The organism is Croceivirga lutea (genome assembly GCF_014235875.1).
GTDB lineage: Bacteria > Bacteroidota > Bacteroidia > Flavobacteriales > Flavobacteriaceae > Croceivirga > Croceivirga lutea.
Window position 1 is genome coordinate 230,685 of the sequence record NZ_JACJUK010000005.1, and the last position, 57,671, is coordinate 288,355.

45 protein-coding genes and 1 tRNA gene (2 of these 46 cut by a window edge) are annotated in these 57,671 nt (G+C 35.1%); 5 read left to right on the forward strand and 41 right to left on the reverse strand.

Annotation, left to right across the window (positions count from 1 at the left end):
- Positions 1 to 439, forward strand: partial view of a thioredoxin domain-containing protein gene (locus H5V42_RS11065; RefSeq protein ID WP_185783232.1) — the 3' portion only. 1,592 nt of this gene lie to the left of the window's left edge; only the last 439 of its 2,031 coding nucleotides appear in the window; the start codon falls outside the window, past its left edge; its stop codon occupies positions 437 to 439.
- A gap of 84 nt (positions 440 to 523) precedes the next feature.
- Positions 524 to 1,402: a mechanosensitive ion channel family protein gene (locus tag H5V42_RS11070; RefSeq protein WP_185783233.1), complete on the forward strand. Its 879-nt coding sequence runs from the start codon at positions 524 to 526 to the stop codon at positions 1,400 to 1,402.
- On the opposite strand, the gene tsaB is transcribed toward H5V42_RS11070, so the two are convergent.
- From tsaB to ruvB, 28 genes are all read right to left on the reverse strand, one after another.
- The gene (gene tsaB, locus H5V42_RS11075) at positions 1,399 to 2,076 is read right to left on the reverse strand and encodes a tRNA (adenosine(37)-N6)-threonylcarbamoyltransferase complex dimerization subunit type 1 TsaB (protein WP_185783234.1); all 678 of its coding nucleotides are present in this window, start codon (positions 2,074 to 2,076) and stop codon (positions 1,399 to 1,401) included. The two genes, H5V42_RS11070 and tsaB, sit on opposite strands and share 4 nt — an antisense overlap.
- A 70-nt stretch (positions 2,077 to 2,146) precedes the next feature.
- Positions 2,147 to 3,499 carry a TolC family protein gene (locus H5V42_RS11080; protein ID WP_185783235.1) on the reverse strand — a complete coding sequence of 451 codons (1,353 nt, stop codon included), beginning with the start codon at positions 3,497 to 3,499 and terminating at the stop codon, positions 2,147 to 2,149.
- Between the two features lie 28 nt (positions 3,500 to 3,527).
- The gene (locus H5V42_RS11085; RefSeq protein ID WP_185783236.1) at positions 3,528 to 4,667 is read right to left on the reverse strand and encodes an efflux RND transporter periplasmic adaptor subunit; all 1,140 of its coding nucleotides are present in this window, start codon (positions 4,665 to 4,667) and stop codon (positions 3,528 to 3,530) included.
- A 34-nt stretch (positions 4,668 to 4,701) separates the two neighbouring features.
- On the reverse strand, positions 4,702 to 5,964 hold the full coding sequence (locus tag H5V42_RS11090) for an ABC transporter permease (RefSeq protein WP_185783237.1): 1,263 nt from the start codon (positions 5,962 to 5,964) through the stop codon (positions 4,702 to 4,704).
- A gap of 1 nt (position 5,965) precedes the next feature.
- The gene (locus tag H5V42_RS11095; RefSeq protein WP_185783238.1) at positions 5,966 to 7,201 is read right to left on the reverse strand and encodes an ABC transporter permease; all 1,236 of its coding nucleotides are present in this window, start codon (positions 7,199 to 7,201) and stop codon (positions 5,966 to 5,968) included.
- Complete coding sequence (locus tag H5V42_RS11100; RefSeq protein ID WP_185783239.1) at positions 7,191 to 7,895, reverse strand: ABC transporter ATP-binding protein; 705 nt, start codon at positions 7,893 to 7,895, stop codon at positions 7,191 to 7,193. Before H5V42_RS11100 ends, H5V42_RS11095 begins: the two co-directional genes overlap by 11 nt.
- Positions 7,896 to 7,992: 97 nt before the next feature.
- Entirely contained in the window at positions 7,993 to 9,102 is a 1,110-nt protein-coding gene (locus H5V42_RS11105) for an efflux RND transporter periplasmic adaptor subunit (protein ID WP_185783240.1), read from the reverse strand.
- 36 nt (positions 9,103 to 9,138) lie between these two features.
- Positions 9,139 to 10,398, reverse strand: coding sequence for an ABC transporter permease (locus H5V42_RS11110; RefSeq protein WP_185783241.1), 1,260 nt, complete (start codon positions 10,396 to 10,398; stop codon positions 9,139 to 9,141).
- A gap of 2 nt (positions 10,399 to 10,400) precedes the next feature.
- Complete coding sequence (locus H5V42_RS11115; RefSeq protein WP_185783242.1) at positions 10,401 to 11,645, reverse strand: ABC transporter permease; 1,245 nt, start codon at positions 11,643 to 11,645, stop codon at positions 10,401 to 10,403.
- Between the two features lie 87 nt (positions 11,646 to 11,732).
- On the reverse strand, positions 11,733 to 11,963 hold the full coding sequence (locus H5V42_RS11120) for a hypothetical protein (protein ID WP_185783243.1): 231 nt from the start codon (positions 11,961 to 11,963) through the stop codon (positions 11,733 to 11,735).
- Positions 11,963 to 12,493 (reverse strand): DUF420 domain-containing protein, encoded by a 531-nt coding sequence (locus tag H5V42_RS11125; RefSeq protein ID WP_185783244.1) that lies wholly within the window; start codon positions 12,491 to 12,493, stop codon positions 11,963 to 11,965. Before H5V42_RS11125 ends, H5V42_RS11120 begins: the two co-directional genes overlap by 1 nt.
- A 1-nt stretch (position 12,494) precedes the next feature.
- Positions 12,495 to 13,235, reverse strand: coding sequence for an SCO family protein (locus H5V42_RS11130; protein WP_185783245.1), 741 nt, complete (start codon positions 13,233 to 13,235; stop codon positions 12,495 to 12,497).
- Positions 13,216 to 13,848 (reverse strand): hypothetical protein, encoded by a 633-nt coding sequence (locus tag H5V42_RS11135; RefSeq protein WP_185783246.1) that lies wholly within the window; start codon positions 13,846 to 13,848, stop codon positions 13,216 to 13,218. Before H5V42_RS11135 ends, H5V42_RS11130 begins: the two co-directional genes overlap by 20 nt.
- Positions 13,849 to 13,917: 69 nt before the next feature.
- Positions 13,918 to 14,301 carry a cytochrome C oxidase subunit IV family protein gene (locus H5V42_RS11140; RefSeq protein WP_185783247.1) on the reverse strand — a complete coding sequence of 128 codons (384 nt, stop codon included), beginning with the start codon at positions 14,299 to 14,301 and terminating at the stop codon, positions 13,918 to 13,920.
- Between the two features lie 35 nt (positions 14,302 to 14,336).
- Positions 14,337 to 15,311: a cytochrome c oxidase subunit 3 gene (locus H5V42_RS11145; RefSeq protein ID WP_185783248.1), complete on the reverse strand. Its 975-nt coding sequence runs from the start codon at positions 15,309 to 15,311 to the stop codon at positions 14,337 to 14,339.
- A gap of 92 nt (positions 15,312 to 15,403) precedes the next feature.
- Positions 15,404 to 15,985 carry a cytochrome c oxidase subunit 3 gene (locus H5V42_RS11150; RefSeq protein ID WP_185783249.1) on the reverse strand — a complete coding sequence of 194 codons (582 nt, stop codon included), beginning with the start codon at positions 15,983 to 15,985 and terminating at the stop codon, positions 15,404 to 15,406.
- Between the two features lie 2 nt (positions 15,986 to 15,987).
- Positions 15,988 to 16,884 (reverse strand): heme o synthase, encoded by an 897-nt coding sequence (gene cyoE, locus H5V42_RS11155; protein ID WP_185783250.1) that lies wholly within the window; start codon positions 16,882 to 16,884, stop codon positions 15,988 to 15,990.
- A gap of 121 nt (positions 16,885 to 17,005) precedes the next feature.
- Complete coding sequence (locus H5V42_RS11160) at positions 17,006 to 17,710, reverse strand: energy transducer TonB (RefSeq protein WP_185783251.1); 705 nt, start codon at positions 17,708 to 17,710, stop codon at positions 17,006 to 17,008.
- A 62-nt stretch (positions 17,711 to 17,772) separates the two neighbouring features.
- On the reverse strand, positions 17,773 to 18,162 hold the full coding sequence (locus H5V42_RS11165; RefSeq protein ID WP_185783252.1) for a VanZ family protein: 390 nt from the start codon (positions 18,160 to 18,162) through the stop codon (positions 17,773 to 17,775).
- Positions 18,155 to 18,535, reverse strand: coding sequence for a glycine cleavage system protein GcvH (gene gcvH / locus H5V42_RS11170; protein WP_185783253.1), 381 nt, complete (start codon positions 18,533 to 18,535; stop codon positions 18,155 to 18,157). Before gcvH ends, H5V42_RS11165 begins: the two co-directional genes overlap by 8 nt.
- A 68-nt stretch (positions 18,536 to 18,603) precedes the next feature.
- Positions 18,604 to 25,734: a T9SS outer membrane translocon Sov/SprA gene (gene sov, locus H5V42_RS11175; protein ID WP_449240430.1), complete on the reverse strand. Its 7,131-nt coding sequence runs from the start codon at positions 25,732 to 25,734 to the stop codon at positions 18,604 to 18,606.
- A gap of 54 nt (positions 25,735 to 25,788) precedes the next feature.
- Positions 25,789 to 26,370 carry a Holliday junction branch migration protein RuvA gene (gene ruvA, locus H5V42_RS11180; RefSeq protein WP_185783254.1) on the reverse strand — a complete coding sequence of 194 codons (582 nt, stop codon included), beginning with the start codon at positions 26,368 to 26,370 and terminating at the stop codon, positions 25,789 to 25,791.
- The gene (locus H5V42_RS11185; RefSeq protein ID WP_185783255.1) at positions 26,370 to 28,673 is read right to left on the reverse strand and encodes an NADP-dependent malic enzyme; all 2,304 of its coding nucleotides are present in this window, start codon (positions 28,671 to 28,673) and stop codon (positions 26,370 to 26,372) included. Before H5V42_RS11185 ends, ruvA begins: the two co-directional genes overlap by 1 nt.
- Before the next feature lie 117 nt (positions 28,674 to 28,790).
- A complete protein-coding gene (locus H5V42_RS11190; protein WP_229665698.1) occupies positions 28,791 to 30,302 on the reverse strand; it encodes an MFS transporter in 1,512 nt (503 codons plus the stop codon).
- A 70-nt stretch (positions 30,303 to 30,372) separates the two neighbouring features.
- A complete protein-coding gene (gtfA, locus tag H5V42_RS11195; RefSeq protein WP_185783257.1) occupies positions 30,373 to 31,833 on the reverse strand; it encodes a sucrose phosphorylase in 1,461 nt (486 codons plus the stop codon).
- 28 nt (positions 31,834 to 31,861) lie between these two features.
- On the reverse strand, positions 31,862 to 32,791 hold the full coding sequence (gene queG / locus H5V42_RS11200; protein ID WP_185783258.1) for a tRNA epoxyqueuosine(34) reductase QueG: 930 nt from the start codon (positions 32,789 to 32,791) through the stop codon (positions 31,862 to 31,864).
- Positions 32,788 to 34,113 carry a cytochrome P450 gene (locus H5V42_RS11205; RefSeq protein WP_185783259.1) on the reverse strand — a complete coding sequence of 442 codons (1,326 nt, stop codon included), beginning with the start codon at positions 34,111 to 34,113 and terminating at the stop codon, positions 32,788 to 32,790. The genes queG and H5V42_RS11205 overlap by 4 nt, the downstream gene beginning before the upstream one ends.
- Before the next feature lie 3 nt (positions 34,114 to 34,116).
- Positions 34,117 to 35,139 carry a Holliday junction branch migration DNA helicase RuvB gene (ruvB, locus tag H5V42_RS11210; protein WP_185783260.1) on the reverse strand — a complete coding sequence of 341 codons (1,023 nt, stop codon included), beginning with the start codon at positions 35,137 to 35,139 and terminating at the stop codon, positions 34,117 to 34,119.
- A 51-nt stretch (positions 35,140 to 35,190) separates the two neighbouring features.
- Between ruvB and H5V42_RS11215 the strand changes: the two genes are divergently transcribed.
- A complete protein-coding gene (locus tag H5V42_RS11215; RefSeq protein ID WP_185783261.1) occupies positions 35,191 to 37,452 on the forward strand; it encodes an acyl-CoA dehydrogenase family protein in 2,262 nt (753 codons plus the stop codon).
- Here H5V42_RS11215 and H5V42_RS11220 read toward each other — a convergent pair.
- The 9 genes from H5V42_RS11220 to H5V42_RS11260 all read right to left on the reverse strand — a co-directional run bounded on the left by H5V42_RS11220 (position 37,445) and on the right by H5V42_RS11260 (position 50,249).
- Positions 37,445 to 38,278, reverse strand: coding sequence for a GIN domain-containing protein (locus tag H5V42_RS11220; RefSeq protein ID WP_185783262.1), 834 nt, complete (start codon positions 38,276 to 38,278; stop codon positions 37,445 to 37,447). The genes H5V42_RS11215 and H5V42_RS11220 overlap by 8 nt on opposite strands.
- Positions 38,279 to 38,399: 121 nt before the next feature.
- Positions 38,400 to 40,229 (reverse strand): cytochrome c oxidase subunit I, encoded by a 1,830-nt coding sequence (locus H5V42_RS11225; protein ID WP_185783263.1) that lies wholly within the window; start codon positions 40,227 to 40,229, stop codon positions 38,400 to 38,402.
- Positions 40,230 to 40,280: 51 nt separating this feature from the next.
- Positions 40,281 to 41,450 carry a cytochrome c oxidase subunit II gene (locus H5V42_RS11230; protein WP_185783264.1) on the reverse strand — a complete coding sequence of 390 codons (1,170 nt, stop codon included), beginning with the start codon at positions 41,448 to 41,450 and terminating at the stop codon, positions 40,281 to 40,283.
- 15 nt (positions 41,451 to 41,465) lie between these two features.
- On the reverse strand, positions 41,466 to 42,827 hold the full coding sequence (locus H5V42_RS11235) for a quinol:cytochrome C oxidoreductase (protein ID WP_185783265.1): 1,362 nt from the start codon (positions 42,825 to 42,827) through the stop codon (positions 41,466 to 41,468).
- Between the two features lie 7 nt (positions 42,828 to 42,834).
- Positions 42,835 to 43,404 carry a c-type cytochrome gene (locus H5V42_RS11240; RefSeq protein ID WP_185783266.1) on the reverse strand — a complete coding sequence of 190 codons (570 nt, stop codon included), beginning with the start codon at positions 43,402 to 43,404 and terminating at the stop codon, positions 42,835 to 42,837.
- A 1-nt stretch (position 43,405) separates the two neighbouring features.
- Positions 43,406 to 43,936 carry a DUF3341 domain-containing protein gene (locus tag H5V42_RS11245; protein ID WP_185783267.1) on the reverse strand — a complete coding sequence of 177 codons (531 nt, stop codon included), beginning with the start codon at positions 43,934 to 43,936 and terminating at the stop codon, positions 43,406 to 43,408.
- A gap of 2 nt (positions 43,937 to 43,938) precedes the next feature.
- A complete protein-coding gene (nrfD, locus tag H5V42_RS11250; protein WP_185783268.1) occupies positions 43,939 to 45,684 on the reverse strand; it encodes an NrfD/PsrC family molybdoenzyme membrane anchor subunit in 1,746 nt (581 codons plus the stop codon).
- A 32-nt stretch (positions 45,685 to 45,716) separates the two neighbouring features.
- Positions 45,717 to 48,851 (reverse strand): TAT-variant-translocated molybdopterin oxidoreductase, encoded by a 3,135-nt coding sequence (locus H5V42_RS11255; protein ID WP_185783269.1) that lies wholly within the window; start codon positions 48,849 to 48,851, stop codon positions 45,717 to 45,719.
- A gap of 27 nt (positions 48,852 to 48,878) precedes the next feature.
- Positions 48,879 to 50,249 (reverse strand): c-type cytochrome, encoded by a 1,371-nt coding sequence (locus tag H5V42_RS11260; RefSeq protein WP_185783331.1) that lies wholly within the window; start codon positions 50,247 to 50,249, stop codon positions 48,879 to 48,881.
- Positions 50,250 to 50,426: 177 nt separating this feature from the next.
- Between H5V42_RS11260 and H5V42_RS11265 the strand changes: the two genes are divergently transcribed.
- Positions 50,427 to 50,855: an SPOR domain-containing protein gene (locus tag H5V42_RS11265; protein WP_229665696.1), complete on the forward strand. Its 429-nt coding sequence runs from the start codon at positions 50,427 to 50,429 to the stop codon at positions 50,853 to 50,855.
- An 18-nt stretch (positions 50,856 to 50,873) separates the two neighbouring features.
- On the opposite strand, the gene infB is transcribed toward H5V42_RS11265, so the two are convergent.
- From infB to H5V42_RS11285, 4 genes are all read right to left on the reverse strand, one after another.
- Positions 50,874 to 53,645 carry a translation initiation factor IF-2 gene (gene infB, locus H5V42_RS11270; protein WP_185783270.1) on the reverse strand — a complete coding sequence of 924 codons (2,772 nt, stop codon included), beginning with the start codon at positions 53,643 to 53,645 and terminating at the stop codon, positions 50,874 to 50,876.
- Positions 53,646 to 53,685: 40 nt separating this feature from the next.
- On the reverse strand, positions 53,686 to 54,918 hold the full coding sequence (gene nusA / locus H5V42_RS11275; RefSeq protein WP_185783271.1) for a transcription termination factor NusA: 1,233 nt from the start codon (positions 54,916 to 54,918) through the stop codon (positions 53,686 to 53,688).
- A 13-nt stretch (positions 54,919 to 54,931) separates the two neighbouring features.
- Complete coding sequence (rimP, locus tag H5V42_RS11280) at positions 54,932 to 55,393, reverse strand: ribosome assembly cofactor RimP (RefSeq protein ID WP_185783272.1); 462 nt, start codon at positions 55,391 to 55,393, stop codon at positions 54,932 to 54,934.
- 145 nt (positions 55,394 to 55,538) lie between these two features.
- Positions 55,539 to 55,610, reverse strand: a tRNA-Gln gene (locus tag H5V42_RS11285).
- Between the two features lie 171 nt (positions 55,611 to 55,781).
- Between H5V42_RS11285 and H5V42_RS11290 the strand changes: the two genes are divergently transcribed.
- On the forward strand, positions 55,782 to 57,671 hold the 5' portion of the coding sequence (locus H5V42_RS11290) for a DUF2723 domain-containing protein (protein ID WP_185783273.1). It continues 1,443 nt past the right edge of the window; 1,890 of the gene's 3,333 nt are visible here — the first part of the coding sequence; its start codon is at positions 55,782 to 55,784; the stop codon falls past the right edge of the window.

The following is a 57,671-nucleotide window of genomic DNA, read 5'->3' on the forward strand; positions in this document are numbered from 1 at the left end:
AGGTCTAATTAGAAGAAGTTTTGAGATTAATGACAATGTTATCTCCTCTTCGAATTCAATTATGGCGAATAACTTATTAAAATTGCACAAGATTTTCCCTAATGAAGGCTACGCCGAGTATGTTGATAATATGTTATTTAATGTACAGGCCAATTTCTCAAAAAGCGGCCAAGGTTATGCCAATTGGTTGCATTTAATACTTTTTAAGGAAAAAAACTTTTATGAGATTGCCATTGTAGGCGATGAGTATAAGACGTTAGGTAAAGAAATCAATGCAAGTTACACTCCGAACAGTATTTTGTTAGGTTCACCAAAAGAAGGCAATTTTGATTTGTTACAAAACCGATACAATCCTGACAATACGCTAATTTACGTTTGTATTGAAGGAGCTTGCAAACTACCCGTGCAAACGACTGAAGACGCTTTAAAACAACTTTAAGAAATAACCTTATTATTAACGAAAGTTTACCACTTAAACTTTGACGTCATACACAGGCTTTTTTAGTTTACCAAAAAAGAATACATGAGTCTAGAAGACAAATTAATAGAATATGAAGAATATGCCGAAAGAGCCATTGATTGGGGTGTGGAGTTTGCTCCCAAGCTTATTTCTGCGATTCTTGTTTTTATAATTGGTAGATGGATAATTTCATTTATAAACAAACTTGTTAGAAAATTTTTCGAGCACAAAGATTACGACCAAGCTTTAGAGAGCTTTCTCCAAAGTTTCATTAGTATAACGCTGAAAGTAGTACTTGCCGTTTTAGTGGTGACACAATTAGGAGTTAAAACTACTTCTCTAGTGGCAATGATTGGTGCTGCCGGTTTAGCCATTGGTTTAGCGCTGCAAGGCTCCTTATCTAATTTTGCAGGTGGTGTACTTATCTTATTATTCAAACCTTTTAGGTTAGGAGACTTTATATCTGCCCAAGGCATAGATGGTACGGTAAAAGAAATTTCAATATTTAATACTAAGCTAAATACATTTGGCAACCAAATAGCCATTATACCTAACGGGCAATTAGCTAATGGTAATATAATCAATTACAACGCAGAAAATACGCGTAGAGAAAATTACAAGATTGGTATTGGTTATGGCTCAAATATTAAAGTTGCCAAAGACATTTTACTTGAAATTTGTGCTGAAGACGAAAGAATCTTAAAAGAACCAGCGCCTGAAGTTTATGTTGATAGTTTAGGAGACAGTTCTGTAGTACTTACTTTACGTTTTTGGGCAAGAAATGAAAACTTTTGGCCTGCAAGGTTTAATGTCATAGAACAGTCAAAATATAGATTTGATGAGGCCGGTATAGAAATACCATTTCCACAACGTGTTATGCATCAATTAAAAGAAGGAAAACCTCAAAAAGAAGGTAAGCCAAATAAAAAATCAAAAAGCTAATTTTTCTTACCTCCCCCAAGAATAAAATCTTTTAAATAATAAGGTTCAAAATAGGCGACATCTTCAAAGTCGCCTTTTTTGTATTTAGCATAGGCTATTGAGGCCATTTCCTTAGTCGATGGAAAGTTAGTTGTGTGAAATTCTACATTTTGCATTGCCACAACACCTTTACATTTTTCTGCACCATTACCTATTAAATGAATTTTATTACTGGCGCTGTATTCAGCAAAAGACTCTGCTTCTATCACCTCTGCAATGGTATCTCTAATTTGCTCGAACTCTGAATTAAAAACAGCTGAATACACTTCCATTCTACGCGCATCAAGTACAGGAATTATAATTTCATTAGGTTGTGGTTGTATTTGATGCGAAAGACTTTCCAATGTTGCAATAGCAATTAGTGGTTTGTCAAGAGCAAAGCATAGACCTTTTGCAGCTGAAACACCAATACGCAAGCCCGTATAAGAACCAGGACCTTTGCTTACTGCTATGGCGTCAATTTCATTTTTTAAAATACCAGCTTCTTTTATGGCTTGGTCAATAAAAACATGTAATTGTTCAGAGTGTGTATAATTCTCTTCATTATGTTCTTTTAGAACCAGTATTTCTGCTGCTTTAGAAATGCTTACAGAACAATTAGTTGTAGCGGTTTCAATTGAAAGAATAATAGCCATTATGCAAAGATAACGCACAAAAAAACCAACCGAATAGAATTCGATTGGTTTTACTTTGTTTTACTAATCTTTAATCTAAAGATATAGGAATTCCAAAATAGAATTCTAAGATTTTTAGCCTAAAAATGTAATCGTATTTTGTTCTAATTACATCAGCTTGAGCATTATCAACTCTAGCCTGAGCTTGCTGAAAATCAAACGCATTCATTAATCCCACATCATAACGTTCTTTAGAATATTCATATGCCAAACTTCTAGCTTCTAAAGTTTTTTGAGCTGCTTGGTAAGCTTTTTTAAATGTGTTTACATCAACATAAGCTTGCTGTACAGTTGCCTCAAGAGCCAATTTATCTTGTTCAAATTGAAGCTTGGTTCGTTCTAAGTTTATTTTAGAACGTTTAACATTGTTACGTGTGCTCCATCCATTAAATATTGGAATACTCATTTGAGCACCATAAGAAATACCGTCAAAAATCCAAAGCTGATCCGTAAAGCTCGGTGTAAAAGGCACACCTGTTACCGGGTCTGGAAGTTGGGTAACGTCTGAATAACGGGTGCCATAATTAAAAAAGGCTCCTATAGTTGGTAAATATGCTCCTTTTGAGATTTCTAAATCTTTTTCTGCGAGTGTAACATTAGTTTCAGAAAGTTTGATATCATTTCTGAACTCCATTGCTTTTGCAAAGATAGTTTTCGCCGAATTACTCATAATGTCGGAAGGAGGAACATTGAAATCTTCATCGGCGATATCAAAGTTCTCATAGTCTGTAATTTGTAACAATTGAGCTAAATTAACTTTAGCTATGATTACTAAACTCTCACCATTGATTATTTGTTGTTCTTGTGTTGCTGCGGTTGCTTCAATTTCAAGTAAATCTCCTCTGGGAACAACACCAGATTCTACTAATTCTTTAGTTCGCTCTAAATCTTGCTCAGTTACAGCGTATTGTGCTTTAAATACCTTTACTTGTTCAATATTAGAAACCACCTGTAAATAGGCATTAGCAACATTTAATCTAATATCATCCTTTAGATTATCTAGTCTATACTGATTAGCAATGGCGTTCATTTTTGCTCTATGCACTTGTTTTACGTTACGCAATCCATCAAACAAGGTTACATTAGAACTAAAACCACCATTTACATTAAAGGCTGTTTGATTTGTAGGTAAGTTGTTTGTTGGATTAATAGAGAAACCCGTATTACTTGAGACGCTTGCAGAAGCATTCAAATTTGGTAAAAGGTTACCTATGGCATCAGATTTGTCAATTTTCGCAGTTTCCAAATCCAGCGCAAATTGCTCAATAGTTAAGTTGTTTTCAACGGCGTATGTAACACACTCTTCTAAAGTCCACTTTTTAACCTGTGCATTGGTAAACCCAAAGGTTAGTAAAGCCGTTACTATTAATAATTTAAATTTCATTCGTTTTTTGATTTTTGGTTGTACTTGGTTATTCAGTCTCATTACCATCTACGTCCTCTTCTTCTCCAATTTTAACTGGTTCTGTTTTATTCCATTGTTTTACCTCATCATTTTCAGATAAACCAGAAACTATTTCCACATTTATTCCGTCTGATATTCCGATTTCAATATCTTTTCTCTCAAATTGCTGCTCACCAGTTGCTATTTCTACATAGGGCTTATTAGTATCTCTATCAAACTGCAATAATGCTTCGGGTATTACCAAAATGCTATCTTTCTTTTCAAGAGTTAAAGATGCGTTAGCACTATAACCAGCTCTTATCATAAAATCCTCATTTATTTCTACATCCCCTTCAATCTTGAATTTTACTGCACCCGCTTCTTCAATACCTTTTGGAGCAATAAATTTGAGTTTAGCAGACAATTCTTGATCTTGAACAGCTCCTAATGTTATTTTTAAAGGCATCCCAACGGCAAGCTTACCTACTTCACCTTCATCAACCTGGCCTTCAAAAATCATTTTACTTAAATCGGCTATAGAAGCAATGGTTGTACCATCATTAAAATTATTACTTTGAATTACTTGATCACCTTCTTCAACTGGTATTTCTAGAATGGTACCATCAACTGTAGCTCTAATATTTGTATTTGCGCTAGATGAGCCTCCTGCAGAACCTCTTTGAATTATTTGATAATCATTTTGAGCATTTTCTAACTCTAATTTAGCCTGGTTATACCTAAGTTGTATATTTTGAAAATCTTGAGCAGACACCACACCTTTATCAAAAAGAGTTTTATTTCTATTGTAATCAATTTCTGAGTTGCCAAGTGCAATTTTAGCATTATTTACTCTACCTCTTGCTTGGTAAAGAGCTTGTTCATTAGGCACTACTTTTATGGTTGCAATTAATTCCCCAGCTTTTACTTTAGCCCCTTCTTCTAAATATATTTTATCTATTATTCCTGAAATTTGAGGTTTAATTTCAATTTCATCTTCAGGAATAACTTTACCTGTAGCAACGGTTTTCTTTTCAATACTAGATATAAAAGGCTTATGAGTTTCATACTCAGTAATGGATTTGCTATTGCTTTTTATGAAGAAAGATGCTGCCCAAAGCACTCCTAATATCAATAGTCCAATTAGAGTCCATTTAACGTATTTGTTCATTGTTTTGATTATTTAGTTTTTTTATTTGTTTTTGTTATTCTTCTCGTAGGGCATCAATTGGTCTTATACTTACAGCACGTTGAGCCGGTATTAATCCAATTAATATTCCTAATATTATCATTAGCATTAAAGAACCTAACACGTAAGGTATGGGTACCGTTGGGTTGGTATATGGAAAATCACCCCCGCCAGTTAAGGAGTCGATTAATTTTAAGGTTGCAGCCCCAAGAATGATTCCAATTATTCCGGCTAATAGTGTAAGCACCAAGGCTTCTATTATAATTTGATTTCTCACCTCACCAGGCGTTGCGCCTAAAGCTCTTCTTACACCCAATTCTTTTGTTCTTTCTTTTACTGAAATCAACAAAATATTGCCAATTCCAATTACACCTGCTAAAATGGTGGCAATACCAACTACGAGTGATAAAAAGATTAAACCATCAGAAAAGCCAAAAATCTTATTAAACATTTCTCCTAGGTTGAAAGAACCTATTGCCTTTTCATCTTGCGGATGTGTTTGGTGAATTCTTCTTAATGTTGCTTTAATATCCTTCTCAACTTCGATAACATTTGCATCGTCATAAGCCGCTATGGTAAACCAAGAAACATTCTCTCCGGTATTATATAATTTTCTAAAAGTTGTAAAAGGAATAAATATATCTGAATCATTATCAAACGGACCACCACCAGCAAATTTATGCACTCCAACCACCTGAAAATTTACACCGTCAATTTCAATATATCCACCAATTGGATTTTCTTCATCATCAAAAAGTTCTTTTTGAGTTCGTTCTCCTATTACACAAACTTTTCGTTCTTGTTCTATATCCTCGTCATTTATAAACCTTCCTCCATCATAAATACGCTTGGTAGCTATTTTTGTGAACTCGGGAAAATCTCCAAAAACCGAATAATTTCCTGATTTTAAGCCTCTAGTGATAACTCCTGGATTGGACCCAAAAATACCTTGTACGTTACGTGGTGCAATTGCCTCAATTTCTGGAATTTGTTTTTTTAGAGTTTCCGCATCACTAAGTTTTAATTGAATCTGTCTGCCTGTTTTAAAACCGCTATAGGGCATACTGGTTTGTTGCGCCCATACAAACATGCTATTTCTTGCGATAGTTTTAAACTCTCTTTCGAACCCATTTTGTAAACCATTAGCCGCACCAGACAAACCTATGTAAATGTATATTCCTATAAAAACACCTATCATAGTCAAAAAGGTTCTTAACCTATTTTTTCTAATAGATTGAAATATCTCTATCCAAGTATCTCTGTCAAATAACTGTTTCATACTATTCGTCTCTTAAGGCTACAATAGGTTTAATTCTTGCTGCTCGTCTTGCAGGTACAAATGCTGCTATAGCTCCACAAATTACTAACAGAATGGTTACAAAAAATGCGAGGCCTAGGTTGATACTGGGTTTGGTAATAAAGTAATCGTCTTTTAAAGTATCTCCAGTAATAGCATTGAGAACAATAATACCGATTAACATGCCAAGAAACCCAAAAACTGCGGTTATGAATATAGATTCTAACATAATGCCACTAGTTATCAACCTTGGTGTTGCGCCCATTGCTTTACGTATACCAATTTCTTTGGTACGCTCTTTTACTACGAACACCATTATATTACTTATACCAATAACCCCAGAAATAATAACCGCGAAGGCTATGGCAGATATAATTAATTGTAAGGCTCCAGCAAATTGTTGATTTTGTTTTAATTGGTCTGCGATATTCTGTATAAAAATACCTCTAGGGTCTTTAGGACTTATAACTTTTCTTTGACGCATAAAGGCATCTAACTTGTTTTGAAAGTCCATTGCGCCTGTATAACCCAAAGATTCTTTGAACCCAATAATAATTTGCCCTAACTTATCATTATTACCTTCTATTAATTGGCGTGTAGTAAACGGTATATATATGTATCTTTCTTCATTATCACCGCCATCATCTTGATAAACACCTACCACCCTAAACACACTTTCTCCCATTGCAATGTATTCTCCAATAGGGTTATCACCATTAAAAAGGTCTTTTTCGACCATTCTACCAATTACAGCCACTTTGGTTCTGTCTCTAATATCTTTGTTGTTAATGTATCTACCCTTCATTAAAATGTTCTTCTCAGCCCATTGCATTCCTGGTCCAACACCTCTATTAGAGTAATTATCTGACTCGTTTTTATAGGTTACCGTACCTCCATTATTAATTTGTGGAGTCATGTAATCTATAAAAGGAGCAAATTCTTTTGCAATAGCTTCTAAGTCATCATTTTCAAACTCTATTTGTCTTTTGGCTTTATACCCGCCGTAAGGTAGGGTTGTTTGTGAAGGATATATTCTTAATACATTAACCGCATCTTGTCCAAAAAATTCATTAAAGGTATTCTGCAAACCATTACCCATTCCAAATAGGGTTACAAAAATGAAAATACCCAAAGCAACGGTAAAACCGGTGAGAAAGGTCCTGAGCTTATTTTTGCTCATTGCCTCAAATATTTCTTTCCAAGTATCTCTACTGAACATACTGTGCGGCTCTTACTTGTTCAACCATTTTGTCTTCAACTATAACCCCATCTTTTAAATGCACAATTCTTTTACACATATGAGCAATATCTTCTTCGTGAGTAACTACTAAAATGGTATTACCCTCATCATTAATCTTTTGAATTAAATCCATTACTTCATATGAAGTTGTACTATCTAAAGCACCCGTTGGCTCATCTGCTAATAAAACCTTGGGTTCAGCAGCCATTGCTCTAGCAATTGCCACACGTTGTTTTTGACCTCCAGAAAGTTCACTAGGTAAATGTGTTGCCCACTGTTTTAAACCAACTCGTTCAAGATATTTCAACGCTTTTTCTTGTCTCTCTTTTCTGCCAATACGTTGATAGTATAAAGGTAGAGCCACATTCTCAATGGCATTTTTATAATTTATTAAATTGAATGATTGAAAAATAAATCCTAAAAATTTATTTCTGTATTGGGCAGCTTTTGTTTCACTGAGGTCTTTTATTGGAACTCCATCTAGATGATAAGAACCTGAATCTGCCACATCTAACATTCCTAAGATGTTTAGCAACGTAGATTTACCCGAACCTGATGAACCCATTATAGCCACCAGTTCTCCATCTTCTACTGAAAAGTTTATTCCTTTTAATACGTGGAGTGAATTACTCCCCATTCGGTAGGATTTGTGTAAATCTTTTATCTCTATCATGATTGGTTTTTAGTGATTTGGAATTGCTTCCTTTGGTTTGACTTATAAGTTGTTAAATTGTTACAACTTTTCTTTAAAAATTTTGTTAAATGAAAGATTAGTTTGTAATCTCGTCTTCTACTTCATTCCAGACTTTGATATTGTCATCAGAAGAAATCCCTGATTTCACCTCCACATAAATACCATCACTAATACCTAGTTCTACATTTTTACGTTCAAATTTTTGGTCTCCTGTAGCAATTTCTACAAAAGGTTTTTTAGTGTCTTTATCAAATTGCACCAACGCTTCTTTTACTGCCATTACACTATCTGCCCTAGCCAAAATTATTGAAGCGTTGGCGCTCAAACCGGCTCTTATAAATGTGGTGTCTTGTTTTGTTAGCGTACCTTTTATCTCAAATTGAATGGCACCATTTTCTTCTACGCCTTTTGGGGCTATATAATCTAGAACTGCCTCAAACACTTGATTTTCAATAGCACCTACTGTAATTTCTAGGGGTAAGTCTTCTTTTATTTTGCCTACTTCTGACTCATCAACTTTGCCCTCAAAAATCATTTTTTCAACATCAGCGATTGATGCAATGGTAGTACCCTCATTAAAATTATTACTCTCAATTACTTGGTTACCTTTTTCTACAGGAACATCTAATACCATTCCAGTAACGGTAGAGCGAATTAGAGTATTTGCTTCATTACCATACCCACTTGCTGTTCCTGTTTTAATAATATCTAACCTTTTAACAGCGGCGTTATATGTTTGCTTAGCTTGGTCATAAGTAACTTCTGCGCGCTCTAAATCTGTTTTAGCAATTACCCCTTTTTCAAACAAACTTTGTTGTCTATCCCAATTACGTTTTTGATCATTTAAATCAATTTTAGCTCTATCTATTGCATCTCTTGCATCATTAACTGCACTTAAATTGGGTACTACCTTTATTTTTGCCAATAGGTCACCCGTTTTAACATAATCTCCACCTTCAACATAAACCTCTTCTATAACTCCAGAAATGTTGGGTTTTATCAACACTTCCTCTAACGGCAGAATGCTACCAGTTGCTACTGTTTTTTTAACAATAGTTTGCTTCGAAGGATTTTCAGTTTGATATACTACCGGGTCTTCGGCATTTTTAGAGTACAAATAATACATGGCTCCTGAAAAACCTAAGACTATGGTTACAAGTATTATTATTGTTACAGACTTTTTCATTTGTATAGTTATTTTGATTGATGTTTTTTGTTATTATTATTCAGTTCTTAATGCTTCAATAGGTCTTACACGTATTGCTGAATTTGCAGGTAAAAAACCAGCTAATAAACCCGCAATAACCAAAACAGATAATGCCCCGGCCACAACTTTTACGCTTACACTTGGGTTTAAAAACATATCAACTGGCCCAACACTATCTAGCAATGTATTTATACCATAAATAGCCAATGCGCCAAAAATGATACCTGTCATACCCGAAATCAGTGTTAGAAAGATTGATTCCATTAAAATTTGTTTCTTGATAGACCAAGGTGACTCTCCTAAAGCTCTACGAATACCTATTTCTTTAGTTCGTTCTTTTACTACAATTAGCATAATGTTACTTACCCCAATAATACCAGAAATAAGTACAAATGTTCCAACGATAATGGCAATCCATCGTATGCCAGCAAATAAACTTTCTACCCTGTTGTATTGTTGGTACAAATCAAAGAAACCAATAGCTCTTGTGTCTTCAGGATGCACTTTATGGTTGGATTTCATTAAGTTGATGATGTCATCTTTTAAAACAGAAATTGAATGTCCATCGTTGGCCGTAATGGCCATCCAACCAACAACTTCACCCATATTAAAAGCTTGTGAAAAAGCGGTAAAGGGCACAAATATTTCTTTTTGAGCCTCTTCTCCTCCATCACTGGAATTTTTTTTATAGGTACCCACTACCATAAAATTTACACCTTGAATTTTAATATAGGTACCCAGCACCTCTTCTCCTTTGTCGTACAATTCATTTTTTACTCCAAGTCCTATAACTGCTACTTTTCTGTTTTGTTCAATATCATTGTAGTTGATAAATCTGCCTGAGGTAACCGTCATTGGGTCTTGATTTATAATTTCAGGGTAATCACCATACACATTGTAAGCCCCCGCATTTAAACCTCTGATAACATTATTACCACCTCCTGAAAAACCACCTAATTGATTTCTTGGTGAAATAAATCTTAGATTAGGCACATTATCTCGTATTGATTGAACATCACTACGTTTAAATTCAAACCTTCTATCTTTTGGCAGACCTTCATAGGGTTTTGTAGTTCGCCTTGTCCACATAAACATAGTGTTGGTTGCAATATCACCAAAATCAACCCGTATACCATTTTCTAAGCCTTTACCTGCAGCAAGTAAAATAATAAGTATGAAAATTCCCCAGAACACGCCAAATGCCGTAAGCAAAGTTCGAAACCAATTACTGGTGAGCACCTCTAAAATTTCTTTCCAACGATCTCTATTAAACATGGCTATTCGTTTCTTAGGGCTTCTATGGTTTGAACTCTTGCTGCTTTCCATGCTGGAAAGAAACCAGCAATTGTACCTGCAACAATTAATACGATGACAGTACTAAAAGCCACATTGAAATTTACAGACGGATTTAAAACATAATCTATCTCTATATGAGGACCTACAATTTCTAGTATTGCCATGCTAAAAATTAGCCCTCCAAAACCTGAAATGGCGGTAACGAAAATAGCCTCATGTAAAATCATTCCAATTATTGACCAAGGCTTTGCTCCAAGTGCTTTACGAATACCTATTTCTTTGGTACGTTCTTTTACTACAATTAACATAATGTTGCTTACACCAACCACACCAGCAATGATGGTAAAGACTCCTACAACCCAGAAGAATATTTTTATGTTATTGGTTAGCCCATAATAACGTTTGGCTTCTTCCATGGCACTCCAAACATCTAAAGCACTAGTGTCATCTGGAGCTACCGTATGTACTTGTTGTAAATAACCTTTCAAACCCTCTTTAAAATCAATTGCTTGTTTTACTGCTTCATCAAAATTTTCTTTTGGCGGTAAAGTAAAAGACATGTTATTTACCATATCTCCACCATTAAAAACTTTTTGAGCAGCAGCAATTGGAATATAAATACGTTCCTCTTCACGGTCTTCATATTCTTTATAGACGCCTATAATTTTAAAAGGGATGCCTGAGATTTCAATAAATTCACCTACGGGGGAATCTACATCCATAAAAACATCGGTTCTAATTTTTTTACCTATTACCGCAACTTTAGCTGTTGAAGATTCATCTTGAGGGTTTATAAAACGACCTTCAATCATTTTGGCATTTTCTATCATTTGAAAATTAGAGCTAACCCCTTGAATGCCATAAACCAGTGATTCTTTACCATAATTTACCGTAACGTTTCTCACAAAAATTCGGGGAGAAGAATATTCTAACTCTGAACTATATAAGGCTACGGCGTTATCATAATTCTCATTGGTTAATTGAATTCTTCTACCAGGGTTTAAGCCCTTGTATTCTTTACTAGTTGTACCTGGCCATACCCAAATACTGGTAGCAGCGTCTTGTTTAAATTCTTGCTCAATACCATTACGCATGCCTTGGCCAAAACCCAAGAGAATAACTAAAATGAAAATTCCGGAGGCGACGGATATACCCGTAAGAAAGGAGCGGAGTTTGTTTTTCCGCAGGGTATCAAAGATTTCTTGCCATCTTTCGATGTCAAACATAGGTTGATTGTTTTGATTGATGAATACATTAATGTACATCAATAAGACTATGTATCAACTAATTTGTTACAGTTTTTTAAAAGAAATTTATGCTTTTGTTGAATTACCCCTAAGTTTCTTATAAATAAGGTAAAATAAACCACCAACCAAGATATAAGGTATAGCCATTAAATAAACAATTCCGTTATTAATTCCTTCAGCTTGGCTGGTATCAGCCTCACTATCTAAAGCTGCTCTACACATGGCGCATTGAGCCTCTACAACTTCTGGAAAAAGTAGTATAGAAAAGAAGACCGTAATTAAGACAAACCTTTTCATTACACGTAGTAAGGAGAAATCATTAAATAAACTATAACACCAGTAACAGCAACATACAACCAAATAGGAAATGTAATTTTAGACCACTTTTTATGTGCTTCAAACTTTTTAAGATATGCTTTGCTGTAGGTTATTAAAACTAAAGGAATAACCCCAATAGATAGCAAGATATGGGTAATAAGGATAAAATAATATACATATTTAATTGCCCCCTCACCACCAAATGGAGTGGATTCTGAAGTCATATGATAAGCAACATACATAATTAGAAACAACAATGAAAGTGTAATATTCACATTCATTATATTCTGATGTATTTTCTGCTTACCTTCTCTAATAAAGTATACAGCTGCTATCAGCAGTACCGCAGTTAGCCCATTTATTGTAGCATAGATTGCCGGTAAAAATGTTAAGGGCTCTGCGTTAGGAATTTTGTACGTAAACAATAGCGCTACCACTACTGGTATTGCTATGGATAAAATTGTAATCCAGCGTTTAATATTTTTTTCTTGTTTTGCTGCTACTTCCATTTTACTCTGCTAAAAGTTTTTTAATATCTTCTTTCAAAATAGTTATTTGTTGCACTTCGCCTTCATCATTAACACCTTGCTTTTCAGTTATGGTACCTCGATAATATATTATTGGATTACCAAACCTATCAGTACGCGAACGTAAATAACCTTCTTTATCGACCAAAGCAAATAATCCAGAATGTTCAAAACCACCAGCTACTTCTTCATTCTCACTTGCATGTATATAAAAAGCTTCATTTGCCAGTTTATAAATACCTTCTCTAGCTCCAGTTAAAAAATTCCAGTTAGAACTATTACTGTACCGTGAGGCATAATTTTTAAGTTTTGAAGGGGTGTCTCTTTTAGGGTCAATGGTAAAAGAAACAATTTGAAAATCATCAGAATTAATTGTTTCATTAATGTCAGCCAAATTCGAACTCATTACTGGGCATATGGTTGGACATGACGTAAAGAAAAAATCTACTACATAAACCTTACCTAGCAAGTCTTTATTAGAGACCAACACGCTGTCTTGGTTTAAAAACTCAAAGGCAGGAACTTTTCTTTTTGTTCCATTATTCACCAAGTAAGTAAGTGGTTCATTGTTTAAAACCATACCAGACATTCGGTCATTTTTGGCAACAGTGCCGCTCTTTAGTCTTTTTACCAAATTTGGCACCGCAAATATTCCAAAAATTAGGATTATCAATGAAACCCAGATATAGGTATATTTCTTTCCTTTATTTGCTCCTTGAGGCATTGTTCTTTTTTAAGGCTAATCTGTATTCTGCTAAAATTATTTTAACGTCATCAACCATTTTATTATTTAAATCTGCTACTGAACTGGTGTTAAAACCATACTTAACTCCCTCATCATCATCATTATCTCTCCCCCTAAGTCCACGTTCTTTGTCTATTATAAAAACATAAGGTGAACTATGTTTTTCATCTAACTTCAAATTTGTATTTAAACTTTTGAATGTTTGATTAATTTCTTCTTTAGAGGTAAAAATAAATCGCCACTTAGAAATATCAGTAAACGTTCCTAGTTCTTTTTTAAACTCTTCTATCTCAGCTTGCTTTCCTTCTTCCACCAACATAACTATCTGAAAATCTTTGAACTCGTAAAAACGTTTGTAAATTTTCTGATTTAGATTAAAAAGATTTCCCTCTCTACCTTCTATGTTAGAACCCAGAAACCCTAGAATGGTGATATTATTAGTTAACTTAATTGCATTTGGGTTAGAATCAATTTCTGTAATCTCAGTAGTTAAAATTGGAAGCTTACCAAAATTATAAACTCCTGAAGCAAAGAAAAGATATGCTACTATCGGAAGTACAAATAGCACAACAAGTACAAAAACTTTTTTCATAACATCATAACCTTTACAAAAATAAAAAAGACGGCTTTAAGACCGTCTTTTAGTATTGTTAATGATTTCTTAGAAATTCCAAGAAAGGAATCCATCTTTAAATACTTGAAAGATATATGTACCTTCAAACAGTAGAATAAAAACTAAATATGCTACAAGGAAGATTGGTGTCCAAACCACAACTCTTCTTAAAGAGCTTTTCTCATCTCTCATGTGCATAAAGTCCCAAGTAATGTAATATGCTTTAACCAGTGTAAGTATGATAAAAATCCAGTTTAACAACTTCATCCCTAAGAAATAAGACTGCGTTAAAAAGTCTGGTTTTATAATACCCAAAGCTACTTCTACTGCAGTAACAATAGATAGTAACAATAGTACACCCCAAATTTTTTGGATATTAGATTTGAACTTTATAAGACCTCTAAAAATTTCTAATTTATGTTCGTGTGCCATTTTAGTATTGTAATAATATTATAGAATAACTGGTATTAAACTAAGTAGAAGAATGTGAAAACAAATACCCAAACTAAATCTACAAAGTGCCAGTATAAACCAACTTTTTCAACCATTTCATAGTGTCCTCTTCTTTCGTATGTTCCTAAGATTACATTAAAGAAAATGATAATATTAATAACCACTCCAGAGAAAACGTGGAAGCCGTGAAAACCAGTTATAAAGAAGAAGAAGTCAGCAAACAATCGACTACCGTATTCATTTCTAATTAGATTAGCCCCTTCTACAACGCGAACTGCTTGTGTTAGTTTATCCAAAGACTCCTGTCTATTTAAGAGTGTTTTTTCACCTTCTTCAGTTATTGTTTCTGTACGTATGAGCAATCCTGGATTTGCCTTAAAGCCCTCTACAACTTCATTTAAATTAAAAGTTGTTCTGGTGCCTTCTTCTTGATACCAGATACCATTACTATTTTCATGAAGCGTTCTTTCACCAGGAATTACTTTTGCAAAATCAGCAATTGCAGCACGTTCACCAGTTTCAGCATTAACGAATTGTAAAATTCTACCACCTTTAGTTTCAAGAGCTCCAAAATCACCTTTGATAAAAGTTGCCCACTCCCAAGCTTGAGAACCAACGAAAATTAAACCTCCAATAATAGTAGCAAACATGTACCATATTACAGCATTCTTCTTCATTTTATGTCCGGCGTCTACAGCAAGTACCATAGTCACAGAAGACATGATAAGTACAAATGTCATAAAAGCCACATAATACATGGGATAGTTACCATGAAAGAAAGGTACGTGTGTAAAAACTTCGTCTGCTATAGGCCAAGTTTCCATGAATTTAAATCTAGAAAAACCATAAGCAGCCAAAAAGCCAGAGAAGGTAAGTGCATCAGAAACTATGAAAAACCACATCATTAGCTTTCCATAACTAGCACCTAGCGGGCGGTTGCCTCCACCCCATACATTTTCATCAGAACCGGTAGTTACCGTTGCATCCATAAACAAGAGCGTTTTAGTAAAATTTTAGCAAATTTAATGCTTTTGAAAGATTGAAAAAGAGTTTCTGGTATGAAAACTTTATAAAGCTTCAATTATTTTACAAAGTACATGAACAAAATCAAGTAAATCCATAAAAATCCAAGAAAATGCCAAAAGGTTTCACCTAATTGAAATCCTAGCATATTATCACTCGTATATTTTCCCCGTAATTGTTGAACAAAGACCACTAATAATGAAATCAGACCTACAACAACGTGCACAATATGTACAAAGGCAATTAAAAAAACGTAAGACATTTTTATGTTACTTGTAGGTCCTGTAAAATAATACCCAGAACCCAACATTTCAGAAAAACCAAAAAACTGAAACACTATAAATGCTATGCCTAAAGCAAATGTTACTCCCAAAAGTAAAGTTGCTGATTTTTGATTATTCTTTTTGATAAAATTTCTTGCAACTAAATACGTAATACTACTAACCATAATTATAGCTGTGCTTATGTAAAAAGCTTGAGGCAAAGCAATATTATCTAACCAATCTTCTCTTTTACTACTTACAATGTAAGCACTTGTTAAGCCCGCGAAACCCATTATTAGGCTAACAATGCCAAACCAAAGCATCATTTTTCTAGACCTAGCTCTTTTCTCCTTCTCTGTTCCTTGCGTTAAATCCATTCTTAAATAAATCTATCAATTACATAAACAGCTTGCATTAATGTAATGTATGACACACTCGCCAACATTAATTTTCTTGCAGCCGCATTATCTCTTTTCTCATAAAGTTTAAAGGCAAACCATAGCATTACCAAGCCCATTACCAAAACAATGATTGCTGCTGGTATAGAAAGGATCAACTGCCCTGTAAATCCAAATACAGGCATAATTGAAATTACTATCATCCAAATAGTATATAAAATAATCTGCATTGCGGTGCCTTTATCTTTTTTACCCGTAGGTAACATTTTAAAGCCTCCCTTTTTGTAATCATCATCTAGCATCCAACCAAGGGCCCAAAAATGGGGGAATTGCCAAAAGAATTGCACCATGAATAAGGTTCCTGGTTCAATACCAAACTCATTTGTAGCCGCAACCCAACCTAACATAAAAGGTATTGCCCCAGGTATTGCACCTACAAAAACTGCTAATGGGGTAACTGTTTTTAAGGGCGTATATACGCAAGCATATAGAAATATAGAAATAGCCCCAAACATTGCTGTTTTAGGATTTAATAAGTACAGAGATATGACCCCTAAAAGGGTTAAAAGTATAGCTAATGCAAAAGCGATACGAACAGGCACCCTCCCTGCGGGAATTGGTCTATTGCGAGTGCGTTTCATGAGCACATCTAAGTCTCTTTCTATTATTTGATTATAAATATTGGAAGCACCAACCATACAATAGCCTCCAAAAGCCAAAAGAAGTATGGGAACTAATTCAATTGATGCGGCCGCTAATAGGTAACCGGCTATTGAAGAGACTACAACGCTAACAGCCAAACGTACTTTAGTAAGTTCTTTAAACTCAGATATTACGGTAGAAAAAGAAATTGTTGTCAAAGTTTCTGCTGTAAGCATTGTCCGTTACAATTTTACGGTCTACAAAGATACTCCTGAACAATATCTTTTGCAATGCAATTAGCACAAAAAGAAAAACCCCACTATAAATAGCAGGGTTTTAACAATTTTATTGAATATTCTATTGCAACTTAAAGGTAATAGGAATACTAAATGGAACCTTTACTGCACGTCCTCTTTGTTTTCCAGGGGTCATTTTTGGCAATTTATTGATAATTCTTAAAGCTTCTGCTTCTAGATTTTTATCTGGTCCACGCATTCTAATATTTCCAATACTACCATCTTTCTGAATGGTAAACATTACACTAACACGACCTTGAACACCCATTTCTTGAGCAATTTCTGGATATCTAAAGTTCTTACGAATATGTTTTTGCATCATTTCTTGAAAACAAGCTTTTTTATTGCTTGCCCCTTCACAACCTGGAAAAACAGGCACATCTTCAATTACAGCAAATGGTACAGAGATGTCTTCATCAATTTCCTCTACTTCAACATCTTCAACCTCCATAACTTCTTCTTCTTGGCTAGTTTCAGTAGACTCAATTACAGTTTCTTCAACTTCTTCTTCATCTTCAACTACCTCAATAACCTCAGGTGCTGCTGGTGGCGGCGGTGGTGGTGGGGTTTTAATTTGTTCTGTCATTGGCACCTCTTCGTCCAATTGATCTTCAACATTCAAAGAAATGTCATAGTCATTATCTTTGTCGTATTTTTTCCATTCAAGGCCTCTCCAAACCAACAACATTACCAAAGCAAGACCTATCGCAAAATAAAGTCCACTATTTCTTCCTACATCAGCTTTTGGATTCTTTTTTGGTTCCATATAATTTGATTTTAGTGTTCGCTAATTTAACCAATAATTTAAATAATGGGCAATTTTAACGCTCATTTTAATTGAGGAATGAGTGAACCGCACTTTACAATGAGTAAACCGGCTATAATTGCACCACTAGAATTTGCTACAGCATCCCATATTTCTGCACTGCGATTAAACGGCATAACATATTGAAGAAACTCAATTAACAACCCGTAAAAAATTGCAAAAACAATCAATTTCAATACTATTTTTTTAGTATTAACCATTTTTGAATGTTCTCTCAAGGCCAAAGAACCAAAGAACACAACTCCAAAATAAAAACTAAAATGAATTATCTTATCTAAATGTGGGAACCAAATTTTAGATTCCGTTTGGTTAGAAAATGAAAAAAGGCTAGCAAAGGTGACCCCGCCTAGCCATAAAAAAAACAGTATTGAATACAAATGCCTTTTAAGCACCTACCAATTCTTTGTAAGCTTCGTTATCTAATAAACTTTCTATTTCAGAAGAATCAGATATTTTAATTTTAACCATCCAGCCTTCTCCATAAGGGTCTGTATTAACCTTTTCTGGCTCATCTTCTAAATCTGAATTAAACTCGATGATTTCACCTGTTAATGGTAAAAATAAATCAGAAACCGTTTTAACCGCCTCTACAGTTCCAAAAACCTCATCTTTGTCTAAAGACTCGTCTACGGTTTCAACTTCAACATAGACTATATCACCTAATTCTTTTTGAGCAAAATCTGTAATACCCACAGTAGCTGTATCACCTTCTATTTTTACCCATTCGTGGTCTTTAGTGTATTTTAATTCAGATGGAAAATTCATATTTGTGCGTTTTAATTGCAACAAATTTAATGTAATCTACAAGTGATTTCAACAAATCTTATGCACTTTTAGTTACCAAAGTTGTATCTAATTGTAAAACCTGTATTAATCGTAGTCTGAGGAAATGCAGTTGAGACCTTGAATTTAGAGAAGGAATGGTCATAGAAAAATAGAGCATTTAAATTTCTACTTAACGCATAATCAGCTGTAAACTTAGCAGACCATAGGTCTTGCCCAGCAGTAATTTGATTATTATCAATGTCTAAATTTCTGATTATGGTTACATTATCTCTTAACGAAACATCTGCTTTTAGGTTTAAATCACCTTTAAGCCTTGTGCGTTCTCCGCCTATGTTAGTTACGAACTTTACATCTTTGAATCGATAACCCAAACCAACGGTATATTCTTTACCACTTATCTCTGTTAATAAATTATTATCAAAACTCAATGAGAATGTTCTATCTGTTCTTGCTTCTGCTAATACACTTAGTGAATTCTTCATTTCAAAATCTACACGGATTAACGGATTAAATTGGTCTGTTAATACCACATTATTAATTATGAGTTCTGGTTTTATATCACCAGTTTCAATCTCAAAAAGCCCATTTTGGCGTTCTAGGTTAGATTGAAATGAATTTATACTATATGATGAGCGATACCCATGAGACAAAGAAAAACGTTTAAACTTCTTTTTAAACCAACGGTTTTTCATTAGTCCGGTATACTTAATATTCCAATTCGGAATTGGTATATCTCTTAAATAGTCTAGATTAACTCTATTAGCATCTTGCCCAGTATAAGCCGCAAAGAATGCTGGAAGCAATACTTCTTGTTGTGTTTTACTATAGTATTCAGGAAAACCATCTTCATCTAACTCACCAACAGGTTGACTTCTATCAGAAATTAATCTGTTTGCAATGGTAATTCTATTGGCTTTGAACTGCTCAAACGTTTCAGAGGTAAATTCATCACTCTTTTTAAACACCGTACCTAACATCACGGTAGAAATATTAAAATTACCAATATTGTTACTTAATAAGTTGTCATACTCAAAACTACCATCACTTAAAGTACGTACTTGAAAATTCTCTTGTAGACTATTGGTAAACTGCCTATCTGCAGACAAATCAATGGTTAACTCCTGTGTAGGTTGTGCTGTAGCCGTAATAGTTAGCTGTCTAGAAACATTCTGTAAAAATTGAGAATTGAATTCTGGAAAAGTTGTTAACCAACCATTTTTTGCAGCTTCAAAACGAACATCAGCCTGACTACCAAATACAAATCCTAACGATGGTCTAGTTGTGCCAATAAAACCTATAGATTGGGTGTAACCTGGTAATACCTTACCTCGATTTTCACTGTAGTTTACGTTAACCCGTTTTACCATGGTTAAAATATCTACCAGTGTATTAAACCCTTTACTGGTTTTTCGTTTAGGTTTTTTATCTTCTTCACCATCTTTGGTATTACCAGCTTTATCTCTACGTACTGGTTGCCGGTTAGCAAAGGTCTTACCATCACGTTTTTTAAGACCTAAATAATCATAAAAACCTTGCATGGTTAAGTTTGCGGTTACATTATGAGTGCTTGCATTTTGAACGGTATTAATATCTTCTCCTGCTACTTCTCTCAAGGCATCTCCCCCTCGTTGCCAATCAAAGTTACTGGTATAACTGTATTGCGCATTTATAAAACTTAGGAAAGGAATTTTTGCAAAAGGCAATTCATAATTTAATTGCATTTGTTGTGAGTGCCTGTTGGGTTCGCCAATGTCAAAAAAGCCATCCCATAAGTCTAAAGCCTGATTAATTCCTGAATCAGGGTCATTGGTATCATTAAAATAATTCCTTACAATATTATTATTAGATGCTGTTAGCTGTACACGTAATGATTTTGATAAACTATAATTTAAAGCATATTGCCAATTAAAAAGATAGTTGCGTTGTTGTAAAACTGGTAAATCTAAGGCCTCAACACCTGGCTCCAAAACGTCTCTAAAGCGTTGTCTGTTAAAAGAACGATTGAAATTAGAATTTACAGAAATACTTGTTGGAAGAAGATTAAAGTTGATATCTTTTAACCACTGCCAATACCTACTGGTAAGAATAGAATCTTTGTTGGCTAATGGTGCTACAGTTAAGGGTTTAAAGTTATGATTGTATACAAAACCAGTGTTTACGTTTTCATCAACCAAATCTGCAATTTCAAAATCTCTATGATTGGTTTTATTGTATGAATAGTTAAACGTAAAGTTTTCAATATCGTAGAAATTAGCTTCGCCTTCATCTCCTCTATTTTTACGAACACCAATAAAGTTTACACTTCTTCTTTTGGTGTAATCTTCAGCCTGTTCTCGAACATCTTCAGGGTCAATACCTGCTGTAGCTTCAGCAGCTTCTATTTGGTCATCTAGTTTTAAATCATCATAAACTGGGTCGAACTCTGGGGTAATTAAAGTTTCTGAAACCCCAAAGTTAAAAGGTATTTGTAGTCCCCATTTTTTAGGGAATAATTGACCAACGTTTACATTAGTGACCATATCATAGGATATAATGTCTTCTCTAGAACGTTCATTTGGCATTTGATCAATACTACCAAACCCTGAAGTACTTGTATTTGCGGTTGCAGACACGTTGGCAAAATCAGCCATATTAGCATCAATAGCAGCAATTGCTGCCCAACCACCGTTATTATCTAAACCTGCTAAACGCAGTTCGTTAAACCAAACTTCACCACGAGCCGGAATATCATCAATATTTTTTACACCTACCATCATACCCCGTATAGACCCAAAAGAAGGGTTTCCTTTTATACCTATTCGGTTTACTCCCGGAGTTCTTGGTGCAAATTCTGATACCTCAACAACCTCACCATTTATAACTTCAAAAAATCGTAATTCACTTAAAGGAACACCATCTACTGTACTTTGAGATTGTGCAATACGAACCGATTTAATTCGTGTTAAATCATCTAAACTAATATCAATCTCATTGCCTTCTGGCCAAATTTGTTCAGGGTCAGTGGTTCCAAAAGGGGTAAATTGTAAAGGTCTCTCAATCTGATAAAAGTTATCGGAAAAATCAGTACCAATTCTTAAAAAGCCAACTAACGGTGTATCATCATTAGAATAATCTGAATCAATAATTTTCTCGGCATGCATAAACATTTTTATGCGCTCATATTGCCTTACATCAATATTTAAATTTTTGAAAACACCTCTAGAATCTTGTGATTCTAAATTTTCTATTATAAATGATAATGATTGCTCGTTCTGACTAATAATAGTGTTGTTATTATTCAATTGTTCTCTAACTACCCCAGGAGGTAATACATAAGGTATGGGTGTTCTTTGACTATTATCTATAATATTTACAGCATTTACATCTACGGTTGTTCCATCATCTGCCGGATTATTATCTACTGTTGGTTGTAGTGAGTTAGTATAACTTCTCCAATCTCCACGAACTAAATCTAATGTTGCAAAACGAAGCACAACATCATCTGTAAAACCAGTAAGGTACATACGCATAAAACTTATAGACCTCAAATCTGTAATACCACCAACCGCATCAGTAAAATCAGTCAAAGGTATTTTATATTGTATCCATCTAAAGTTTAAGCTTCCACCATTAGGCACACTATTGCCACTGGCTGTACCTTCAATAATATCAGTTACGTATTCATCATCAACCGTAGTATTGGGTTTTATGGGAATACGATATTCATAATAGCTATTAACCGTATTCATGGTTAAATCTCTATCAATATCTTCAACATCTGGCAAGGTTGTAGAACCACGATTGGTATTTGATACAGCTACCGGAGAGTTACCATCAGGATTATTAAAATCTAAATACCGGTCTAAAATACCTCCCTCTCTATTTAAATAATAGGTATAGTTATCTAAAGCAGGGTCATCCCCTGGGTTATTATCATAAATAGAACCTTCTAAGGCATCATTTAAACCATCAAAACCAATATCTTGTAATGATCTATTTTCTTCTACAGCGTCAAAAGCATATACTAACGATTGTGTTTGCGGAACTTGGCCCCAAATAGTTGGTCTTGGCACCTCGGTAGTTTCTGTACCCGGTAAACCATTTTCGTACTGTTTTCTACCATCAGTAAGGATGTCTTCAGAGATATTACCTAGATTAAATACCAATTCACCTGTACTGTTTGAGCTACCGTCTACGTAGGGGTCTAACACCCAAAATTGTACAAATTCAACATTAGCTTGCTCAAAATTGGTACTACTTAAAGAACGCATAATTCCACCCCAATTATTAGCAGAATTACCTGCAAAATTTGGATTGTTATTGTATGGCCCTTTTTGGTTTGGATAATACGCAATATCCAAGGTAGTCTGTACTTGGGTTTGACCTTGAGCTACCTCTTGGGTAGGAAATACTTCATTAAAAAATACCCGTCTAGTTTCGTTTAACGAGATATCGTCATCTGTTATGGTATTTGGTCTTTGGTTGGTATAAAAGATTGGATCAATGGTATACCAAGCCATTTTTGCTCTATTGTAACCCAATTCTAAACCATCGGCACCTTGAGTGAATTCTAAAGGCGGACTCGCTAATGACCATCCTAAAAAAGAACGAATATCAATTAAGGCTTGAGCGCCTTCAAAATCATCTAAATATGTTGTTGTTTCCCCATTAAAATCAGCATTTTTAGGAGAGTTTGGACTTAAAAATGCAGCTTCGGCACGTAACGAAATATTAGAGGGTGCATCTGTATCAATATTAGGTAACTTATTTGCCAAGCGGGTTAAAAAGGGAACTTCTGTACTAAAATTACCGTTTAATCCAAAAATAGTATTATTCACGGGTTCCACTCCAAAATTTGCTTTTTGCGTAAGTGGCCGCTCATTCAAATTTAAAAGTGTTCCACCTAAAACAAAATTCTCATTAACCTTATGTTCTACATTAATACCTGTAAACCTTCTTGTTTGCTGACCAAAAACCGCGTTATTTTCTACGGAAATATTAATAGGAACATTAGAAGCTTCTAAACTAGGGTCTAATAATTGAACTGTACCTGCTTGATAATTTACAGTATAATCAATACCCTCTTGCAATTGCCTATTACCCGCAGTAACCCTAACCGAACCTCTTGGTACATTAAATGCTCCAATAGGTATGCCGTTATTACCTTGAGACTTATATCTTCCTTTTAATACAAATCTATTTTTTTGCGCTTCTTGTAAAGAGGCTGCTTTTGTTTTGGCGTATAAATCTCTAAATACGTATTTACGTTGGTTGGCGTTATACCCTTCATCATCTTCCACATCATACTCGCCACTTGTACCATCGTCAAGCAAATCAAAAAGATACTCCCCAAAAGGTTCTATTTTGGTAAATAAAATTGTTCCTGTTTGAGGATCTACAGTTATACCAGAAACATAATCGAAAAAACCATCACCACCAGGTTGTACATCATTATAGGCATTCAACCTATCAAAATTGAATACGTTTAATAGAATACGTTCTTCTAAGGCCTTGCCATTATTAGCTGCAGAAGCCGGAAAATCATCAACTGGGGTTATATAGTTTCTTGGTGTTGGATCAGAATACAGAATATTAAATCTAAAATCTTCTTCCAATAATTGAAACGCACCAGTTGCGTAAACGTTTTTCATCATTAAGTCCCAAATAGGATCATCTACATTGGTGATATTACTTTTTAAAAGTTTAAGAATTAAGGTGTTATTTTCAATAATTGGAATTGCCCCAGGTTGCGTAGATGTTGCATCAACACCGCCATTAGCAAATTCACCTACCTGATAAACTTCTCCATTAAAAGTAAATTGAAATGCTACACCTAAAACCTCATCATTACTCAATCTTTGGTTTAAGGAAATGTACCCTAATTGTGAATTAAAACGATAGTCTCTACCCTGCTCTAATTTTCTTGCGTTTTCTAAAATAGCATAGTCAAAACCTTGATTAGCTACATATCCATTGGAAAAATTAAATCCTTGCTCCACGGTAGCAATATCCCTAATAGCATCAGTTAGTATACCTGTACCAGTAGTAATTAATTCAGGGTCTAAATCGTTAGCGCCGTTATCTGGTAGACCAGTTGCGGCACTTGGATTAAAAAACCCAGGAGGATTAGCTCCTTGTCTACCTATACGAGTATTCTCTACAGAAACTTCACCTAAATCTTGTATTGCAACAACGTTTCTAACGTTTAGAGTTTGTTGGTTACGGTTGGTAACCCAAACTTCTAAACGCGTAATTTGAACTTGACTTTGAATAAAAGGATACTTTTCTAAAGCCGCGTCATAATTATCTCTAAAGTATTGTGCTAAGAAAAAGTGACGGTCTTCGTCATAATCCAAAGCAGTAAGCGAAAAGTCATTAATAGTTCCTCCCCCTTGGGCAGTTACCGTGTTGTTTTGCGAACGTTGCTCCGAGAAAACGGCCGTTACGGTGGTTTTACCAAATTGCAATTGCGTTTTAACACCAAATAAACTTTGCGCACCTTGTATTAAAGAACTATTCAAGGGCATGTTTACATTACCCACTTCTATAGATTGTAAAATATCATCCTCAGTAGGGGTGTAATCTAATTTTATTAAGTTTTGAAAATCAAAAGTAGCTTCAGTATCGTAATTAGCAGAAACTTGGAGTCTCTCACCAACATTACCTTGCATACTTAAGCTTATACGCTGGTCAAAATCAAAAGATAAATTTGTTCTATTTCTAGGCGATAACGAAGGGTTATCATTCTTTTGCCAAATAACACCTAAGTCCATTGCCACGGAACCTTGAGGAATAATTTCTATGGTATTACCTCCAAAAATAGATTCAAAAAAGTTATTATTTACATAGAAATTTGGAAGCAAGTTTTTTCGGGCTTCTTCACTACCCTCTTTTTTACCGCTAAAAGCATCAATCTTTTCTTTAAAGTAAGATTTCATGCCTTCTTTTCGTACTAATTCATAATACTGCTCAGGGGTAAGTATAATGGGATATGTAATATCATATTCACCAACACTTTCAGTGAAAATATATCTATCCATTTTAGCATCGTAAGTGTACTTAGAAACCACACTTTCTGGATTTTTCATCACAAGTTCGCCCATGGCTACACCTGTTTTTACAGAATCCACTGCTTGTTCACCTGTATCTTGCCCAAACAAATTACCTGTGACTATAAGTATAAAAACAAATAGAAATATGTTCTTTAACCATTTCTGGTTAAGAACTCCCAATGCCCCTCTTTCCAAAGTATATTATAAGTTTTTAAGCGCCTGTTTAATAATATTTTCAACGCTGAGAGAGGAATCTTGACTGATAATTTTGTCGACTACTTTTTCTGCAAGTCGCCTTGTAAAACCAAGAACCTCTAATGCAGATAACGCTTCTTCTTTACCAGTATTGTTTTGTGAGACGGAAACTTCATCAATATCGTAAACCTTTAAAATTTTATCTTTTAAATCTACGATAACGCGTTGGGCTGTTTTGGCACCTATACCTTTGACTCCCTGTATAGTAGCAACATCTCCGCCTGCAATGGCATTTTTTATTTGCTCTGGAGAGAGCGATGATAACATGGTTCTTGCTGTACTAGCTCCAATACCAGAAACTGAAATTAAAAGTTTAAAAATTTCTCTTTCTGCTTTACCGGCAAACCCATACAGTGTATGTGCATCTTCACGAATTAATAGATGAGTGTAGATTTTAATATTCTCATCACTAGATAATTGTGAAAAAGTATGTAGTGAAATATTTAAAAAATAGCCAACCCCTCCACATTCAACAATTGCATGTGTGGGTGCTTTTTCAACCAATTTACCGTTTAAATGCGTTATCATTATTTTGTAGATTTTGCTATATGACTTTCTTTTCTTTTTTGACGCTCTTGCACATCAATCACTGCCACTGCAGCCATATTAACCATTTCATCTACACTTGCACCTAACTGTAAAATATGAACCGATTTTCGCAAACCAACCATAATAGGTCCTATAGAATGGGCCTTGTTCAAACTCTTTAAAAGTTTATAGGTGATATTAGCAGAATCTAAATTTGGAAATATTAAAGTATTCACCTTTTTACCGCCAAGCTTAGAGAAAGGAAAATTAGTAGAACGAAGTTCAGGGTCAAAGGCAAAATCTGTTTGAATTTCACCGTCGACTATTAAATCTGGGTTTTTATCATGAAGTATGCTTACAGCTTCTCTAACTTTTTTAGCTTGAATATGCGATGAAGAACCATAGTTGGCATAAGACAGCATTGCCACTACAGGTTCAAAACCAAAAGTAGCAGCCACATTGGCTGTCATTTGAGCAATCTCAGCTAGTTCTTCGGCATTAGGATTGATGTTAATAGAAGTATCTCCTAAGAATAACGGACCTCTATCTGTAATCATTACATTTACGGTAGATGCATTTTTAACTCCTTTAGCTCTACCAATAACTTCAAAAACAGGTTTTAAAACTTTAGGATACGCACGAGAGTAGCCAGAAATCATTCCGTCTGCTGCCCCTTCTAACACCATCATTGAACCAAAATAGTTTCGCTTACCCATATTAACACGGGCACTGTATTCTGTTTCACCTTTACGTTTTCGTTGCTCAAACAAACTTTTTGCATAGATAGTTCGCAACTCACTAGAGGTATCATCTCTTGGATCTATGATAGCAACTTCAGCATCAAATTCTAATTCTTTTTTAAGTTTTTCAATTGTGGGTTTGTGGCCTAATAAAATTGGAATAGCAATACCCTCTTCATAAACTATTTGGGCTGCTTTTAAAACATCTAACAATTCAGCTTCAGCAAAAACAATCTTTTTAGGATTTGCCTTAGCTCTATTATGCAATGAACGCATAAACTTTTCATCGTTACCCGAACGAGATAGCAATTCTTCTTCGTATTTATCCCAATCTTGTATTGGTGCCTTTGCTACTCCACTTTCTATAGCTGCTTTGGCCACTGCGGGTGGAATTTTAGCAATCAATCTTGGGTCAAATGGTTTTGGTATGATGTATTCTCTTCCAAAAGTTAATCGTGTAATATCATAGGTAATATTAACTTGTTCTGGAACTGGTTCTTTTGTAAGTTCTGCAAGAGCTCTTACGGCGGCCATTTTCATTTCTTCATTAATCTTGGTGGCCCTAACATCTAATGCTCCACGGAATATAAATGGAAAACCTAGAACATTGTTTACCTGATTAGGATGGTCAGACCTACCGGTGGCCATAATAACGTCTTCTCTAGTTTTACATGCTAAATCGTAATCTATCTCAGGATTTGGATTCGCCATGGCAAAAACTATTGGGTCTTTAGCCATGGACAATAGCATATCTTGGGACACTAAATCTGCAATTGAAAGACCGATAAACACATCAGCCCCAACCATTGCTTCTTCTAAGGTGTCTATTTTTCTATGTGTAGCAAATTCTGCTTTTTGTGGGCTAAGACTATCTCTATCATTTCTAATAACGCCTTTACTATCGAGCATTACCATATTTTCTTGTTTAGCACCAAAAGCACGATATAAACGAGAACAAGATATAGCCGCTGCACCCGCACCACTTATGACAATCTTAACGTCTTCTATCTTTTTGTTTGCTAATTCTAATGCGTTTAATAAAGCTGCCGCAGAAATAATTGCTGTACCGTGTTGGTCATCGTGCATTACAGGAATATCCAACTCTTCTTTTAATCTTCGTTCTATCTCAAAAGCTTCTGGAGCTTTTATATCTTCGAGATTTATGCCACCAAAAGTCGGAGCAATACATTTTACAGTTTCAACAAACTTATCAATATCTTCGGTATCCAATTCAATATCAATACCATCTATATCAGCAAAGATTTTAAACAGTAAACTTTTACCTTCCATTACCGGTTTTGAAGCTTCTGGCCCAATATTTCCAAGACCTAATACGGCAGTACCATTTGAAATTACCGCTACCGTATTTCCTTTAGCTGTGTATTTATATACATCATCTTTATTCTTCTCAATTTCTAAACAAGGTTCCGCAACACCAGGCGAGTATGCAAGCGCCAAATCTCTTTGCGTTGCATAAGGTTTTGTAGGTACAACCTTGATTTTACCTGGTTGTGGTTTGGCGTGATATATTAAAGCTTCTCTGCGTTGTTTTTCTTTGCTCATAAGATTCTGAAATCAATCAATAAATATAAGAGTATTGCAGACAAAAGAATAGCAATTCATTTGTATTGCTTAGTAAAAGATTGATTTGCAATATATTTTAGATATTCTTGATAGTAATTAGGCAGTTTTTTCTTTGGTAACATTCAAACGAAAAGCAAAAACCGCTGCCAATGCGAAGAAAACACCTGCAAAAATCATAGCATTCACAGCATTGTTTCCTAATAAATACTTATAAATTGGCCCAAAAGAAATGGTTTCTATAAACATAGGTATTACAATCATCATATTTAGAATACCCATATACACACCTCTTCTTTCTTGTGGAACAATTTTAGACACCATACTGTAAGGAATACCCATCATTGTTGCCCAACCAATACCAAAAAGCACCATTGGAATTAAAACCAAATATGGATTGGTAATAAAAGGGATAAGTAAAACAGCCAAAGCAGTACCAAATAAACTTAAAATGTATAATTTTTTTCCACCAAACTTAGCTGCCACAGGAACAAGTACTAATGCTACCAACATAGTTACCGCATTATAGGTTAGACTCATGGTAGCTGCTTGAGCTGTAGCTTCAGAGGTGCTCATGCTCATCGTGGTTTTAAATAAAGGCATAATAAACTGCCAGTAGACAAATAAAGCATACCATTGAAAAAAGTATACAATTGACAATTTCCACATAAATTTTGGCATTTCGCCAAATGCTTCTGCTACTTCAACAAAGGGGGCTAAAGTATCACCTAATTTTTTTACCCCTGCATTGCTTTTATTATTCTTAATTAGCCTGAACAAATAGAATATCCATACGGCAGCAAATACTAAAACAACTACCACTAGTATGTTAATATCTGTCCACAAATAAGGTAAAAAATATGCCGTTATTAACCCTAGAGAAATAGGAACGGAAAACAACACTACAATAACACTTATAATTTGAATTAATGGTGAAGGTTTTCCAGAATTAAATGCTTCAATTTCTTCTTGTTCTTCTTTTGAAGGTGGTATTTCTGGAGTTTTAAAAATTGTCCATAATACCGTGGTTAAGGATAAGAATGAGCCAAAGAAAAATGCTATGTACACCCATTGTGGGATAGTACCTGTTACCTCTTCTTCTGCCAATAAATGTTGAAATAACTTTATAGAGCCCATGGCTAGTAGTATACCAGCCCCAACAAAAAGACTTTGCATTTGGTAGCCAAAATTTAATTGGTTGTCTGGCAACTTATCGCCCACAAATGCTCTGTAAGGTTCCATAGCGGTGTTGTTTCCAATATCTAAAATCCATAATAAGGTTACCGCAACCCATAAAGCTGGACTAAAAGGAAAAAGAAATAAACATAAGCTACCGAGAATTGCTCCAATTAGAAAAAAGGGCTTTCTCCTGCCCCATTTTGGCGACCATGTTTTGTCTGAAATAGCACCAATAATTGGTTGAATAACCAAACCGGTTATTGGGCCCGCAATGTTCAAAATTGGTAAAGAATGTTCTTCTGCTCCCAAAAAAACAAATACTGAATTTACTGGCAATTGTTGCAATCCAAAACTAAATTGGATTCCTAAGAAGCCAACATTCATATTCCATATTTGCCAAAAACTAAGTTGCGGTTTTTTGAGCTTATCCATCATTTCAAGTTAGTTTAGTTTTATTCTTTTCAAGATAGCTATTTTACCAATCTTAGTTGGAAAAATGCTATTAAACCTTCATCAATAAGGATTCTACCTCATTAGCAGCACCTTTGATTTCAAAAGATTTGTTTTCCAAATCCATTTTTAATTGAATAGATTCTGTATTTAGCACCCACTTTATTTCTAGGTATTTTGCAGAGGATTCCTCTAAATTAAATTCACCATTAAAAGCAGGATGCGTATTTCTCAATTTCATTAGTTGTGACAACTTTTCAAACAAAGAGCTTGCTGTTTTCTTTTGAATTTCTTCTTTGGTGTAATAATGTCTATTAATATCTCTTCCCACATTTGTTTTAGCTAACAACTCCATATCATTTTCATCACCAAATAATCCTACGTAATATACTTGAGGAATACCAGGAACAAAAAACTGGATTGCCCTAGCCATAAGATAGGAGACCTCATTACTACCTAAAGCTTCAAAATAGGTACAGTTAACTTGATAGAGGTCTAAATTTGAGGCAGCAGCTCCGGTAGCCTTAAGACTTCTACCCTCACTATTAGCGTGCATCTTATTTACGATATTATCTAACACGTTATCTGGTATTAAGCCATCTTCATCTCCTTCTGAGGCTACATCTACAATGCCAATACCATCATGTGTGTCTAAAACAGTAACAACATTACGCGGAGCTATTTGCAACCACTTTTTAAGGTTAGTGGCATCAGCATTAAACAAGGTGTCTAAAACAAGAACCGGTAACGCAAAGTCATAAACAAAATCAACTTTTTTAGCTATTTCAATTTGTGTTTTATAAAACGAATGTATTTCTACTAGCACGGCAATACCTTTAGCACGAGCTTTTTTTGTAAGTTCATCTATAAAGTCAAAGGTTTCAGGAATCATAAAACAAGAAGTTCCTGCTTTTTTAATGGCATAGCCTGCAGCATCTAAACGAATCATTTTTATCCCCGCCTGTTGATAAATGGCTAAAATTTCTTCTAAATATGCATTACCTCCTTCAGAAAACACATCAATATCTATCTGTTTTTGAGTAAATGTTGTCCAAACCAATTTTTGTGACCCGTCTGCTAATTTAAATTTAGTGAAAGGAAAACCAGGTCTTGGTCTATAAATCTGAAGTAAATTCTTTTCTGTGGCGCCTTTAGGAAAAACCTTATCATAAGTCAAAAACAAGGAAGCATATGGAGAGTTTTCACCCTTCTCGACAAAATCTTTAAACTCAACTGAATCTGCAGACATATGATTTACAATCAAATCTGCCATAATTTCGGTTGAATTGCTCAACTTTTTTATATTGCTCCAATCTCCCAATCTTGGGTCTACTTTTTTATGGTTAATGGGGTCAAAACCTGCATCTTCACCATCTATAGGATAGAAAAATGGTAAAATATGAACGCCACCAAATAAACCATCTAATTCATTAGTTAAAAGCTGGTCTAATTCAATAATATTTTTGCAGGCAATTCTATCAACGTAGGTTATAAGCTGTATTTGGTTTTTCACAATTAATGTTTAGGAAAAATAGAGTTAACTATTTTTTAAGGAATTCAATATTACGTTTTAATCCTGAAAATTTAGTGCGTTTTACTGCGGATTTCTCAAAAATTTCAGCGAAAACGTTTGAAGTTATTTCTTCCCAGTCCTCTTTTTGATAATTTAACAATTTGGGATGCGGATTAAAGAGTGGTTCAGCGTGTGATTTTGAAAATTTATTCCATGGACAAACATCTTGGCAAACATCACAACCAAACATCCAATCGTCAAATTTTTCTTTATAATCTGTTGGAAGTTCTTCTTTTAATTCTATTGTGAAATACGAGATACATTTGCTACCATCTACCACATAAGGTTCTACGATAGCTTGTGTTGGGCATGCATCTATACATGCAGTACAGGTACCGCAATGGTCTGTTACCGGAGTATCATAATCGAGTTCCAAATCAATGATTAATTCTGCAATAAAATAGAAAGAACCCACCTCTTTGGTTAAAAGGTTACTGTTTTTACCAATCCAACCTAAACCACTTTTTGCGGCCCATGCTTTATCTAAGACAGGTGCTGAATCTACAAATGCGCGGCCATGTACCTGACCTATTTCTGTAGAAATAAAATGAAGCAAAGCTTTTAATTTATCTTTAATCACAAAATGATAATCTGTACCATAAGCGTACTTTGAGATTTTATATGATTCTGAATTTTGAAATTCTGAAGGATAATAATTTAAGAGCAATGAAACCACAGATTTAGCCCCGTCTACTAGTATTGTTGGGTCTAAACGCTTATCAAAATGGTTAGCCATATAGGCCATTTGGCCATGCATATTTTGAGAAAGCCAATTTTCTAATCGTGGCGCCTCTTCTTCTAAAAACTCAGCTTTTGAAATTCCGCAAGAGAAAAAACCAAGTCGTTCTGCCTCAGTTTTGATTAGTCTTGTATATGCCTGTTTCTTAGAATAACTCATCGTTTTTCAAATACCAAAAATGCATTTTTTGGTTTTAAGGTAATTAATGGTTCAATTTCAATTGCCGTATCCAATGGTTTGATTACATATTTTTTAAATAATTCTTTTACTATTAACTGCATCTCATACATGGCAAAATTATTGCCAATACACATTCTTGGTCCTGCGCCAAAAGGAAAATAAATATCTGAATATTTATTAGCGGAATCTGCAAAGCGTTCAGGTAAAAAATGTTCAGCTTTATCCCAATACTCTTTATGTCTATGTATTTCAATTATAGAAAATAAAAGCGGTGTTTTAGATGCAATATAGAACTCATCAAATTCATCTTTTTTGATATTTTTTCTATCAATAAAATATGCCGGTGGATATAGCCGCATACTTTCTTCTAAAACATTTTTAGTTACTTTTTGCTTTTGCAAAATACTCATCAAGTCTAAATGTTCTAAGGCTTCATTTTCATCTTTAATACTATTTTGATATTTGGGATTTTTTGCCAAAAGCTGACAAGTAAAAGTTAGTGCATTTGCGGTGGTTTCATGACCCGCTACTAAAAGTATCATGATTTCATCAATCATTTGTTTTTCAGCCATACCAGACCCATCTTCATATTTGGCATTTAAAAGCAAGTCTAAAAGATCATCTTTTTTGATTTTACTTGCTCTTCTTTGTTGTATTAGATTTGCCAATAATGCTCTAGCGTCTTCAACGAGTTTTTCATTTTTAGAAGACTTACCAGTAATAAAATACCACCATTTTAAATACGGCTGACGAAGTTCGCTAACCAGCATTTTTTGAGATGTTTCAATAAGATGCTGAAGTTGTTCAACAGCAGTTTCGTCAATTTCACCACTAAACAATGATTTTGCAACAACTTTGAATGCTAGTTTTCCAAAAAAAGGTTCAATAGAAAAAGTTTTATTAATGGTAATTTTTGAAACTTCTTCTTCAATTACTTCTTGCATAATTTGCAAAAGGTTTGCTATATGCTTTTTATGAAATGTTGGTTGTAGTAATCTGCGTTGGGTTCTCCAAAATTCACCTTCAGAGGTAAGTAAACCCTTGCCAATGTATTTGGCAACTTGTACGGTTTGAACTTCAGATTTAGTATAGTTTTTTTGATTTGTTCTTAATACATAATTTAATAACTCAGGATTTCTAGAGAAAAGTATTTTATTTTGAATACCTATTGAAAGTAAAAAGGTGTCTCCTTTTTTTTCAAAATTATCATGGTGAAATGGCAGTGGATTTTTAAGTATTTCTAACCCTCTTTTTACAAACTGAAAAAACGAAACTACCGGAAAAGACTTTTCATTACCCATATTTTAAAATAAACCTCCTTGCGTTCCACCTTTTAACCTACCTAAATGTTTATAGGCTTTTTCCGTAACTTCTCTTCCTCTAGGTGTACGCATTATAAAACCTTGCTGAATTAGAAAGGGTTCGTAGACTTCTTCAATAGTTTCAGCACTTTCTGATACTGCAGTTGCCAGTGTTGTTATACCTACTGGCCCTCCTTTGAACTTATCTATTATGGTTGAGAGAATTTTATTATCCATTTCATCTAACCCATGAGCGTCTACATTGAGAGCTGACAAACCATATTTAGAAATTTCTAAATCTATGGTACCATTACCTTTTATTTGAGCAAAATCTCGCACACGTCTTAACAAAGCATTGCATATTCTAGGGGTTCCTCTACTACGACCGGCAATTTCTATAGAGGCTTCATTAGAAATTGGCACATTTAATATTTCGGCACTACGTTGAACAATGGTTGATAGTAATTCTGTGTCATAATATTGTAGTCTACTTGAAATTCCGAATCTTGCTCTCATTGGGGCGGTTAATAATCCAGACCTGGTTGTAGCACCAACTAATGTAAAAGGTGAAAGATTAATTTGAACCGTTCGTGCATTAGGGCCCGTTTCAATCATTATATCAATTTTATAATCTTCCATTGCTGAATACAAATACTCCTCAACAATAGGGCTTAACCTATGTATCTCATCAATAAAAAGAACATCTCGTTCATCTAAATTAGTTAGTAGACCAGCCAAATCACCAGGTTTGTCTAATACTGGACCAGAAGTTACTTTAATGCCAACACCAAGTTCGTTGGCTAAAATATGAGCTAAGGTGGTTTTACCTAAACCCGGAGGACCATGAAACAAGGTATGGTCTAGAGCTTCACCTCTTTGATTTGCTGCTTGTACAAATATTTTTAAATTCTCTAGTACTTGTTCTTGCCCCGTAAAGTCATCAAAGGTAATTGGCCTTAATGCCTTTTCAATATCAAACTCTTCAGCTGAAAAATTATCTCCTGTTGGGTCTAGATTTTCATTCATACCTCAAAGATAAGGCAATAGCATCATTGGTTTTTGTTGTAATTTAATACCATGCAAAAAATTGAATTCCCCTTAGATATTTTACCCTATATCCCTTTCTTTTATGTGATATGGTCAGATGATTTATTATCAGCGTCAGAAGTTCAAATTGTAACTAATGCCATTACAACAGATACTTCATTGAGTTCTGAAAGTAAGATGCTTTTAAATAATTGGCTTTGTAAAGAGACTTCACCAGAAGATGAAGTTATTAAATCTTGGCAGCACTATATTTTGCACAGCGATATTAAACTTATTGAAAGCAATAATTATCCACTTCATGACTTCTCCATCAAGGTTGCCAAAGCCAATGGTTATGCTAATAATGAGAATGAAGTGCTAAAAAGCATTGAGTTAAATTTAGGGATACAACCTAATCATTACAGACACCTATTTCAGATAGAAGTAGTTTTTTTAGATAATTTACAACAGTTCAATGCTATAGAAATTGATAAATTTCTTTACTCAAATTGTTATAACACTATTACTAGTTTAAGAAACTTTCTTTCGCAAAAATCCTTTAATTGGGAACATTTAAGTTTAAAAGAAAAACATAGAGAAAAAGTATTAAAACAAGTAAAACTATTAGCAGAAGCTGGTTGGGGAGCATATGCATATCCAAAGAAATATGGTGGTGAAAGTGATCTTAAAACATATGCTGAAATCTTTGAACATTTGATTTTTGTTGATGGGAGCCTAGCTGTAAAGTTTGGCGTACAATTTGGTTTGTTTGGTGGTAGTATTCAAAATCTCGGAAACAAAAATCATTTAAATACATATTTACAAAAAGCTGGAACCGCAGAACTATTGGGTTGTTTTGCAATGACTGAGACTGGCCATGGAAGTAATGTTAGAGGCATTAAAACTACTGCAACTTACATACATAAATCTAGAAGTTTAATTATAGATACTCCTGGAGAACAAGACAATAAAGAATATATTGGTAATGCTTTACATTCTAAAATTGCTACCGTTTTTGCTCAACTAATTGTAAATGGCAAGAACGAAGGTGTTCATGCAATTATAGTTCCACTTAGAGATGGGAATCATAAGGAACTTAACGGCATTAGAATTGAAGATAATGGTCAAAAACTTGGTTTAAATGGTGTTGATAACGGAAAAATTTGGTTTAATCATGTAGAAGTTCCTGTAGCTAACCTTTTAGATAAATATGGGGGTGTAGACCAAAATGGTAATTATCATTCAGATATTAAAAATCCAAATAAACGTTTTTTCACTATGCTAGGAACTTTAGTAGGCGGAAGAATCTGCGTGGCAAAAGGTGCTTTAGCAGCTGCAAAAATGGCCTTGACCATAGCCGCCAAGCATAGTCTAAAAAGACGCCAATTTACTGCTCCAAATAAAATTCAAGAGGATTTATTGCTAGATTATCCCAGTCATCAAATTCGATTAATTCCAAAAATCGCAAGTAGCTTTGTATATCATTTTGTTTTGCAAAAAGCGATGAATATTTATTCTAAAACTAATGAAGACAAAAGAAAAATTGAAACCCAAGTTGCCGGATTAAAAGCGATAATATCATGGTTTGCAACCGAAGCAATTCAAGAATCAAGAGAAGCTTGTGGTGGTAAAGGATATTTAACAGAAAACCGTATTGGTGATTTAAAAAACGATTCAGACATCTTTACCACATTTGAAGGTGATAATACTGTTCTATTACAATTAGCTGCAAAAGGTGTACTCTCTGATTTTAAATCAGAATTCAATGAAGGAGGTTTCAGTAGTGTTTTACGATTACTGGGAACACAAATAAATGACCGTTTAACAACCATAAACCCTACTTATGCCAATAAAGTTTCTAGTGAACATCTTTATAATCCAAAGTTTCACCTACATGCCTTAGACTATAGATTACGACGTTTAACCTATACTGCAGCCATGAGAATTAGAGACTACATTAAAAAAGGGGTGCCAAGTTACCAGGCGTACTTAAAAACACAAACCCATTTGTTAGAAGTAGGTAAAGCCTATAGTCAAGCATTAGCAATTAAATGGTATTATGATACTTTATCAGAATGGTCAGAAACCAAATACAAAGATTTGTTTTATAAAATTGGGGCTTTACACAGTTTGTCAATAATTAGAAATGATGCTGAATGGTATCTTGAACAAGGTTATATTGGAAGCTCAAAATCAAAAGCAATAAGACAACGTGTAGAAAGATTATCAACTGAACTTAGGCCTCATGTAGCTACGCTGGTAGATGGTTTTGGTATACCAAAAAACTTAATTACCGCTCCTATTGCTAATTGAGTTCTTTCTTAATTAATTGCGGCGTATTTATAAATTGTGAGATTACTATTTCTGGGTCACCGTAAAGATAGATTTTAGTATCGCCTGAAGCATCCAAGTTTAGTCTTTGATTCGCCTGAATTCGAGCCACTGCATCTTCCCCAACTTTAAGGTTAACAGTGGAGGCTTCCAATTTTGGCGCTTTTAATTTGGAATGCCCATAGGCTTCAATTTCTAAGTCCTCTGTACTACCTTCCATAGCTAAATCTGCATTATCTCGTAACTCTAATTTATGAGCCCCGCTCATTGCATATATAAAAGCAGAACTCCTATCTCTTTGAAATACATTTAAACTATCAGCATCAACCTTTAAATCAGCTTTACTGTTATTCTCCATAGCTAAATTTAATTTAAATGTATCCGCTTTCAATACTAAATCTGAATCACCAAACGTATTTACATAGAGTATATCTGTTGAAATTTCATCATCTACTATTAGCTTACCAGATTTAACAGTAATAGCTTTTAGTTCCACAAAGTTAATTGCAATTTCTAAAGCCCTTTTTGAAGTAATTTGTAAGTCAGTTGAAATAATAAGAGTACTATCAATAACCTCAAAACGAATAACATCAATTAGATTATCGTCTGCAATTATTACATAACCCTCACCAAAAGATTTTTTAAGTACAACTTCGATATTATCTTGAAGCTCAATAGCATCAAATGGAGGTAAATCATCACTAACCTCTGCTAAAATTCTATTACCCTTTATTTTATCTTTCTTTTGAGCAACACCTAATTGCATAAAAAACAAAACGGTTAATAGTAGTACTAATTGATTCTTCATTCTAAATAACTTGATTTCCAATTAAATATCGAAAATATATTTTTAATGTTCATGAAAATTTCATGCCATAAAAAAAGCCCCATTGAAACAACAGGGCTTTTTATACAATTATGTTATTGAATTAATGGTTCAATTCCTCTTCATTCTCTTGTAAAGGCACATCTTGCGGAACAAAATCTTGACCAGCAATTATATATTCGCCATTTTCATAAGTTTTACTGTAGTCATAAGCCCATCTGTGAACTTCTGGTATTGCTCCAGGCCAATTACCATGCATATGCTCAATAGGTGTTGTCCACTCTAATGTGTTAGATTGCCATGGATTTTTTGGTCCTTTTTTACCATAAAAGATACTATGTACAAAGTTGTAAACGAATATTAGCTGTGCTGCCCCTGCAATTAAGGCAAAGGTCGTCATTAGCACCTGAACATCAGTAAGTTCATCGAACATTGGGAACGCAGTGTTTTCATAATAACGTCTTGGAACACCAGCCATACCAACAAAGTGCATTGGAAAGAATACACCATAGGCACAAATTGCTGTTATCCAAAAATGTACATACCCTAAATTTTTATTCATTAATCTACCATGGAACATTTTTGGAAACCAATGATAAACTCCGGCAAATAAACCATAAAGTGCAGAAATACCCATTACTAAGTGAAAGTGTGCTACCACAAAATAAGTGTCATGAACATTTATATCTAATGTACTGTCACCTAAAATAATACCGGTAAGACCTCCAGTGATAAAGGTAGAAACCAAGCCAATAGAAAATAACATTGCTGGGTTCATCTGCAAATTACCCTTCCATAAGGTAGTTATGTAATTAAAAGCCTTAACCGCCGAAGGTATGGCAATTAATAATGTTGTAAAGGTGAATACCGAACCCAAGAAAGGATTCATACCAGAAATGAACATATGGTGTCCCCAAACAATGGTAGACAAAAATGCAATAGCTAAGATTGAAGCTACCATAGCTCTATAACCAAAAATTGGCTTTCTAGCGTTTGTTGACATTACTTCGGAAGTAATACCTAATGCTGGAAGCAGTACTATGTATACTTCTGGGTGACCTAAGAACCAAAATAAATGTTCATATAAAACTGGGGAACCACCCTGATAATGTAAAACTTCACCTTGTATAAATATATCAGAAAGAAAGAATGATGTTCCAAAACTTCTGTCCATTATCAACAATAATGCTGCTGACAATAAAACTGGAAAGGAAACTACACCGATTATTGCGGTAACAAAAAATGCCCAAATGGTAAGTGGTAGTCTTGTCATAGACATGCCCTTAGTTCTTAAGTTTAATACCGTTACAATATAATTCAGTGATCCTAATAATGACGAAGCAATAAAGATAGCCATAGCCACCAACCATAATGTCATACCCATACCTGATCCAGGTTGAGCCATAGGTAATGCACTTAAAGGCGGGTAAATAGTCCATCCTGCTGCTGCTGGTCCTGCTTCAACAAAAAGTGAAATTATCATTATTACACAAGAGACAAAAAATAGCCAATATGACACCATATTAAGGAAGCCTGAAGCCATATCTCTTGCACCAATTTGCAATGGAATTAAGAGGTTACTAAATGTTCCACTCAAACCTGCTGTTAGTACAAAGAATACCATTATTGTACCGTGCATAGTCACCAATGCTAAATAAACATCGGCATCCATTACACCGTCTGGTGCCCATTTACCTAATAATGCTTCAAATACTGAGAATGATTCCCCAGGCCATGCCAACTGCATTCGAAATAACAATGACATTGCAATACCTATAAAGCCCATAACCAATACCCCTGTAATGAAGTATTGTTTAGCAATCATTTTATGATCTTGGCTAAATATGTATTTAGTGATGAATGTTTCTTTATGATGATGTCCGTGATCATCATGAGCATGTTCCTCTACATGTGCGTGCGTTACTGCAGACATAATCTTCTTTTAATTTTTAATTTTCTTTTTAAGCAATTTTCACCTATAAATTTAGTGAGATTCTTGGATAACTTCAACCACTTCTTTCAATTCTTCAAGAACTTCTTCAGGATTTTCTTCTTGGCTTTCTACGACCATTGAAGTCTCAGTATTCGAAGTATCGTCTTTTAATATTGTTTCAGAAAAAGACTTTTGTTCAGCTAACCATTTATTATAGTCTTCCTCACTTTCTACAATTATCTTCATTTGCATGTTGTAATGTGATTTACCACATATCTTATTGCATAGAAGAATGTAATCAAACTCCCAAGGGTCAGAATTAGGCCTACCCTCTGCAGCCCATTCAGCTCTAATTTTATTTGTTCTTTTCACCTTATCAACAACATCTGGATTTTGTCTCATTTCCTCAGTAGTAATGGTAGGGGTGAAAGAGAACCTTGTAATCATACCTGGAACACAGTTCATTTGAGCTCTAAAGTGAGGCATATAAGCCGAATGTAAAACGTCTTGTGAGCGTATATAAAAATTAACTTTTCTACCTACTGGTAAATGCAGTTCTTTTACTATGATATCGTCCGCAGCATTTGGGTCAGATTCATCTAAACCTAATACGTTTGCTCGATCTATATCAATTAATCGAACACTAGCATCACCTAAAACATTATCATCTCCACCATATCTAGCGGTCCAATTAAACTGTTGTGCGTATAGCTCTACTCTTAGTGGGTCATCTTCTTCACTAACATCCATGATGTTTGTCCAATAATAAAGACCCGAAATAATTAAACCTGCTAAAACGATTACAGGAATAATTGTCCAAATAAACTCTAACTTGTCATTATCTGCGAAGAATAAAGCTTTACGTCCTTTTTGTCCGCGATACTTATAACCAAAGTAATGTAATAAAGCTTGTGTTATTGTTTGCACTATAAATATTACTACAAACGATACAAGCATCAATAAATCATATCCACTACCGTGTTCTGATGCTGGTTCGGGCAATAATACCTTAGTATATTTTGCAAAACTGAAAATGGTTATACCATAAATAAAAACCAAAAAGGCAAATAACAAGTAACCGTTATTTTTATTATCCTCATCATTTGCAATCTCTGATGAGGAATCATTTTTACCCATCTGAGACAACTCAAATATTTTACCAATTTGCCAAATAGCTATTGCTATTAAAACAAGTACTATCAATATCAATAATGTCGTCATTTCTCAACTATACTTTTAGTAATGAAACTGTCGGCTTTCTTCTAAGAAAGGATTTCTTTTTGGAGTTAATTCTTCTTTAGTAAGAGTTGTAAATACTACATATATAAACAACCCTCCAAAGAATAAAATTCCTCCTATTTCAGGGAAACCAAATCCCCATTTATCTCCTACGGTTGCTGGCATAACCATATTGTATACATCTAAGTAATGACCAAATAAGATGATTATACCTGTCATTATAACAAACCAGTTGATACGTTTATAATCACTGTTCATTAACACCAACAAAGGAAAAATAAAGTTTAAAACAAGCATTCCAAGGAATGGTAATTTGTAATCTTCCAATCTTGTAACAAAGTACGTTACCTCTTCAGGAATATTAGCATACCAAATTAACATGAATTGGCTGAACCATAAGTATGTCCAAAATATACTTATACCAAACATGAATTTCGCCAAATCATGTAAGTGGCTATCATTAACCTCTGGCAGATAACCTTTAGATTTTAAATAGATAGTTATAATTGCAATAGTAGTAATGCCAGAAACAAACATACTGGCAAATACATACCACCCAAATAAAGTACTAAACCAGTGTGGGTCCAAACTCATAATCCAATCCCAAGACATCATTGACTCTGAGATTAAATAGAAAACTAGAAAAGCTGCAGACCACTTGAAATTCTTTTTAAAATTGGAATCATCTGAAGCATTATCCTGAGCTAGAGATAACTTTCGAGAAATTTGTCTGTAGGCAATCCAACCTCCAATGAATATAGCTGCTCTTGCGATAAAAAACCATGGGTTTAAATATCCTTTCTTTCCCTGAAGTAAATAATCATGTTCAACAACATCAGCATCCATCCATACAAATAAATGGTTCATGTGAAGCACAGATAATAGCAAAATTAAAAACACAATAATTCCACCAGGAACTATATATGCGGTAATACCTTCCATAACTCTGAACAAAAGTGGAGACCAACCAGCTTGTGCAGCTCTATTAATTGCATAAAAGGCTAAAACTCCTAATGAAATCATAAAGAAGAAAAAAGCTGCTACATACAATGCTGACCAAGGTCTATTTTTTAACTGGTCATATACATGCTTATCATGAGCCGCATCATGACTTTCACCGTGAGCTTCAGTGGCATGAGGTTCATCATGACCATTCTCAGCAGTAACATGGTGGGTATTTTCAGTTGAATGGGCTTCACCATGGCCTCCATGCCCATCTGAATGTGCCGTAGCTACCATTTCTTTGGCCTCTTCTACACTACTTGGCGCACTTAAAAATCCAATGGCTAAGAATAATAATCCCACGCCCATTGCGATAAACGAACCAATTTTTAATCTATTTGAAAAAGTATATTTCATTCCAATCTTATTTGGATAGGTCTCCTTTTAATTTAATAACATATTCAGAAACTTGCCACATTTCTTCTTCGGAAGCAAATTGGGAAGCATATGAACCCATCGAGTTCAATCCGTAATAAATAGTATGATATGTGCTACCAACAGTTATATTACGTGCGGCATCATTATAACTAGGCACACCTAAGATTTTTTCATTTTTTACTAATGTTCCTTGCCCATCACCTTTAACTCCATGGCAAATAGCACAGTAGATAGCATATAACTCGGCACCCTTAACTAAATCTTCGTCTCTTTTGATAGAATCTAAAGGGCTAGGTTGAATTCTTGCCAATTCTTTACCCTCTAAAGTATTATCATACTCATAAGGTAACCACTCACGTGAAACCGTACCAGTTGGAGGAACTAAAGCTTCAGTACCCTCAGGAAACAATGGCGTCTCTACACCCTCGTAAGCCTCATAACCAACTGATTCATACATATTAGGCATATATTGGTAGTTCGGGCTATTCTTGTCAAAACAAGAACTAGCTAAAACCACTAATGCCAAAACCATACTATATTTAAAGAATCGCTTCATGCTAATCTTCTTTTTCTGTAATTGTTACTTCCACAGCTCCAGTATCTAACAACAACTGCTTTAACTCATCCTCGTTATCATGCAAACCAATTTCCATTAAAAAATGGTCATCTGTTGTTCGTTTATCAGGATTTTCTGCATTTTTAAATGGCCACATTCTACTACGCAAGTAAAATGTTATTACCATTAAATGAGCCGCAAAAAATACTGTTAACTCGAACATAATTGGCACAAAAGCTGGTAAATTTTGCATGTAACTAAAACTTGGTTTTCCACCAATGTCTTGTGGCCAATCCTCTATCATTATATAATTCATCATAAGGATAGCTACTGTTAACCCAACACAACCATACATGAAAGCGGTTATAGCTATTCTGGTATCTGCTAGACCCATAGCCTTATCTAAACCATGAACCGGAAATGGCGTATATACCTCCTCTATATGATGATGAGCAGCTCTTACTTCCTTAACAGCCTTCATCAGTATGTCATCGTCGTTGTAAAGCGCCTGTATTACTTTATTTGATGCCATAATTAATTATTATCTATTAGTTGTCTTGCTTGACCCGCCCAATCGTCTCTTTGTGCTCTACCTGGAAACTTACCAGAAATAGAATCAAGCAAATCATATTCTTTCTTAGTCATTCTTGCTACCTGTGCAAAAGTGAATATACCTATCTCATTAAGTATTCTCTCCATTTCTGGACCTACACCACTTATACGTTTTAAATCATCCGCAGTTTGTAAAGCTGGGTCGAATCTACCAACAGAACTTAATAATTCATTAACTCCAATTTTATCTCCTGTGGCCGGTTTTACCTCACCCATTAAGACGTCTTGTGTTATTGATTCTCTTACTACCTCTTTTCCTCTTTCAGGCATTTGATACATTGGTTTACCTTCTGCTCTAAGATTCTTGAATCTTTCACCTGAAGATTTAAGTATTGATTTAACTTCTGCCTGTGCTATAACGGGGAATGTTCTTGAGTATAATAAGAATAGTACAAAGAAAAATCCTATGGTACCTATAAATATACCTACATCAACAAAGGTAGGAGAGAACATTGTCCATGATGATGGTAAATAATCTCTATGTAATGAGGTTACTATGATTACAAAACGTTCAAACCACATACCGATATTTACTACAATTGAAATAGCAAAAGAAAACATGATACTTGTTCGCAACTTCTTGAACCACATAAACTGAGGAGAAAACACATTGCAAGTCATCATACTCCAATACGCCCACCAGTAAGGACCAGTAGCTCTGTTTAAAAATGCATATTGTTCGTATTCAACACCTGAATACCATGCTATAAATAATTCTGTAATATATGCACAACCAACTATTGAACCCGTAATCATTATTACGATATTCATTAATTCTATATGTTGAACAGTTATATATGCTTCAAGATTACAAACTTTACGCATTATAATAAGTAACGTATTCACCATTGCGAACCCTGAGAAAATTGCTCCGGCTACGAAATAAGGCGGGAATATTGTGGTATGCCATCCTGGAATAACAGACGTAGCAAAGTCAAAAGACACAATTGTATGTACAGAAAGTACTAGAGGTGTAGCTAAACCAGCTAAAACCAAAGATACCTCTTCAAATCTTTGCCAATCTTTAGCTCTACCTGTCCAACCAAAACTTAATAAACTGTAAATTTTCTTTTGAAATGGCTTAACTGCTCTATCTCTAATCATTGCAAAATCTGGCAATAAACCAGTCCACCAGAAAACTAGAGACACTGATAAATAGGTCGAAATTGCAAACACATCCCAAAGAAGCGGAGAATTAAAGTTAACCCATAGAGAACCAAATTGGTTAGGAATTGGTAATACCCAATAAGCCAACCAAGGCCTACCCATGTGAATAATTGGAAATAAACCTGCTTGAATTACAGAGAAAATTGTCATTGCCTCTGCAGAACGGTTAATAGCCATTCTCCATTTTTGACGGAACAACAAAAGTACAGCAGAAATCAGGGTTCCTGCGTGACCAATACCTACCCACCAAACAAAGTTAGTAATATCCCATGCCCAGTTAACAGTTTTATTCAAACCCCAGACACCAATTCCTGTAGATACGGTGTATATAATACAACCTAACCCCCATAGGAAAGCCACTAATGCAATTGAAAAAACAATCCACCATTGTTTGTTAGCTTTTCCCTCAACTGGTCGTGATATATCAACAGATATATCATGGTACCCTTTATCGCCGAGTACTAGAGGTCTTCTTATAGGTGCTTCGTAATGCGACGCCATAATTTATAGTCTAATTTCTTCTTATTAATTAATTAAGCCTCTTCTGTGTTTCTTACCTTAACTTGATAAACAACATTTGGTTTTGTACCAACATGCTCTAGTAAATGATAAGATCTATCGTCTGCAACTAAATTGGCAATTTCACTACCTTCCTCATTCACGTCTCCAAAAACAAGAGCACCAGAAGAACAAGCAGCAGAACAAGCTACAGCGTTATTAAATTCACCTTTAGCAACTGGCCTACCCTCTCTTTTTGCATTTAAGATAACCGCTTGGGTGGCTTGTATACAGAATGAACATTTTTCCATAACTCCACGAGACCTAACTACAACATCTGGATTAAGTACCATTTTACCTAAATCATTATTCATGTTGTAATCAAACTCATCATTATTATTGTACAGGAACCAGTTGAATCTTCTTACTTTATAAGGACAGTTGTTAGCACAATAACGGGTACCCACACAACGGTTATATGCCATATGGTTTTGCCCCTGTCTACCATGAGAAGTTGCCGCAACTGGACAAACAGTTTCACAAGGCGCGTGATTGCAATGCTGACACATCACAGGCTGAAAGGCTACTTGCGGATTAGCTGCAGGATTCTCCATTTCTCCGAATCCACCTAAGCTACCATTGTCACCCCATAATCCATCCATTCCTTCTTTTTTGGCGTCATCTGCCTCAAAAGTTTCTTCTGATGAATAGTATCTATCTATTCTTAACCAGTGCATATCTCTAGACACTCGCATTTCATGCTTACCAACAACAGGAACATTATTTTCTGCATGACAAGCAATTACGCAAGCTCCGCAACCTGTACAGGCATTTAAATCGATAGAAAGATTAAAATGATGACCAATACTTCTATCGAAACTTTGCCATAAATCTACTTTTGGAGATGTTACTGGTGTTTCTTGATGATCCAAAGACACTTCAGGAATTGCATTCCATTCATGCTTGTCTTTAGTATTAAATTCTTTTAATGTGGTTTCTTTAATGATATCACCCCTACCCATCAAAGTATTATGCAATTGCACACAAGCAAACTCATGAACACCACTTACTTTTGAAATAGAAACAGACTGAATATTATTAAAATCTTTATAAAGCTTATAGGCATTAACTCCTGTTTGCATTTCTGCTTGCAAACCAGCCTTACGACCGTAACCAAAAGATAAGCCTAAGGTTCCTGGAGCTTGACCTGGTTGAATATATACTGGAACCTTGTCTAAAGTAGCACCTTCAACTGTTAACGAAGCATAACTACCATCTAAACCACCATTAGCTACATTGTAATTTTCTAATTCTAACTTTTCAGCATCAAACTTTGAAATAGTTACATAGTTATCCCAAGAAACTCTAGATATAGGGTCCGGAAATTCTTGCAACCAAGGATTATTAGCTTGTTGCCCGTCTCCCATGCCGGTCTTAGGATAAAGTACTAACTCATAACCTTCAGAGGTAGTACCAGCTAGTGACCTTACAGCAGCATTTAAATTTACCGTTGCTTCGCTTACCTGTCCATCTTCGGTACTTTCTTGGGTAGAACCCAACACAGTCTCAGAGATATCCTTAGCATAAAATGGAGTATAAACTCCGTCTTGCAGCGTTTTACTCCAACTGTAACCCCCTAAAATAGAAGCCGTCCAGTTTTCTTTAATATAATCGTAGTAAGTCTGCTCACTACCCATCCAAGTTAGTAAACAAGCTTGAAATTGTCTTGTATCAAAAAGCTCTTTTATTACTGGCTGAGTTAGACTAAAATGCCCTTTCTTCAATTCAGCATCACCCCAAGATTCTAGGTAATGACTTCTTGCGGCTACGTGAGATACTGCCTGAGCAGTTTCATCATTATTGTGCGCAAAATAAACGGAGACCTCCACTTTTTCTAATCCAGCTAAAAATTCAGCAGCATTAGGTAAAGAATACACGGGATTTACACCATCAATAATTAGCGCCCCTATTCTACCAGCATTCATATCTCCAATCAAACGCTTAACCTTTGAAGTATCGCCTTGACGCAGGTATTTTGGTTCTTCTGGCTTAAACGCTTCACTAGCTAACATTTTATTGATAGCTAAAGTGACCATTTGGGCATTAACATCATTGATACCACAAACTACAACCGCTTTGCTTCCCACTTTACGCAACTGAGCAACAACACCATCAACTAATCCGTCTAATTCAGAAGTTCCTCCAGATACCGAACCTCCATTAAGTTTTCCATAAAGTTTTGCGAGTGCAATTTTAACCTCAGAAGGCTTTAATGCAATTCTCTTATCAGCATTAGCTCCAGAAAGAGACATATTTGACTCTAACTGAATGTGTTTTGACATTTTTCCGTTTTTCGGAACTCTCCCTTTTGCATAGGCCGAGTCATATCCACCACCTTGCCAATCACCTAGAAAATCTGCCGCAAAAGAAACTATTAAATCAGCTTTACCAAAATCATAATCTGGTAAAGCACGCTCCCCGTACATTGCATTAAATGCATTTAGAGTAGCGTCTTCTGAAATAGCATCATAAACCACGTGGTCAACACCACCGAATTTTTCTGAAAATTCTCCAATTAGCTTAGCAGTTGACGGACTAGCATAAGTTTGCGTTAACAACGCAACCTTTTTACCGCCATTAGTCAAACTACCAAGTTTTGCTCTAACAGTAGCATCAAGAACTTTCCACTCCACTGGCTTTCCACCAGCCATAGGACCTTGAACTCTTTTACTGTCATACAACGACAAAACCGAAGCATTAACACGCGCATTTGCACCTCCTAATACATCAGCCCTATCATTATTCTCTATTTTAATTGGCCTACCTTCTCTTGTTTTAACAAGAATACTTGCAAAATCATAACCATCTGCAATAGTAGTAGCGTAGTGATTCGCAACACCAGGAACAATATCTTCAGGTTGGATAACATAAGGGACAGATTTATTAACTGGACCCTCACAAGCAGCCATGGTAGCAGCCGCAGTACTAAAGCCAACATACTTAAGAAAATCTCTTCTTGTTGTTGACGAATCAGCTAAATTCTGCTTATCTCCCAAGAACTCATCAACTGGAATATGCTCAACAAATTCGTTGTTTCTTAGCTTCGTAACAATGGAATCATTCGGATTTAACTCCGCTTCACTTTTCCAATATTTTTTGTTTGACGCCATATCGTATATAGAAATAACTTCTTTTAATTAATAGTGGCATTTACCACATTCTAATCCACCCATTTGAGCTGCTGTCAATTTCTCAACACCATACTTCTTTGACAGCTCATCGTGAATTTTCTCATAATACCCATTATCAGCAACTTTCACCTCAGTCTCACGGTGACAATTTATACACCACCCCATAGTTAAAGGTGAGTATTGATACATTATCTCCATCTCTTCAACTGGACCATGACATGTTTGACACTCAATTTGACCAACTGTTACGTGCTGTGAATGATTGAAATAAACAAAATCTGGCAGATTATGAATTCTAACCCACTCTACAGGCTTGGATTCACCAGTATATTTTTGATTCTCTTCATCCCACCCTACAGCTTTATAAAGCTTTTTAATTTCCGCGGTGTAGAATTCGTTAGTATAACCGTTAGCCAAATCCTCTGCCGTTGGACCTTCACCATTACCAGTATATTCATAAATTGATTTATGGCAATTCATACACACATTCAAAGAAGGAATGCCAGAATGCTTAGAAACTCTAGCGGAAGAGTGGCAATATTTACATTCAATATTATTGACCCCTGCGTGAATTCTATGAGAATAATGTATAGGCTGTACAGGAGCATAGCCTTGGTCTACACCTACTTGAGACATCCAAGCATAGGCACCATAAGCCGCAGCTAGCAAAAAGAAAACTACAGAACACAATACTAGAAATTGATTTTGAACGAAAGCTTTCCAGATTGGCATTCGCTTTTCACCTTCTGCAGCAATTTCCACCCCATTAGCCTCAGCTATTCTTCTCAGGGTTTTATTCACCATGACTAGCATCAATACCAATAGACCAAAGATAACAGCAAGAGCTCCTAAGATAATCTCGTTAGAGATACCAGATGAAGCACCTGTACTACCACCATCTACTGGAGCTGCAGCTGCCACCGTGGGTTTAGGCGGCGGAGCCGCAGTGTAAGCTAAAATATTATCTATATCTTCATTAGATAAGGTCGGAAACGCCGTCATTGCCGCTTGGTTATACTCATTGTACACCTTGTTAGCATAAGCATCTCCAGACGCTATTAACCCAGCACTGTTTTTAATCCACTTGTACAACCACTCTTTATTCAGCCCCTCATCTTCTGCTAACCTTGATTCAACGTTAGCCAAAGCTGGACCCGTCATCTTTCTATCAAGAGCATGACAAGCTGCACAGTTTGTATTAAATAATTGTTTTCCTTTTACAGGGTCTCCTCCTAAATCCGCTGGAGCAGCCTCTACTTGGGTCTCTGCATTAGCATCGTCTTGAGCGTACGACACAACAGTGAAAAGTTGTAGGAGAATTACTAAACTTAGACCAAGAACTTGATAAAATTGAGTGCGGTTCAAAACCTTTTTCATCATAACAACATTGCTATTGAGACTTGGCACGGTTTTCGTATTGATACTAAGTTATTTAGCTTTTCCGTGCTCAAAATCGGACACAAAAATACGACACATCGGCGTTTTTTAAAATGTTAACGGAATTCTAATTGGTAATTTATATTCGTTCTAAATAATTTTAATCAAGCCTAGCTGATGAAGAAAAAATTAACTTTGTTCACGCACAACATTTTAGGAAATAGTTTTATGATAAAATACATTTTTGGCGCAGGTTTTATGTTAATCACTTTTAACAGTTTTGGGCAAGAAGGTCAAGTTACAATTGACCAAGACCCTAAGCTTAAAGAACTACATACCTTATATGTTGAAGTAAACTCAAATTCTGAAGATTTCTATCAAATTCAAGTTGGTTTTGTAAGAACTGATGCCCAAGCTACAAGATTGAAGTCTCAAGTGGAAATTGATTTTCCAGGTTGGCCTACCAAGATTGACTTTCAAGAGCCAACTTATAGGGTAAAAGTAGGGAAGTTTAAAAATGCCTTAGAAGCAGAACGAAAGTTTATTGAAGTACGAAAAAAGTACCCTAACGCAATGCTTCTAAGACCTGAAAATTCTACTTGGTAGAATTGAGCAAGAATAGTATTATTTAAGTTTCTTTTTAACCGCTACTTCTTGGAATGCTTCAATGATATCATTTACTTGAATATCATTATAGTTTTTAACCTGCATACCACAATCATAACCTTTTGAAACTTCTTTTACATCATCTTTAAATCGTTTCAAAGAAGATAGTTCTCCGGTAAAGACAACCACCCCGTCTCTAATTAGTCGAATTTGAGAGTTTCGGTATATTTTACCACTAGTAACCATACAACCAGCAATAGTTCCGATTTTAGATATTTTAAAGGTTTCTCTAATTTCTGCCGTACCCGTAACTTCTTCTTTAAGCTCTGGAGACAACATACCTTCCATTGCATCTTTTAAATCGTTTATAGCATCATAAATAATAGAGTATGTTCTAATATCAATCTCTTCCTTATCAGCTATCATACGAGCGTTACCCATTGGTCTAACATTAAATCCAATTATAACCGCGTCGGAAGCACTTGCTAATAACACATCAGATTCTGTTATTGCACCTACACCTTTGTGGATAATATTAACTTGAATTTCTTCTGTTGAAAGTTTTTGGAATGAGTCTGTCAATGCTTCTACTGAACCATCAACATCACCTTTAAGAATTACATTTAACTCTTTAAACTCACCAAGTGCAATTCGTCTTCCAATCTCATCTAGAGTTATATGGCGTTGTGTTCTCACAGATTGCTCTCGTTGTAGCTGAGAACGTTTAGAGGCAATAGACTTAGCTTCTCTTTCATCTTCGAGAACGTTAAACTTATCACCTGCTTGCGGAGCCCCATCTAATCCAAGAATTGAAATTGGTGTAGCTGGTCCTACTAGTTTCACATCTTTACCACGCTCGTCTTGCATTGCTTTAACCTTACCACTATTGGTACCTGCTAAAACATAGTCACCAACTTTAAGAGTACCATTTTGCACTAAAATTGTAGACACATAACCTCTACCTTTATCTAAAAAAGCCTCAACTACAGTACCATCTGCAAGTCTATCTGGATTAGCTTTTAATTCTAGTAATTCGGCCTCTAATAGCACTTTTTCTAAGAGTTCGTTAACTCCTTGCCCTGTTTTGGCAGAGATATCATGAGATTGAATTTTTCCACCCCAATCTTCAACTAAAAGATTCATCTGAGCTAAACCTTCTTTAATCTTATCTGGATTGGCAGTAGGCTTATCTATTTTATTGATAGCAAAAACTATTGGAACACCAGCAGCTTGAGCATGGCTTATTGCTTCTTTGGTTTGCGGCATAATATCATCATCCGCAGCAACAACAATAATTGCGATATCTGTTACCTGTGCACCCCTTGCACGCATAGCGGTAAACGCTTCGTGACCAGGAGTATCTAAAAATGTCATTTTTTGACCATCCTCAAGTGTTACACCATAGGCACCAATATGCTGTGTAATACCACCGCTTTCACCTGCAATTACATTCTCTTCTCTTATGTAATCTAATAAGGAAGTTTTACCATGATCAACGTGCCCCATTACGGTAACAATTGGAGCTCTAGGTTTTAAATCTTCAGGATTATCTTCCTCAACTTCAATACTCTCCTCAATTTCAGCGGTAACAAATTCAACCTTGTATCCAAATTCATCAGCAACAATTGATAAGGTTTCGGCATCTAATCGCTGATTTAAAGTCACCATCATACCTAAAGACATACATGCAGAAATTATTTCTGTTGTAGACACATCCATCATTGTAGCCACCTCATTAACAGTAACAAACTCTGTTACCTTTAAAACCTTGCTCTCCTGTTCTTGTTGAGCAAGCTCCTTTTCTGACTGTTGTCTATGTTGGTCTCTTTTTTCTCTACGGTATTTAGCCCCTTTACCTTTGTTAGATTTTCCTTGTAATTTTTCAAGGGTTTCTCTAACCTGCTTTTGAACTTCTTCTTCTGTAGGCTCAACCTTAGGTGTAGATTTTTGACCTCTACGATTTCCTCCTGTTTTACCTCTCTTATTATTCTGGTTATTATTGTTTCCGCCAGAAACTATACGTTTTCTTTTACGTCTTCTATTGTCATTTGAATTGCCATCTTTCTTTGCATCTTCTTTCTTTTTCTTTGGTTTTTCAAATTTGCTCAAATCAATTTTAGCTCCTGTAATTTTTGGTCCAGAAAGCTTTTGGTATTTTGTAGTAATTGTTTGAGATTCTTCGGTCTTTTCTTCGGTTGGAGCTTCTTCTTTCTTTTCTTCCTGCTTCTTAGGCTCAACTTCTTTCTTAGGCTCTTCCTTTTTAGGTTGTTCTACTTTAGGTTCAGCCGCTACTTTAGGCGCTTCTTTCTTAACTTCAACCTCAGGTTTGGTTTCGACTACTGGTTTGAACTCTTCAACCTTTTTAGGAGTTTCTTCTTTTTGTATTTCTTCCTTAGGCTGCTCCTTTTTAACAGCGGGCTTAGGATTCAAGTCTATTTTACCTACGGTTTTGGGGCCAGTCAATTCGGCCTTACCCCTTACCACCTTATTATCAGCAGCCTGTCTTTTTTCACGAGCAAGTCTACGTTCTTCTTGCTCACGCTCCATTTTAAGACGAATCTCTTCTTTTTCTTTCTGCTTTTCTTCAGCTACTTCTTGAGAAGCAGCTTTTTTACTAGCATCTGTTTGGAATTCATCCAACAGAACTTGATACACCTCACTAGTGATTTTAGTAGTAGGGCGCGCCTCAACATCGTGACCTTGCGAACTTAAATAGTCCACAGCCCGGTCCAATGAGATATTAAGTTCCCTTAAAACTTTATTTAATCGTATTGTTGGATTTCCTGCCATAAATTAGGTTACTCCTCTAAAAATTGCTGCAAATATAATTTTAATCTTCAAACTCTGACTTTAGAATACGCACAACCTCCTCTACAGTTTCCACTTCAAGGTCTGTACGTTTAACTAAATCTTCAACGTCTAATTCAAGAACACTTCTTGCAGTATCTAAACCAATCTTCTTGAATTCTTCTATAATCCACACATCTATTTCATCAGAAAACTCTGTCAACTCAACGTCTTCTTCAACACCTTCTCTGAAGACATCAATTTCATAACCGGTTAATTGACCTGCTAAACGTATGTTATGACCACCTCGACCAATTGCTTTAGAAACCTCTTCAGGCTTTAAATACACTTGAGCGGTCATTTTATCATCATCTAATTTAACTGATGTTACTCTTGCTGGACTCAACGCTCTTGTTACTAACAATTGCGGATTGTTGGTCCAATTTATAACATCTATATTTTCATTACCCAATTCTCTTACGATACCGTGAATTCTAGAACCTTTCATACCCACACACGCACCTACAGGGTCTATTCTATCGTCATAAGAGTCTACGGCAACCTTTGCTTTTTCTCCTGGAATACGCACCGCCTTTTTGATTGTTATTAAACCATCAAAAACTTCTGGTATTTCTTGGAAAAATAATTGTTCTAAAAATTTAGGTGCAGTTCTAGACATAATTATTGCTGGTTTAGCACCCTTAAGCTCTACACTCTCAATAATACCACGAACATTATCTCCTTTTCTGAAGAAATCTGAAGGAATTTGTTTGTCTTTTGGCAAAATTATTTCATTGCCTTCATCATCTAATAAAATAATTGCTTTGTGGCGAATATGATGAACCTCAGCAGTATAAATTTCTCCTTCTAAATCTTTAAACTGCTTGTAAATAGTTGTATTGTCATGCTCATGAATTTTAGCAATTAAGTTTTGTCTTAATGCTAAAATTGCACGTCTACCTAAGTCAAAAAGTTTTACTTCTTCTGAAACATCTTCTCCGACCTCAAAATCTGGCTCTATTTTTCTTGCTTCTGTTAATGAAATCTCTTCATTTGGTTCTTCCACCTCACCGTCTTCAACAACAACACGGTTTCTCCAAATTTCTAAATCTCCTTTATCTGGATTTATAATAATGTCAAAGTTCTCATCTGAACCAAATTTCTTTTTTAACGCATTACGAAACACTTCTTCTAAAATTGCCATTAGCGTTACCCTGTCAATAAACTTATCATCCTTAAATTCTGAAAAGGATTCTATAAGGGCTAAATTTTCCATTCTTTTATTCCAGTTAAAATTTTAAAACAACTTTTGCTTCTATTACTTCAGAAAAAGATATTACTTCTTTTTTCTGAACTGTATGCTTTCCTTTACCAATAGGTTTAGGTTCACGAGCTTTCCACTCTAACGTCAAATTCTCATCATTTGCCGCAGTTAAAGTACCCTCTAATTCCCCATCTTGGGTTTTAACCTTTAATTTTCGACCAATATTTTTCTTGTATTGCCTTGGCAATTCTAATGGAGAACTTGCTCCAGCCGATGTAACCTCTAAAGAGAAATCTTGTTCTTCCCTATCCAGGTTATGTTCAATAGCTCTACTTATAGCCATACAATCTTCTAAACTTACTCCAGTATCACCATCCAAAACAACTTTAATTTTATTATCTGGCGATACTTTAAAATCTATTAGAAATAGCTCATCTTTTTCTTCTAGAGCTTTTTCCAATAATTCATAAGCTTTTTCTTTCAACATAAAATTATTCAATAAAAGAGGGGACTCAGGGTCCCCTCTTGAATATTTTTTATTCTTTCAGTGATGCAAATATACAACAACTTGTGCTGCAATCCAATACACTGGTAAGGAAACAAAAATCCCAGCAATTGCTGGGATTTTTTCGTTGGCCCACTAGGACTCGAACCTAGAATGACGGTACCAAAAACCGGAGTGTTGCCAATTACACCATGGGCCAATACCAAAGCATTTCCGCTTTTGAGCGTGCAAATTTAATACAAACAAGTTTTACCTACAAATTTATTTAATAGCTTATTTAAAACTTTCTAATTTTAACCTTTTGCCAAAATCGGTTATTTAATGTATAGATTTTGGTAAATTCGCCGCATCTTGATTAATAAACAAGCACATGTTTGCAGACAATTTTAAAAAATGGAACACCATTTTTGGTTGGTTTACATTTTTCATTGCCCTTATTGTTTACTTTATAACCGTTGAACCTACAGGAAGTTTTTGGGATGCTGGTGAATACATTACCACATCTGCTAAACTACAAGTTGGCCACCCCCCTGGAGCACCATTATTACAAATGATAGGTGCATTCTTTGCAATGTTTGCTTTTGGTGATACAACCAAAATAGCGTTTATGGTAAATTCAGTTTCTGTGGTTTCAAGCGCATTTGCTATTCTATTTACCTTTTGGATTATCACCAATCTATTAGAAAAACTAATCATACAGGGCAAAGAGAAAAGTAACGGACAAGCCATTGCTATTCTTGGAAGTGGTTTAGTGGGCGCTTTAGCATTTACTTTCTCAGATAGTTTTTGGTTCAATGCAGTAGAGACTGAAGTATACGCCATGGCTAGTTTTATCATGGCTCTTTTACTCTGGTTAGGCCTAAAATGGACAGATAATTTAGATGACCCTAGAGGTAATAGATGGTTGTTATTAATTTGCTTTGTAGTGGGTCTTGTTTTTGGCATTCAGTTTATGGGCTTTTTAGCCATACCTTCTATTGGTTTGCTTTATTATTTTAAGAAAAAAGAAAAAACGACGATAAAGAATTTTCTTTTAGGCAATATTATTGTCATTGCTGTGCTTGTTCTTGTCTACAAATTCTCTTTAACCTACGTATTAAAAATATTTGGTCTTGGTGAGGTTTTCTTTGTAAACCAAGTAGGCCTACCATTTAATTCTGGTACTATTATCGTAGGTATATTGTTTATTGCGGCATTTTATTTTGGCCTTAATTACACCCGTAAAAAAGGGTATCATACCGCAAACCTAATTGTATTATGTTTAATGTTTTTAATGCTAGGTTTTTCTTCATGGCTAATGTTACCCATAAGAGCAAATGCAAAAACCGTGGTTAATGAAAATAACCCTGAAGACGCAAGAGCATTATTAGCCTATTACAATAGAGAGCAATACCCTGGGGTTGAGAGTCCGTTTTTTGGCGCGTATTATTCAGACACCTTTGCACCGTCTGGTGATGATATTGATGATAAGCCCAAATATGAAAAAGATGAAAAATTAGGCAAATACGTAATCGTAAATAAATATGAAAACGCTATTCCTGGCCCTAATGACAAACATGTTGGCATAATGCCAAGAATGTGGAGCGATCAACATGCTGAAAATTACATGCGCTATTTTGGCCGTTTGGAATACAAAATAAAACCTGCTCACATTTCTAATACAGATTTAAGAACTGCCATTCGGCAGTTTGAAGAAATGAATGCGCAAGGTAAGATTGACACCGAGCAATATATTGAATTTTTAAGAAGTTTTAGTGAATATATTGAGGTACAACCACCCACCTTGGGGGATAATATAAAATATCTTTTTGAATTTCAATGGAGCTACATGTACCTACGTTATTTTATGTGGAATTTTGTGGGTAGGCAAAATGATTTACAAGGTAGGTATGACATTAATGGAGAATGGCGAAGTGGTATTAAATTCATAGACTCTTTCCTATTTAGAAGTCAAGATAATTTACCAAGTGAAGTCTTGGATAACAAAGCAAGAAATGTCTATTTCTTTTTGCCATTAATTCTTGGAATAATTGGCATATTCTTTCAAGTTTCTAAAAACCCAAAACAGTTTTGGGTACTATTTGTATTCTTTATTTTTACTGGCTTGGCTATTCAGTTTTACACAAATCCTTATATATTTCAGCCAAGAGAAAGAGATTATTCATTAGTAGGCTCCTTCTTTATATTTTGTTTATGGATAGGCCTAGGAGTTTATGGCTTATTTGAGGAAGCTAAAAAACTAATGAAATCAGATTTAGCG

Coding starts and splice junctions, on each gene's coding strand:
- H5V42_RS11070 (WP_185783233.1), top strand. CDS start 524: ATGAGTCTAGAAGACAAATTAATAGAATATGAAGAATATGCCGAAAGA.
- tsaB (WP_185783234.1), bottom strand. CDS start 2,076: ATGGCTATTATTCTTTCAATTGAAACCGCTACAACTAATTGTTCTGTA.
- H5V42_RS11080 (WP_185783235.1), bottom strand. CDS start 3,499: ATGAAATTTAAATTATTAATAGTAACGGCTTTACTAACCTTTGGGTTT.
- H5V42_RS11085 (WP_185783236.1), bottom strand. CDS start 4,667: ATGAACAAATACGTTAAATGGACTCTAATTGGACTATTGATATTAGGA.
- H5V42_RS11090 (WP_185783237.1), bottom strand. CDS start 5,964: ATGAAACAGTTATTTGACAGAGATACTTGGATAGAGATATTTCAATCT.
- H5V42_RS11095 (WP_185783238.1), bottom strand. CDS start 7,201: ATGTTCAGTAGAGATACTTGGAAAGAAATATTTGAGGCAATGAGCAAA.
- H5V42_RS11100 (WP_185783239.1), bottom strand. CDS start 7,895: ATGATAGAGATAAAAGATTTACACAAATCCTACCGAATGGGGAGTAAT.
- H5V42_RS11105 (WP_185783240.1), bottom strand. CDS start 9,102: ATGAAAAAGTCTGTAACAATAATAATACTTGTAACCATAGTCTTAGGT.
- H5V42_RS11110 (WP_185783241.1), bottom strand. CDS start 10,398: ATGTTTAATAGAGATCGTTGGAAAGAAATTTTAGAGGTGCTCACCAGT.
- H5V42_RS11115 (WP_185783242.1), bottom strand. CDS start 11,645: ATGTTTGACATCGAAAGATGGCAAGAAATCTTTGATACCCTGCGGAAA.
- H5V42_RS11120 (WP_185783243.1), bottom strand. CDS start 11,963: ATGAAAAGGTTTGTCTTAATTACGGTCTTCTTTTCTATACTACTTTTT.
- H5V42_RS11125 (WP_185783244.1), bottom strand. CDS start 12,493: ATGGAAGTAGCAGCAAAACAAGAAAAAAATATTAAACGCTGGATTACA.
- H5V42_RS11130 (WP_185783245.1), bottom strand. CDS start 13,235: ATGCCTCAAGGAGCAAATAAAGGAAAGAAATATACCTATATCTGGGTT.
- H5V42_RS11135 (WP_185783246.1), bottom strand. CDS start 13,848: ATGAAAAAAGTTTTTGTACTTGTTGTGCTATTTGTACTTCCGATAGTA.
- H5V42_RS11140 (WP_185783247.1), bottom strand. CDS start 14,301: ATGGCACACGAACATAAATTAGAAATTTTTAGAGGTCTTATAAAGTTC.
- H5V42_RS11145 (WP_185783248.1), bottom strand. CDS start 15,311: ATGGATGCAACGGTAACTACCGGTTCTGATGAAAATGTATGGGGTGGA.
- H5V42_RS11150 (WP_185783249.1), bottom strand. CDS start 15,985: ATGGATTTAACGCAAGGAACAGAGAAGGAGAAAAGAGCTAGGTCTAGA.
- cyoE (WP_185783250.1), bottom strand. CDS start 16,884: ATGCTTACAGCAGAAACTTTGACAACAATTTCTTTTTCTACCGTAATA.
- H5V42_RS11160 (WP_185783251.1), bottom strand. CDS start 17,710: ATGGAACCAAAAAAGAATCCAAAAGCTGATGTAGGAAGAAATAGTGGA.
- gcvH (WP_185783253.1), bottom strand. CDS start 18,535: ATGAATTTTCCATCTGAATTAAAATACACTAAAGACCACGAATGGGTA.
- ruvA (WP_185783254.1), bottom strand. CDS start 26,370: ATGATAACGCATTTAAACGGTAAATTGGTTGAAAAAGCACCCACACAT.
- H5V42_RS11185 (WP_185783255.1), bottom strand. CDS start 28,673: ATGAGCAAAGAAAAACAACGCAGAGAAGCTTTAATATATCACGCCAAA.
- H5V42_RS11190 (WP_229665698.1), bottom strand. CDS start 30,302: ATGGATAAGCTCAAAAAACCGCAACTTAGTTTTTGGCAAATATGGAAT.
- queG (WP_185783258.1), bottom strand. CDS start 32,791: ATGAGTTATTCTAAGAAACAGGCATATACAAGACTAATCAAAACTGAG.
- H5V42_RS11205 (WP_185783259.1), bottom strand. CDS start 34,113: ATGGGTAATGAAAAGTCTTTTCCGGTAGTTTCGTTTTTTCAGTTTGTA.
- ruvB (WP_185783260.1), bottom strand. CDS start 35,139: ATGAATGAAAATCTAGACCCAACAGGAGATAATTTTTCAGCTGAAGAG.
- H5V42_RS11215 (WP_185783261.1), top strand. CDS start 35,191: ATGCAAAAAATTGAATTCCCCTTAGATATTTTACCCTATATCCCTTTC.
- H5V42_RS11220 (WP_185783262.1), bottom strand. CDS start 38,278: ATGAAGAATCAATTAGTACTACTATTAACCGTTTTGTTTTTTATGCAA.
- H5V42_RS11225 (WP_185783263.1), bottom strand. CDS start 40,229: ATGTCTGCAGTAACGCACGCACATGTAGAGGAACATGCTCATGATGAT.
- H5V42_RS11230 (WP_185783264.1), bottom strand. CDS start 41,450: ATGACGACATTATTGATATTGATAGTACTTGTTTTAATAGCAATAGCT.
- H5V42_RS11235 (WP_185783265.1), bottom strand. CDS start 42,827: ATGAAATATACTTTTTCAAATAGATTAAAAATTGGTTCGTTTATCGCA.
- H5V42_RS11240 (WP_185783266.1), bottom strand. CDS start 43,404: ATGAAGCGATTCTTTAAATATAGTATGGTTTTGGCATTAGTGGTTTTA.
- H5V42_RS11245 (WP_185783267.1), bottom strand. CDS start 43,936: ATGGCATCAAATAAAGTAATACAGGCGCTTTACAACGACGATGACATA.
- nrfD (WP_185783268.1), bottom strand. CDS start 45,684: ATGGCGTCGCATTACGAAGCACCTATAAGAAGACCTCTAGTACTCGGC.
- H5V42_RS11255 (WP_185783269.1), bottom strand. CDS start 48,851: ATGGCGTCAAACAAAAAATATTGGAAAAGTGAAGCGGAGTTAAATCCG.
- H5V42_RS11260 (WP_185783331.1), bottom strand. CDS start 50,249: ATGAAAAAGGTTTTGAACCGCACTCAATTTTATCAAGTTCTTGGTCTA.
- H5V42_RS11265 (WP_229665696.1), top strand. CDS start 50,427: ATGAAGAAAAAATTAACTTTGTTCACGCACAACATTTTAGGAAATAGT.
- infB (WP_185783270.1), bottom strand. CDS start 53,645: ATGGCAGGAAATCCAACAATACGATTAAATAAAGTTTTAAGGGAACTT.
- nusA (WP_185783271.1), bottom strand. CDS start 54,918: ATGGAAAATTTAGCCCTTATAGAATCCTTTTCAGAATTTAAGGATGAT.
- rimP (WP_185783272.1), bottom strand. CDS start 55,393: ATGTTGAAAGAAAAAGCTTATGAATTATTGGAAAAAGCTCTAGAAGAA.